The following is a 56,951-nucleotide window of genomic DNA, read 5'->3' as shown; positions in this document are numbered from 1 at the left end:
GATTCACCCCGTGATCGGCCGAACGCCCCAGCCCAGTGATCGGCGAGCCTCACCCCGCATGCGGCGGCTCCAGTCCGGCTCCATGGTCTCCAAGGCCAGTCCGCGAGCAAAGGCAGCGTCCGGAAGCCAGACATAGTCCGATCGGACCGTGTCCCGGGTCAGTGGCGCGTCCCGAGGCCCCGCCACCGCCTGCTGGTCCGTCAGGGCTGGCAGGTGACCGGGGCTCGGCCCGATCCCTCCGCCGCGCCTTCGGGATGCGTCCCGGTCGGCGCGGTGGCCGCGGCGGCGATGTCGCGGGTGGCCTCGTAGAGCGCCGCGATTTCCGCCTTGGCGACCGAAGGCACGGCGGCAGTGTTATTGCGCACGGTGTCGAAGTCGATCGCGGCCAGCCGGGTCCAGAGCTCGGCCGGGCTGCAGCCCAAGGCCCGGAGGAACAGGTGCGACTGTGCGCTGCCGGCCTCCTCGGGCGTCTTCAGCCGGCCGGCGTTGGCGCCCACCCGCTGGATCGCGACATCCGCCTCGGCACGACCGCAGAACTCGAAGTCCGCATGACAGGTTGCAAGCGCGTGCTTGGGCCGCATCTCGGGCCGCCGCTCCCAGGTCTGGATCGCGCAGGGCAGGGACCGCACATGACCGTCCGCTCCGGTGACCCGGGCCGCCCCATCACGGTCCTCGACAAGATGGAAGTGTTGATCGAGCTGGCTCTGCACGCTCATCTTGCGGATGCTGCGCGGCCCCGAGAGCGTGATGATGTCGGCCGCGCCGGCGGCCGCGTTGAAGCCGGCCACAGCTTCTTGCCCGGTCGCGGTCTCGAGCACCACGTGACGCGGCGCAGGCTGCGCCTCGAGATCGCGGGCCCCGGTGGCCACCTCGACGTCCGTGTCCTCGGCCGGGGCATCCATTGCCGCGATCACGCCGGACATGTCCGGAACCGGCTGGTCCTGCATGGCCAGCCCGGTCCGGGACGCCGCCGTCGCCACCTCGCGCGCCAGATCCTCCTCGTAGAGCTCGACGATCTCGCGCATCTTGATCGAGCCGCGGCTGGCACCGTTGCGAGCCTGCGCCGCCATGTCGAGCCGCGCAAACCGCTGGATCAATTCCTCCCGGCGGCAGCCGGTGGCGCGCAGGAAGATGTGGGAGTTCGCGCTCCAGCTCTTCTTGAGCGGCTTCAGCACACCGGCATGCGCGCCGATGCGCCGGATCACGAGATCCGCCTCGGTCTGCGTGCAGCGCTCGAAGTGGGGGTGGGTGGTCTTGGCGGCGTGGGTCTTGGTGGCCATTTTTCGGTCCCTCGTTTTGTGTGAGGAGAACGTGTGATCGTTTGGAAAATCACGGAAACCGATTTGGCAAAATAATCGAAACTTTCTTGCAATACACTGTTATATAGTGGTTTTCTGGCCTGAAATCTGCCTGCGCGCGCCTTGTCGAGGGTCGCATACGCGCTCGCAGACCGGGCACTTCCCAGCTCCTGCGAGGGACCGCGGAGGCCTGCCAAGGGGGTGAGGGTGCCCACCGTGCTTCCGCTCCTGGTCGCCCCGCGGCACGGGCCGTCGGAAGGCCGCCCGAGGCTGTCTCACGGGATAATCTCGAAGACCTTCGTGTTGAGCGGGAAGCGCTGGATCGCGGCAGCCTTCCAGTGGTTTGGCTGGCCCTTGAAGCGGATCCGGGCCCGGACGTAGCCGGGCATATGGCCCCGCTGCTCGTAGCCCAGGTGGACGGGGGAGCCGATATAGCCTGCCCATCGCCGTAGGGCAGGCTCGAGCCGGCGGCGCATCGCGCGAAGATCGAAAAGGTCCGGATCGTCCGCATCGGGGCTGTCGAGACCGAGGTCCCGACCGGTCAGCACGAAATCCGGCATGTGCTTGCGGCGCTGCACCACGATCTGCGTCAGCAGCACCAGGTCCGGACCGCCGGTGATCCGGGCGATGTCGCCGATCCGCATGAGCCCGTATGGCTCCATCTCCGACATCGCCTGCCAGACCTCGGCGCTGAACGACCAGCGCAGATGGCCGGACGCGGTGCAAAGCTCGATCTTGCCGAAGAGATCGGGTCGCTGCTCGAGAGCCGCCACCGCCGTTCGGAAGAAGCGGGTGTTGCGGGCTTTCGGCGCACATCCCAGCGCGCGCAGATCGCCCAGCCCGCAGAAGAACCGCACCTTGACCCGGTCCTCCCAGCTCTGTCGTGTCCAGCGGTGGTCGGTCTGATCCTGCAGGTAGACCAGCGCGAGAAAGAGCTTCTGCGCGGCAGGTGGCAGGGTGATCGATTTCACCAGATCGGCGAGGTCCGCCGTGATCCTGACCTTGTCGTTTCCCATTCGATCCGTCCTTTCGTGTCGGGGCGGAGACGAGGTGGGATCGCAAGGCCAGGTGCAGAAATATCCGGCGCTGCAGCCGATGACGATCGGCCTGCGAGAGCAGGACGTTTATCCTGCGCAGACGTCCTCCTGCCTGCCCCAAGTGGACGCCGGTCTGCCGGCGGTGACGGTTGTCGCCGCAAGGCGCTGATCTCGAACGGCTTTGCTCGAGGGAAACTTAGGGAACGCTACGAAATCCGAAATTGGAAAGGCCGTTGGCCAACGGTGTGGTGGACAAGAAGACCAACCTTCCGCCTTGGCGAACCCTCGGAGAATTTCCTGTGCGAAGGCCGGATATCGGCCCTCAAACTTTCCATCGCGTGCCGAACCACCCGCACTTGGCAGGTCAATCGTGACCGGTCACGGCAGCTGGTCCTTCGGCGCCTGCATGAACCGCGTCCCGCCCCGCCGGACAAATTTCCACCCCCATAACCCCACGCAAGAAAGGAGGTCGGCGCTCTTGTGCCGCGCAAGCCCGCGCGGTCGTCAACACGGAGATCAGTCATGATCCGCACCACCACCACCTCTCCCGCCTATATCGCGCTACGGGCGTTTCTGAGGGACCACGACGAGGCGCTGCAGAACGCCGCCCTCCTTCTGGGCGACAGCCCGGCCTTGCGCCGCACGCAGCGCCTGCTCGGGGCGATCGACAGCCAGCCCATCCTCACCCGGCGCCTGTGCCGCGAACTCGCGGCGCTGCGCGCGCTGCTCTCGCTCGAGCATGTCGGCGATCCCGATCGTCTGGAAGCCGCCTGCTTCGCGCGGATCGACCTCGCGTGGCATGGCATCGAAGAGATCTGCCTGCTGGAAGAGGGCCTCGTTCGATGCCTCGACCGCCTCGAGGCCGAGGCGCTCGACACCGCACCGCTGTGGCGGGCCGCCTGAGGCCGTCGCGCCGCACGATCCCCTTCCGCGACCCGCCCCCTGCTTGGGGGCGGGGCGTCGTGCGAGAGCAAAGTGGGGCGTTTCTCAAGCGGAGATGAAAAATATTTCGACGTGTTATCATAGTTCTGACGCTCGAAACGCCGTGGACCTCCCAGAAAGTTCGCGCCAATCGTTTCTCTGTTTTCGACACCGAACAGACCTCTTGTGTGCCGGGGACGACGCCCCGGCCGGGAGGCGCCATGTCGGTGTCTCCCGCCATGCCCAACAGGTGCAAAGGAGCACGACATGCCGAGCTGGTGCGAAAACAGGATCACGATCAACGCCGAGAGCGAAGAGGAGATGGCCACCTTCCTGGCCGCCGTTGCCGGGCCGGATGGCCCGTTCGACTTCAACACGATCTGTCCGATCCCTGTCGTGTTGGAGCACGGCGCCGAAGGCCGCCGCGTTTTCGAGGTGGACGGCCAGCGCCTGACGCTCGAGCGCTGGCTCGAGCGGCGCAACGAGGAGGGCCACCTCCTCGAGATCCGCCCCTTCACGCCCGAAGAGCTGCAAGCGTTCGCGAGCCAGCCGCATGCGACCCTCTGGGACTGGATCCTGGAAAACTGGGGTTGCAAGTGGCCTGCCCAGGATGTCGTCCTCGATGACGACGGGGAGACGGCGACGCTCCAGTTCGACACGCCTTGGGGTCCGCCCACCGGCATCATCAAGGCACTGCGCAAGCGCTTCCCCCACATTCAAATCTCCGCCTTCTTCGACGTGCCGGACGTGGAAGAAGCCGGCTACTACTGATGGCGGCCCGCGGCGGGCCCAACCGACCGGTCCTGCCGTCCTTCCCCTGCTCCATTCTCCTGAAAGGAAAACCCCATGGGTCTCGACACCGGCTTTCTCACTCTCGGCGCCAAGGCCGAGATCGCCTACCTGCGCAATCACCGGGATTTCAGCGCCCTGTTCTTCGAGCAGGATCCCAAGCCCCACTGGGCAGGCTACACCGACTTCCTGGTCGACACCTCGATGATCGACATCGTGGCGGCACGATTGCCGCTCGAGACGGCCTGGGTGGTGGACGCTGAAGCCGGGATGCCGGAGGCCGTCTTCGAGGATATCTGCTGGACGGGCGAGGAGCACCAGACCCTTGCGGATCTCCTGCCGGCCTACAGGCGGGTGATCCAGCGCTTGCGAAGCGCGGCTGCCGGCCCCCACCCGCTCTTGTGCGTCTGGTCGGCGTGAAGGACAACCCTCGGAGCGGTTGCACCCAGGCAGTGTCGCTGTGGGTCCTGCGATGCGTGCCCAGCCTCCGCTTCATGGACCAGCGGCCAAAGATCGAACACCCCCGGGCGGCCGTTCGTCATAGGGTCGCAACACCCCCTCGTGGAGAAAAGACGGGTGGAAGACGATCCAGATCAAGTGCATTCGCAGAGCCAATCACTGGAAGCCGCGAGGCAGCATAAGCCATGTGGGCGGCGGCGCGCTTGCGAACCGCTGGAAGCTGGACCTCGACGAGGTGATCCAGAAAATCGAAAGCGGAGACTGCATGTTCTTCGTCAATGTCGATAGCGATCCCGTCGCGGTCAAAGTCGCGGTCGATCGCAAAGGAAAGAAGTACATCAAGACGGTCGCGGACGGTGATTTCCCGACGCATCTCCTGAGCCTGCCCGAGTGCCCTTGAGCACGAGAAAGCCTTTCTCCAGCCCGGGCGCTTTTCGCCGCCGCCGAAGATCGCCACAATCGACAGCGGCGGCGCACCATCAGGCCGCGCAGCCGCCGCTGGGGGGATAAGGATGGCCATCAAGGGACAGATCGACTGCATCAGGACAAGAGACGGCGACGGCCCGGGGGACCGCATCTCCCATGTCGGCGGCGTCCATCCCGATGGAACCCGCTGGAAGCTGACGCAGGAGCGCGCGGTCCACCTCATGGAGGAAGGCTGGGGCTTCTATGTCGCGGTGTCGGGCCAGGCCGCCTGGTGCGAGGTCGCGATCAGCCAGCAGGGCAACAAATACATCAGGACGGCCGCGGACGGTGACCTCCCGCACAACCTTCTGAACCTTCCTGAGTGTTCCTGACCCCAGACACGCGCCACCCCGGGCAATCCCATGCGATCATGCCCTTCTTATCGCGAGACGCGCCGACCGTTCCTGGATCAGCGCGGCTCCAGTCCCGATGGGTTTCGAAAACGCGCGGCAGGGCGTGGCGATGACGCGCGTTTGCAGGCCAGCGGTCAAGGGAGTTGACGCCGCGCCGCGGCCGCGGTGCGGCGTGATGCGCCTGCAGGTCCGGTCAGGGCGGGCAGGCCCCCGGCTCCAGAACCGGCCCATGTTCGGCAGAGGCGCCGGCGTCAGCCGGCTGGCCAGGGGCACCGGTGCTTGAGGAGATGCTGTCGCTTTTGATCGGCCGGTCAGGAGCATGGACGTCCCGTGCGGCGCTACGTGGCGGCGTCACCCCCTCGGTGGCGTTCTCGGGATGCCGCACGGCGGGCGTCCGCCCCGTCCCGGTGGCTGGCGCCACGGGGCGCTTGCCCGGTGCGGTGGCCGCGGCGGCGATACCGCGAGTGGCTTCGTAGAGCGCCACGAACTCTGGCTTGGCGACCGAGGGCACCGCGGCGGTGTTATGGCGCACCGTGTCAAAGTCGATCGCGGTCAGCCGGGCCCAGAGCTCGGCCGGGCTGCAGCCCACGGCGCGCAGGAACAGGTGGGACTGTGCGCTGCCGGCCTCCTCGGGCGCTTTCAGCCGGCCGGCATTGTTGCCCACCCGCTGGATCGCGACATCCGCCTCGGCGCGGCCGCAGAACTCGAAGTCCGCATGACAGGTCGCAAGCGCATGCTTCGGCCGCGGCTCGGGCCGCCGCTCCCAGGTTTGGATCGCGCAGGGCAGGGAGCGCACATGACCGTCCGCCCCGGTAACCTTGGCGATGCTGTCGATGTCCTCGACAAGGTGGAAGTGCCGATCGAGCTGATTATGCACGCTCGTCTTGCGGAAGCTTCGCGGCGCCGTGAGCGTGATGATGTCGGCCGTGCCGGCGGCCGCGTTGAAGCTGGCCACAGTCTGCTGCGACGCCGCCGCGCCGGTCGCGGTCTCGAGCACCACGTGACGCGGCGCAGGCTGTGCATCGAGATCAACGGCCCCGGTGACCCCTTCGGCGTCCGGGTCCGCAAGCGCGGGCGCCACCATCTCCTCGACCGTCCGCGCCGTCTCGACCGGCGCATCCTTTGCCGCGATCGCCCCGGACAAGTCCGGAACCGGCTGGTCCAGCATGGTCAACCCGGTCTGGGGTGCCGCCAGAGCCGCCTCGCGTGCCAGTTCCTCCTCGTAGAGCTCGACGATCTCGGTCATGTTAATCGAGCCACCTCCGGCGCCGTTGCAGGCCTGCGCCGCCATGGCGAGCCGCGCAAACCGCTTGATCAGCTCGTCCCGGCTGCAGCCGGTGGCGCGCAGGAAGATGTTGGAATGCGCGCTCCAGTCCTGTCCGAGCGGCTTCAGCACGCCAGCATGCGCGCCGACGCGCCGGATCACGAGGTCCGCCTCCTTCTGGCAGCAGCTCTCGAAGTGGGGGTGAGTGGTCGGAAGCGTGTGCTCCACACGCGGTTTGGGCCCGCGCGCCCAAACCTGCAGCACACACGGCATATCGACGGTCTTGCCCTCATGGGTGAAAGCGTTTGCTGGCACCTCTTCTTCGTGCACGAGGTGCAAGGTCTCATCGACCTTGTTTTGCCGGGTCTTCTTGCAGAAGATCTTGGGCAGGATGAACGCGATCACGTCGCCGAAGGTGGCGTGGTTGATGAACTTGAGAGCCAGGTTGTCGCCAAATGGCGGGTTTCCGATGACCAAGCAGCGGCCGGTCGGGGCGGCGGGGGTCCATTTCAGGAAGTCGGCCTTTTCGATGCCGGGCGCCTTCGGGTCGATGTCGAGCGCGATGCAGTTCGGACCGAGATGGCGCGAGAACGCGCCCTCGCCGGCGGAAGGCTCGACAATGGTGTCGAAGGGCTGGTCGGCAAAGAGCGCCAGAACCTTGTTCACGTAGCCGCCCGCGATCTCCGTATCGGTATAATACTGGCTCAGCTCCTTCGCGGTTCGACCGGCCGCCTTGCAGGCCTTCGCGTAGGTGGTCTGCGGAACCTTGGCCTCTGCCCTAGTCTTCCTGGAACCGTTGGCCTTCGCTTTGGTGGGCTTGGTGGCTTTGGTTGCCTTGGCGGCTTTGGCAGTCGTGGTCTTGAGGGGCATCGTCGTGTCCTTGTCCTGGCGTGACGAGGACGTCTGTTCGTTCGCCCGAAGCCGGAAACGGATCGGAGGAGAAATCTCCATGCTCGCGACGATTTTCGGACAAGCGGCGGGAAGGGAATGGTTAGTTGCCTGCATTTTCTTCTTCTTTTTGTCTCGTGCCTTCGCCCGGGGCCCTCTTCAGGGTGATTGAACCGGGGTCGGGGGAACTGCTTGGGGGCGCCGCACGGGTCGATCACCTCCAGGCCGAGATCGACCTGGTCAGCGCACAAGCGAGATCGGGGGAGCGTGCGTAAGCGGCACGTCATGATGAGACAGGACATCTCATCGAGAAATACCGGATCTTAAAGAGCCCTTCCGGTATTGGCGGAAGGCAATTAGTTCATCCGTCGATCAGACGCTTGCAAGGTGCAATTGCCTATCCTCCTTCGTCATCCTTTTCAGCCAGATGCCATAATCGGCATGGTAGAAGTCTTCACCCTCGGCATCGGGCGTTGCAAACTGCTTTGCGTGTTTGATCTCCCTAGAAATCTCGCCGTAAATGCTCTGGGTCAATTGCATGGCCAACGTGACTTCCTCAATGATTTCGGTCTGCGTATTGAAGACGAGGCGGGCAGGACCAGACATGTTTCCGTCAATATCCACAGGCAGCTGGAAAGAAATCTCGTAGTCGATGCCTTCGAATTCCCCGCCCTGCACGATCAGGAAGTAGCCCCATTCCTTGGGGCGGGCGGAGCGGACGACAGCTCGCAGTTCCCCGAATTCTTCCCAGACGTCGTCAATATGCTCATTCTCCACGGCTTCCTGGGGATAATCCAACGGGTCGTCGCCCCAATCCGTCTCGATTCTGGTTTGCTGCATGTAGCTTGTTTCTCTTCTTGCAAGTGATGAGGGGACGCAGTTCAGGTATAGCTGAACAGCACCGCGGCATGTCCCGAAACCCTTGTCAGGCTGGGATATACGCCAGTGTCGAAGGTCCGCTTCCCGTCTTGGGAACCTCGGCGATGCGCCGATGCAGGCACGTGCCGGACGAAGATCGGTCAGGTTCGCACAATGAAGACCTTATGAAAGTCTTCGCTATGCTGGTGAAACCCGGCATTGACCCGCGGAAACTCGATAATGTCTTTCATGCAGGCAGCCGGGACCAGCTTCTTTTTCCACTGGAAATTCTTGACGGTGCGCTTGAAGCCTGCGGTATTAGCGATATCGGTGGTAACGCCGGGAGAAATGGCGTGGACCTTGGCATTGGTCGTCACCACGAGGCGAGGCCTTCCCGTTACATTTCCCCGGATGCCGAGCGGGATTTGGACGGAAATCTCGCACTCATCATGCTTCCGGGCTACGGAATAGTAGCAATCCTCACTCGCGTCTGGGGATGTGTAAACCCCCTGCACGGGAAAATTCTCGGCGAGCCATTCGTCATTGTTGGTATGAATCCCATGAAGTGCCTGCTTCGCGATCTTCCTGACAACATCTTCAAGGGGAGAGAGCTTCCGTGGTTTGGGCGTGGCGAACATCATCTTCTCTCCTCTGGTCATACTCTATCGTTTGCGGCCGCGTGCGGGGCGCATTGTCACAAGCCGGTTCGTCCCGGCTAAATATGATTATTCTAGGAGCGCTCCGCATTGGCGCTGGACGCTCGCTAGAGCTCAGCTTCTGCCATGGGAAGACCGGGTCTTGCAAATTAAAAAAGTTGCGGGATTCCACATGCAAAACCCTGAGGTTTGATTCGAATTGATGGCGTGCTGTGACCTGATATCGACAGATTGCCGTATTTTTGGGATTGACGTTTCTTTTCGGAATCGCCTGCGGCGCGCGCCCGGCGATGGCAGGGTCAGGACGGCCCCGCATTCGATTCGAATCGGTCCGGCATATCTCCCACCAGACGGCTGGAGATTCAGATCTCCAGCGCGTCCTTGAGAACGGTCGCCCGACAGTGTCCTCACCGCCGCTGCCTGATGCACCGGCTTTCGGCACGGCGCTGGATGGCGTTTCGAGGGGGAGAGAAACTGCAGCCGGGCTGATGGCGTGTGTCTTGCGCCGGCGTGCGGCCCGAATGGCCGCGCGGCGTTTGTCACCAGCGATGGAGGCCGGAGATGCGTCCGAGCGCCGGATTGGCCAGCGGGCTCCCATCGGGGGCGCACCGCGGGAATGAATGTCGCGGTAGTTTTTTCCGTCCGGAGCGACCTGACCCTAATTCCCCTGGGCCATGCTCGACACACCTCTCACCCGCGCCAATCTCACCACCTTCTTCGCCCTTGAGCCGAAGCCCTCCTCCAGCCATCCCCCGGATCCTCGGCGGCTGGCCCGCGTGTTGAAGGCTCTCGGCATCTCCCTGCGTGGGGGCACGACCCGTTGGCCCGTCGTCTGGCGGGCCCTGGGGCTGGCCGAAGAGCAGGACCCCGAGCACCACGAGGCGCTGACGGAGCCGCTTCTGACCGCCCGCGCGGTGGCCGATCTCGTGGGCGTCGCGAACCCGTCCATCGTCTACCGCTGGGAGAAGGGTCAGGTGCCGAAGGGTGCCGGACCCTTCCCCTGCGCGATCGATCTCTCCGGTGGGCGCAAGGACGCCCGCGCCAAGCGCTGGCGTGAGGCCGAGGTGCGGGCCTGGCATATGGGCGAGCCCCAGCCGCGCTACGCCAAGCCCGCCCCGGTCTTCGGCGCGATCCGGCCTGGCCCCTGAGACGCGCAATGCACCGCCTGTCCCGCCTCCCGGACACACCGATCGGCCCCTTGGCGACCGGACCGACCTCCAAGCGACCGGGACACAGACGCCCGGCCGGTTTCACCGGCGGCAACCTCGAAGACGGGTGTGTCCGCCACGCGCTTTAGCGACCGAAACCGCATCCAGACGACCCTCATGCATGACAAGAAAGGAAAAAAGCATGCTCGATCTCACCGGCCATAGCGGCCCCGCCAAACGGCACATCACACAGGCCGCCAGCCCCGCGGCATCCGGGCCGACGCTGGCCGAACTGCGGGGCCACGTGGCAGCACGCACCGATCTCTCGGCCACCACCCGCGATCGCTATCTCACGGCGATCGAGAAGGTCGGCGATCGCCTGAACCAGCCGCTCGTCCTGATCCCGGCGGCGCTGGCGCTGGTCGAGCAGCGGTTTCCGCTGACCGGGTTCGACCCGGCGCACTGGTCGACCGACGCCGCCTACACCCTCTTTCGCCGCAGGCTGCAGGCGGCGCTGCGCGAGTTTCTCGGCGTGCATGCCGAGCAAGCGCGGCTGCGGGCGATGGAAGATGAGTGGACCCGGCTGCTTGCTGCCATCAAGCCGTTGACCAAAGGCAGGGTCGGGCAGAGTGCGGATTGGCACCCGATGAAGCTCGCCGCGCTGAAGGCCTTCGCGCTCGTCGCCCGGGCCCAGGGATGGCAGCCGCGCGAGCTCGACCTCGACAAGGCCCGCGAGCTCGACACGCTCTTTCATGGCAAGAAGCGGGAAGCCAATCGCCGGACGCTCAACCGGATCGACGAGCTGCGGCGGTTCCCCAAGCTCATGCCCTGGCTGCCGCCGCACCCGATCGGCTTTACCCCTGACGCCCATGTGCCCGATCTGGCACCGATCGCACCGTCTTGGGAGGCCCAAATCCTGGCTTGGGTCGAGGCCGTGACCAAGTCCGGCTGGGACCCGGTGACGAGGGCCTGCGCCAACGATCACCAGGGCCATGCCCATGTCCTGCGCAGCGCGCTGCGAACAATGCTGCGGATCGCGGTGGGGCAGGGTCTCCTGTCCTCAGACGCCGAGGATCTCAAGCCGCTCTTCGCAGATGACGAGGCGATCTGCGTTATCGCCGGGGAAATGTTCGCCCGGCGCAAGCGCTCAAAGCGCGACGGCCATCTCGAACCGCGCACGGCGCGCAAGTATCTCAAGGGCCTGAACCAGATCCGGGCTTACCTAGGCCTCGATACCACTCTCCTCGAACAGGTGCTGGCCAACAACAAGGATGCGCGCGAGGGCAAGAAGGCCGACCAGCGGATGACGCCGAAGAACCGCGCCTTCTGCGAGAACCTGATCGACAAACGGCCGATCCGAAAACGTTTCCTGACCTCGTTCCAGCTGCTGCGTGCGGAGGCCGAAGCGATGCTGGAATGCGCTCGACTGGAAGAGCGCGGGCTCACCGGCCATGAGCGCGCACGCGTGCGGATGCTGGGGGCCAGCGCCTGTTTTGCCGCGATCGAGATCGGCGGCGCGCCGATCCGCGTCGACAATGCCATGCAGCTGACCTGCATCGGCGAAGACGCGCAGATCCGCCTCCCGAAATCACGAAAGAAGCCGATCAAGGTGCTGCTGCCGGCGGAGCACACCAAGAACAAGGCAGAGATCGCGTTTCCGATCCGGGCCAATGCCTATGGCTGTCACGACACCATCCTGTGGTATGTCGCCGTGATCCGGCCGCTCTTTGCGCATGCCGAGACCAGCCCCTACCTGTTCCCGGCCGTGACGAGGCCTGGGGCACCGCTCAGCGCCGACTATTTCGGGGCCGAGTTCTCGGCGCTGATGCGAACGGTGGTGAACCTGCCGATGACCCCGCACCAGATGCGGCACGGCCAGACCTCGCTGCTGCTCGATCGCCACCCGAACGAGATCGAGGTGATCGCCAAGCGGATCGACGACACGCCTGGCACGCTGCGCCAGTATTACGGCTGGCTCAACGCCCTGAAGCTCGTCGAGCGCGGCCAGGACCTGCTGGTGGGGCTGATGCATGAGTAAGCCCTATGACACCCGCAGCCGCGCGGAGATCCTCGCGGCAGACCATTTCGCGCCGTTCCGCGACACCCCCGGGCTCGAGACGATCGGCACGCGCGAGCTGCGCACGCTCGACCGGTTCTTCCGCTTTGCCGAAGGGCAGGGGCTCACCGTGCCCGGGGTAACGGACTTCCTGTCCTTCGTCGCGGCGGACACATCTACGCGCAGGCTCGACGACCTGCGCACCGCCTTCGACCGGCTGCTGCCCGAGAGCACACCGGTGCGCGAGGTGGTGCGCGAGGCCATTCGTCAGAAGCGTCCGCGCAGCCGCAGCTGCGACCGGCGCGATCACGCGGCGCTGCGGGCCGATCCGCTGATGGCGCCCTACCGGGACTTGGCCGCCTTCGACACGGTGCCGCTCGAGGACCTGCGGGTGCTCGCACGGTTCCTGGGCTTCGCCGGGGCGCAGGGCATCACCGTGCCGAGCGAGGCGGACTACCTCGCTTTCGCGGCCGACACCGCCTCGAGCCGTCGCCTGCGTAGTCTCAAAGCCGCCCTCGATGCGCTGCTGCCGGGCAACCCGGCGGTGCATGTCGTGCTGGCAGGCGCGATCGACCGCAAATCGCCGCCCAAGCCCTCGCGCGCAGGCGAGGTCGCAAGGCCGCCCGCCGCACGACGGGTCGACGCGGCCGAACTGCCCGAAGCCTGGCGCAAGCTCCTTCAGCGCATGCGCCTTGGCGCCATGCCGCTGCACCAGGCTGCTCCGGCGGCGTCGGTCATCGACAGCATGGAGGATGTGTTGCGCGAATACGCCCATGTACAGCGCGAGGCGGGAGTGGAGGTGGCGATCACCATTGAGGGCGTGCGGCGCCTCGAGGTGTCCCGTGCCGCGCATGCCGACGCGCGCGAAGATCCGGTCTACCGGGCGCAGGGCAACCGGCCTGCCACCCGGCACACGGCCGTGATGCGACTGCGCAAGTTCGGCGAGGCGCTGGGGATCGAGCCACTGGTGCTTTCGGCCCTGCGCCATCACGAAACCTGCCTGCGCCGCGAGCTTGGCACCGTCGTGCCGCTGAAGTTCGGCCGGCTCGACAATCTGCCCGGTCTCGCAGCCACCTGGGGCCTTGCCGCCGATCTGCTGACGCAGAGCGAGGCCGTCACCCGCCGGCAGACCAAGCTGCGCCTGCTCACAGAGGCGGCGGTGGTGGCGATCTGGACCCTGCTGCCGCTGCGCCTGGGCGACGGGCAGCTGCTCTGGGGCCGGGACCTGCGCTTCGACGGCGCGCGCTACCGCGTCGACATCGAAACCCGCAAGGAGGAGGAGCCGCTGCGTGGTGCCCTGCACGCGGTGCTGACGCCGTTCCTCAACGCGCTCGTGCTGCGCGGCATGGACCCGATCTGGCTGCCGCAAATGCGCGAGCGGGCGATGGCCGAGGAGCTGTCGCTGTTTCGCGCCAGCAACGGCCGTCAGCTGGCGGCAAGCTACCCTTCCCGTGTCTGGCGGCAGCATTTCGGCACCGGGGCGCATATCGCCCGCACCCAGGTGCATTCCGAGCTCGGACAGCTCGGCCCCGAGGGCGTGGAGGCTGCGCTCGCGCTCAATGCGCAGCGCGATCCCCGCACCGCGGCGGCCTACCAGGGTGACGCGGTGGCCCGGGCCCTGCGTCGGCAGGGCCAGGACATGGTGGACGGACTGCTGGCGGAGTGCCTCGATCCGGATCTTTCCGGCAAGGCGCGGTGATCCACGGCACGCAGCGCCGGTCCGTCAATGCTGCAGAGAAAAATTTTCACTGGCCGTGCCAGAGAAACGAAGCCGATCCAACCGGTGATGCGGTCTCGTCAAATATAAGTCTACTGCTGCTACAATGCGATGACGGTTGTGTCGACAGCGGCGCAAAGTTCACGCTGGCCGTACAAGCGCCCCCGAACACTCATCGGCGGAATGTTCGGGGCTTTCGGTGCAAGCAGCGACAGATCCCTGACAGGATGTGCGTTTTGCTCTTCTGCAATGGCTCAGGAGTGCAAGCACGGAGCGCTTGCACTCCTGAAAATTGTGGGTTGCCGAGCGGAGCAGAAATTCAGTTCAGACGCGTCTGAACTTCTCCCCCATACCAGTCGAATGCCCGCCCCGAGATATTGACCATGACGCTCTTGGTCTCGAAATGCTCGTCGAAGGACTCGCTTCCGAATTCACGCCCGATGCCCGACAGCTTGGTTCCGCCCCAGGGCGCAGCGGGATCGAGACGATGGTGGTCGTTGATCCAGACGATGCCGCAGTCGATTGCATCGGCCACGCGGTGCGCACGCGCGACATCGTTGGTGCGGATCGCCGCCGCGAGACCGAAGGGAGAATTGTTGGCGAGAGCAATCGCTTCGGCTTCGTCGCGGAATTTGGTGACCGAGGTGAAGGGGCCAAACACCTCCTCTTGGAAAATCCGCATGTCGGCCGTGACATCGGCGAACACCGTTGGTTCGACGAAGTAGCCCCCGCTGTCCTTCAGCGCCTCGGGCACTTTGCCACCAGCGACCAGTCTTGCCCCATCCTCATGGCCGTAATCGACATAGCGCAGCACCCGCTCGCGCTGTTTTTCCGAGATTACCGGCCCGAGCTGGGTGCCCGGCGCCGACGGATCCCCAATACGGATGGCCTTGGCTTTCTCTGCCAGCTTCGCGACGAAATCGTCATAGATATCTTCATGCACGATGTGACGGCTGGCGCAGACACAAGTTTGTCCCGCCCCGACGAAAGCGCCGAATGCCGCGTAGTTCACGGCTTGGTCGAGGTCATAGTCTGGAAAGACCAGCACCGGGGTCTTGCCGCCGAGCTCGAGCACCTGATGCGCGAAGTTGTGACCAGCCTGGGCCCCGGCAATCTGCCCGGCTTCCGTGCCACCGGTCAGCACCAGCTTGTTCAGATCCGGATTTGAGCAAAGCGCTTTGCCAGTTGACGCTCCAAGCCCTGTCACGACGTTGAAGACCCCGGCGGGCAGCCCTGCCTCGGCGAAAATGTGCGCGAGAGCGTAGGTCGTCATGGGCGTATATTCCGAAGGCTTCACCACGGTCGTGCAGCCCGAAGCGAAGACAGGCGCCAAGCTCTTGCACATGATCATCAGCGGGTGGTTGAAGGGCGTGCAGTTGCCCACCACGCCAAGCGGACGGCGGCGCGTATAGCTGAGATACTGGCCTTCGACGGGGATCACCGCGTCTCGCCGCGACAGAGCGAGGCCCGCATTGTAGCGAAAGAAGTCCGGTAGTCGTGACAGCTGCGCCCGGGTTTCGGCCAGCGGCCGGCCATTGTTCATCGTCTCAAGGCGACACAACTCTTCGAGGTTATCCTCGAAAGCGTCGGCCAGCCGGTTAACCAGCCGCGCCCGGGCCCGCACATCCATGCCGCCCCACTCGGCACTTTCGAAGGCCCGGCGGGCACTGGCCACGGCCCGGTCCACATCGGCCTCGGTCGCATGTGGAATGCGCGCGATGATCTCACCCGTCGCAGGGTTGCGGACATCGATCAGTTCACCGCTTTCACCGTCACATTCGGTGTTGTCGATGAACAGCCCGTAGTTTCGGACGAAATCGTGGTCAGGAATGGTTTCTGCAAGAGACATTGGTCTCGGCCTTTCATGGTTCTGTATTTGGCGGGTGAGCGGCGTCAGCTCTGGACACCAGTCCATTGAAGCGCGGTCAGGAACCGCTTTTCTGCGGCACCGATATGGGATTTGAGCAGCCGCAGCGTGCGACGGTGATCATGGGCCTGCACCGCGTCTATGATCGCCACATGCTCGGCCACCAGCTTGCGCGGGTCGCGGCCCCGGGTCGCCGAAACGCTCATGCGTACCAGCCTGTCCATCTCGTCGATGAGATCGCAGGCGGTCCGCGCCATACGGTCGTTGCCACAGCACATCGCAAGAGCCTGATGAAAATCGCGGTTGTAGGTGATGAAGCCCTGCTCATCGCCCTCGTAGACACGGTAATGATCAAGTGCGGCGAGCTGGTCCTTGGATCCGTTCCGGGCGGCCTCTTCGGCGCAGGCGAGTTCGAGCACGCGCCGGAAACCGAAAAGATCATGCGCATCCGAAATCGAGACCGGCGACACGCGATACCCCTGCCGCGGCATGACCACCACCAGCCCTTCATGCAGCAGATGCTGCAGCGCCTCTCGCACTGGCGACTTGCTGACCTCGAAGCGCTGCGCAAGCTCCTGCTCGCGCAACTCGGCGCCGGGCATCAGCTCGGTGGTCAGAATTTCCTGGCGAAGGGCCTGGTAGATCTCGTCGTTGCGCATTGTCTGCCTTGTTAATGGCCCGGCGCGCGAGCGCGCCGGGCGATCGGGGTCACATGTTGGTCTGCTGCCATTCGGCGATATCGGCTTCCACTTCGGCGCGATCGAATTCGTTGGCCGGGCCGATCAAGCTGTCGTCGAGAAAAGTCGTCACGTCGATCGGCGCCTTGATCTCTCCCACTTCGATCAACTGTGCCTGCACCTTTTCCCAGCTATCGGGGCGCAGATCACCGAAACGCTCGGTCACGGGGGTGTTGAGTGGCTCGGCACCATCGATAAAGTTCCAGCCGAACTGCTCCTGCTGCCATTCCTCGGGCACCGCCGCCCGTGTCATCGCACCCACGGCTTCGCGATCGAGCGTCGCGGCATAGGCACCCTTTGACCAGGCGCGAACGAACCCCTCAAGCACCTCGTTCAACTCGTCCTTGCGCTCCGAAAGAATGACGAAGGAATTAGCCGGCGTCTCAGCGACACCTTCGGGCGTGATGTCCCGGATCTGGATACCGTTGGCCTGCAAGGCCACCCAGTCGGGCAACGCCCCGGCAATCGCTGAGACCGTGCCGCGCTTGAAGGCATTGGCCAGCGTCGGCCCCCCTTCACCCACGACCACCGTCTTGACCTCGTCAATCTCGCCGCCGATGGCGTTGAGCGCCACATCGAGCGTGGCCCGGTCCCGGTCGCTGACCAGACCTACCGTCTTGCCTGCAAGCTGATCGACGCTTTCGATCTCACTGTCGGCGGGCACCACGACACCTTCCGGAGCGCGCTGCTGGGCCTCGTAGACGACACTGATCTCCATGCCGGCGTTGAGCGCCTGATAGGTCTGCGGCCCGTCCAGCATGGCAATGTCGGCGTCGCCATTGGACAGGAAGGCGACGAAGGGCACGCTGGTGGCGGATGGCAAGAGGTTCACCTCGAGCCCCTCGTCCGCGAAATAGCCCAGCTGCTCGGCGACGATCATGGGGTAGAACAGGATCGAGCGCGGGGTCGGCTGGATGAAGTTGATTTCGGTCAGATCTTGCGCCGTGGCCGGAGCCGCAAGCCCGGCTGCGAGAGCCGTCGCGGCAAGTAGTCTTGCTGTGGACATTGGTTTTCTCCTCCCTGGTGATCTCTTGGATCGGTTGCCGCTTTACGCGGTCATGTGCGTCCGGCGGGGGCCACGCGGGCTGTGCCGGGCGTTTCGGTGGCCGCTCGGCCCGCCTCGCGGGCAGCTCGCTTGCGGCTGATCTCCTGCATGCGCTCGTCGTGACGCCAGAACACAATGCGGTTGTCGACCCACTCCATCAGCGCGAAGAGCAAAAGCCCCATCAGGGTCAGCGCCACCAGCACTGCGAAAGTCGCGGCCATGTTGAGCTGGAAGGTGAAGCGATGCATCAGCACGCCGAGACCTTCGCTGGCCGATATGAACTCGCCGACGATTGCGCCGATCAGCGCCATGGTCATGGCGGTCTTCAGGCCGGCCATCATATAGGGCAGGGCGGTGGGCAGCATCAGCTGCGTAAAGACCTGTCGCTTGCTGGCCCGCAGCGACCGGAACATCTCCTGCAAGTCACGATCGACGTCGAGCAAGCCGGTCATGGTGTTGAGGAACGGCGGAAAGAAGCACAGAAGTGCGGCAATGGCGACGTTGGGGGTGGTGCCGAAACCGAGCCAGGCGATCACGATTGGCGCCAATGCAATGCGCGGCGTCACCTGCAGGCCGACCACGTAGGGCGCGCTGTAACGGCGGAACGGCTCCCACAGCGCAGCGCCGATGGCGAGCGCGATGCCGATGGCCGATCCGATCACGAAACCGGCCATCGCCTCATAAAGCGTGATGCCGAAATGGCCCCAGAGCAGGCGGTCGACCACTGCGATCTGCCACAATGCGGCGAGGATCGCGGTCGGTGCCGGCAGGATCAGCGGATCGAGCAGACCGGTCCGGCTCCCTGTCTCCCAGAGCACGAGCAGTCCTACAAGCAGGCCCGCATGGCCCGCAGCATGGGTGGGGTTGACCCTCCAAAGCCATGAACGTGTCTCATTGGTATTGGCCGAACTGCTCATGCCGTTTCTCCCTTGCTGAAGATGTCGCGCACGCGCGCCACGAGATCGACGAAGTCGGGGTTGGCCAGCAGGCTCAGTTCACGCGGCCGAGGGAAGGGAACATCAACGACAGCGGCAAGTCGGCCGGGCCGAGGCGTCATCACGAACACCTTGTCGGCAAGAAAGATTGCTTCTGAAATGTTGTGGGTGACGAAGACCGAAGTGACGTTCGCGTCGGAGACGATCCGTGACAGCTCGAGATTGAGGTGCTCGCGGGTGAACTCGTCCAGCGCACCGAAGGGTTCGTCGAGCAACAGGATATCGGAGCCGATCTTGAGGAGGCGCGCCAGCGCCACGCGCTGCTGCATGCCGCCCGAGAGATGACGCGGAAAGGCATGGGCAAAATCCTGCAGCCCTACGAGGTTCAGCAGGGCCTGAGCTTTGCTGCGATCTGCCTCCGAAACCCGTCCCTTCAGCGCTGTCGGCAGCAGGACGTTTTCAATGACCGTCTTCCATTCCAGTAGTGTCGGCTTCTGGAACATGACTCCAACGTCGCCGCGCGGCCCGGTCACCTCCCGACCATTCACAGAGAGAGATCCGCCCGAGCGCGGGGTGAGACCGGCTATCATCCGCAAGAGCGTGGATTTGCCGCAGCCCGAAGGGCCCACGATCGAGATGAACTCGCCTCGTTTGATTTCGAAATCGGCCTTGTCGACCGCGATGACGGACCCGAAGCTCTTGTCGAGCCCACGTGCTTCGACGACGGTCGTCGCGGAAGCTTTCGCGCGGGCCATCGTCATGTCTTGTGATACTTGCATGTCCTCTTTCCTCCCTGTGGCCCGATGTCAGATCGCATCGGCCCGTTGCGGGGCAGCCTCAGTCTCCGCGACGAGGAACGCCAAGACGATTTCGGCCAGCTCCTTCGTTGCCTGAATGTGCGGGGCATGTCCGACGCCCTTGAGTTGGCTGAACCGCGCCCCCTCGATCCGCTCTGCGAGTTCGCGTGCCATTGCAGGTGGCGTCGCGGCATCGAGCTGACCGACCACGACCTGAACCGGCTCTTTGATCCGAGCGGCCTCGTCGCGCAGATCCAGCTCCGCCAGGGCCGCGCAGGCCTGAATGAAGCTGTCAGGTGCGATGCGCATGAGTGCCTCGCGGCAGCGGCTTACGACCTCTGGCGATGCAGCGATGTAGTCTTCGGGGAACAACCGCAGAATCGCGGCATCGAGCACCGTTTCCATGCCGCCTGCCGCAACCTTGTCGGCCATCACACGGAATGTCTGCCGGCCAGCCGCATCGAAGGCCGTGCCGGTATCTGCAAGAATGATCCGATCGAAACTGGCTGAGTGCCGTGCCGCAGCGGCGAGCGCCACAAAACCACCGAAGCCATTGCCCAATAATGCCGGGGGTTGGCTCAGCCCCAAGGCTTCAGGCAGCAAGGCGATCCGATCTGCATAACTTGAAATCCCCCCTTCCACGGAATCCGAGCCACCAAAGCCTGGCAGGCTTGGCATGATTACATGGTGCTTATCTGCAAGCTGCTCGGCCAAAGAGCGGAACGAGGCGCGATCAGCCAACAGCGAGTGAAGCAGAATGACGGGCCGGCCGGACCCGATCTCATCGAATGCCAGCAACCCGCCGTCGCGGCACATGACCTTGCCCATGACACTCTCCTCTATGAACCATCATAGAGTTCTACTCTTTCACAATTGAGTCAACACTAGTGTTCCAAGAAATCAAAAATCGTGTAGATGAAAAATCGAAGGATTCACCTAAAACCGATATCCTATAGGGGCTTAGAGGAATCACTTCCAAGGAGCTAGTCGTCTACGGCGATGGGATATCGAGATCTGTGATATCTTACGCGAGAAGGGATCTTGCTTATCGGTTCGTTACAGATTTGACCTGGTCACGCGGGAAAAATGGGGCTTGGTACGGTCGCATAGGACCACTCGGAGCAGGCTCACCATCGGACTGACCGAGCGAAATCCCGAAAAAACACCCATTGTCTCTCGGCATCTGGGACCAAGAAACGTTTGCTGAGCAACCAGCATCGCGAACACGAGGATAGGCTCTACGTTGATCGGGTCTCGCTGCCTGATGTTCAGAGCGCTAAGCTTCGACAGGTCCAGGCCAGAGCAGCAGGCCGCGGCGGGCAGCCTGCTGTCGGGATTGGAGGTTTCGCTCCATTTCCCGTTCAGCGCGTTATCGCTTCTCGATCCATTCCGGGGGCAGGAAGCGGCGTCCGGATGGCTTCAAGCGCGCATTATGTCCCGCATGGCCGCAAGGAACCGGATAACTTCCGCCTCGGTGTTGTAGTGGCACAAGGAGACCCTCACGCAGCTCTCCATGCCGAGCGGGCTCAAGATGTTGCCTGAATAGTGATCGGCTTTTCGGACATGCGTGCGGATGCCTGCTTCATTCAGTGCGGCGACGATCTCGGTGGCCTCGAGACCTTCGTAGGCGAAGGATACCAGCCCTTCGCGGCGAGGGTTGTCGATCCCGCCGATGATGGTGACGCCCTCGTAGCTGGCCAGCCCGGGCAAATTCCCGGCACCATGCAACAGGGCCTCGGTCAGCGTCTTCTCTTGCGCATGTATCGCTTCGCCTGCGGCAACGATCCGCGAGCGGCGATCATCGTGGTCGCTGACGCGTCCACCCAGCCAGTCAAAATAGTCCACCACGTCCGAGAAGGCGGCGTAGGCCCCGGCATCGCGGGTACCCAGCTCCCAAGGCGCACCGGGCGCGCCCATCAGCCCATCATGAGGAAGCGCCGCAAGCCGATCCGACAGCCAGGCGATGCCGTAGCCGTGGCGCGAGAAGACCTTGTAAGGGGAGATCACATAGCCGTCGATGTTGAGGGCCGCGAGGTCCAGCCGACCATGAGCCGCATGCTGGATGCCATCGACGATGATGTAGCAGTCGGGCGCGGTTTCGCGGATCGTGGCGGCGATGGCGGCGACATCCACTGCCATGCCGGTAACCGGCGAAGTGTGCAGGATGGTCGCGACCCGGGTATCCGGCGTGATCTCGGCCTTGTAGGCCGCGGCATCGATCGAGCCGGTGCCATTGTCATGTGCCACGAGCACATGTGCCTTGCCGCTGATCGGTGCATAGCGGTCGGCGGCCGAGCGCGTGGCGGGATGCTCCAGGCTGGAACTCAGGACCCGTCCACCTTCTGGCGTGCCGAGGCAGGCAGCGCCGATCAGGCGAAACAGCAGCTCGGTGCCGCTTTCGCCCGCAATGAACTGGCCGTTGGGCGCGTTGAAGAACACCGCCATGTCATTCTTCGCCCGTGCGATGATCTTGACGGCGGCTTGCCCGGCGGGGTTATCGCGTCCCGGATTGTCGGGAATGGCGGCAAACTTGGCAGATGTTTCGACCACCGACTTCAGCGTCAAGGCACCCCCGGCGTTCTCGAAGAAAACACGTTCGCCCTGAAACGGACACGCATCAACGTGGGCGAAACGGCCACGAATATCGTCGATCAGGTCGGGCTGCAGGTTGATCATCGGTTGCTTTCCTTCGGTTGCCACCGCGAGCGCGGTGAACCATGTCAGTCATACTGACGGGCAAGGAATGCGAAGATGCATCCAATGTCGACAGCAATAGTTCGCCATCCGAAAAGACCAAGGGAGCGCCTTGTTCAAGGACGTCATCACGGAAATCGCAAACGCTATATCAAAGCAATTATTACATAATGCACGTTACACGTATAAGTTGTATGTAGCTGCGCGCGCTACTTATAACTGCGGCTCTTGTTTGAAAATAATGCCCTATCAAGCAGGAGTTTTCCAGTATGGGACGTGTCTTCGCGCAATTTAAGGTTGAGAAGCGCCGCAAGATTGAGCGCTGGCGCCATGCCAGAGTATCCGTGAACGAGATGGCGCGGGTATTGCAGCGTCACCGCTCGACCATTTTCCGCGATCTCAGGCGCAACCATTTCCAAGATCCCTGCATGCCCAAGGTCGTGGGCCATTTCGCCATGACCGCACAGCTGAGAACCAACGATCGCCATGCCCGCCAGCGTAAGCTGATCTGGCATCCGCAGTTGCGTGACCAAGTCGTCGATCGGATAAAGGATGGCTGGACCCCGGAGCAGATCGCCGGCCGGATGGGCATGGAGCGCGCGCCGCTACGGGTCTGCCGGGAAACCATCTATCGCTACATCTACGCCCAAGAAGGCATGCGCGACGAGCTGTGGTGGTATCTCCCCACCCACCGCAAGGCCCGCCGCCCGAGACGCGCCCGCAAGCGTCGCGCGCCGAAATTCCACCGTGATGTCAGCATCCTGTTCCGGCCCGAGGCGGTGGCGCATCGGTCCCAGTTCGGTCACTGGGCTGAGGTGTGACCGGGGCTCCCGTGGAGCCCCGCAAGCGCACCGAACGATTTGATACTGTTCCGGCAGCGGTTTGGGTCCGCCAACGTGACCTCACTCGTCGAACGCGTCAGCCGGTTCACCGTACTCCTAAAGAGCGCCGACAAACGGACACGGCCCGTTATCGACAAGGTCTCCGCGGCCATCCGTGCGCTGCCCCAGCCCGCGCGCCGATCGATCACCTTCGACCGTGGCACCGAGTTCGTCTCATGGCCGCACCTGCAAGCCGAGATCGGCACGAGCATCTGGTTTTGCGACCCCTCCGCGCCCTGGCAGAAGGGCACGGTCGAGAACACCAATCGCCGTGCCCGCCGCTGGCTGCCCCGGGAGCGCGACATCGGCCAACTCTCCGACCACGACTTCCGCGACCGGCTGAACGCCACGGCCCGCAAATGCCTCGGAGGGAAGTCGTCCGTCGAGGTGTTCCAAGCCTAAATTCCGCAAAAGAGGCCGCGAGCGCCCTGCTTTCAGACCACCGCGGAGTTGGCGGGTAAGTATCGCCTAAATTCTGTGCTTTTTGTTGAGTTGAAACGAGATCGGCGTGACACTCCTCGTTACCTCGGTCAACCGACCACCCTGCCCCGCCGCATGTGGATGGGCTTGCGCGACAATGTCGGCCCGACGATCGCTGCGCTCTCGAAGCCGCTGATCCTCGTGGTCACGGCCCATGTCGGCCTGCGCGCGGCGCTCCTGATGCGCAAGTGGGCCGGGGCCCGCCGAGCGCCCCGCCTCCCTGCCGCGCGGCCCTGTGCCGCGCGGCTCCAGAAGCCCGAACTTTTACTACTGCTACAGGGTGCGACATGAATTTTGGTCTGAGCGACGAACAGGAGATGATCGTCTCCAACGTCCGCAGCTTCGTCGAAAACGAGATCTATCCGCACGAGGCCGAGGTCGAGCGAACGGGTGAGGTGCCCGCCGAGATTGCGCAGGAGATCAAGCGCAAGGTCATCGATCTGGGCTTTTACGCCTCCAACTTTCCCGAAAGCGTCGGCGGGCCGGGCCTGTCGCATCTCGAATTCGCCCTTGTCGAGCGCGAGCTGGGCCGCGGCGCGATGGCGCTGACCCACTTCTTCGGTCGGCCACAGAACATCCTGATGGCCTGCGAGGGCGAGCAGGTCGACCGCTACCTGATGCCCGCCGTGCGCGGCGAGCGGATGGACGCGCTGGCGATGACCGAACCCGATGCCGGCTCGGACGTGCGCGGCATGAAATGCACCGCCACGCGCGACGGCGGCGACTGGGTGATCAACGGCTCCAAGCATTTCATCTCGGGTGCCGAGCACGCGGATTTCTTCATCGTCTTCGTTGCCACCGGCGTCGACGACACCCCGCGCGGGCCCAAGAAGCGCATCACCTGCTTCCTTGTCGACCGCGACACGCGGGGCTTCGAGGTGGCGCGCGGCTACAACTCGGTCTCGCATCGCGGCTACAAGAACTGCAATTTGTATTTCGACGACTGCCGGCTGCCCGACGCGCAGGTGCTGGGCGAGGTCGATGGTGGTTTCGCGGTGATGAACGAATGGCTCTATGCCACGCGGATCACCGTGGCGACCATGTCGGTGGGCCGCGCCCGCCGGGTCTTCGATCACGCGTTGCACTACGCGGCCGAGCGCCAGCAGTTCGGCCAGCCGATCGCCAAGTTCCAAGGCGTCGGCTTCCAGATCGCCGACATGATCACGGAGATCGACGCCGCCGACCTGCTCACGCTGTCCTCGGCTTGGCGGCTCGACCAGGGCCTGCCGGCGAACCGCGAGATCGCCTCGGCCAAGCTCTACGCCTCGGAGATGCTGGCGCGGGTGACCGACGCGGCGCTGCAGATCCATGGCGGCATGGGGCTGATGGACGAGCTGCCGATCGAGCGCTTCTGGCGCGACGCGCGGGTCGAGCGGATCTGGGACGGCACCTCCGAGATCCAGCGTCACATCATCAGCCGGGAGCTCTTCCGGCCGCTGGGCGCCTGATCCGTGGAGCCGCTCGGTCGCCTCTTCTCGCCGCGCGCCATCGCCGTCATCGGCGGCGGGACCTGGTGCGAGAACGTGGTACGCCAATGCCGGGCGGCGGGTTTCGCCGGACCGATCTGGCCGGTGCATCCCGGGAAGGCCGAGGTCGGCGGCCTGCCCGCCTATCCCGATCTCGCGGCACTCCCCGGCAGGCCCGACGCCGCCTTCATCGGCGTCAACCGCACGCTGACGGTCGAGGTCGTGGCCAAGCTGTCGGCCATGGGCTGCAGCGGCGCGGTGTGCTTCGCGGCGGGGTTCAGCGAGGCGGTGTCCGAGCTGTCCGACGGCGCGAGGCTGCAGGCCGATCTGGTCGCGGCGGCGGGCGGGATGCGGGTGCTCGGCCCGAACTGCTACGGCATGGTCAACGCGCTCGATCAGGTCGCACTGTGGCCCGACCGGCACGGCATGACGCCCTGCGACAGCGGTGTGGCGGTGATTGGCCAGTCCTCGAACGTGCTGATCAACCTCACCATGCAGCGCCGGGGCCTGCCATTGGCCGTCGTCGTGGCTGCCGGCAACCAGGCCCAGACCTCGATGGTGGATCTGGGCATCGCGTTGCTCGAGGATCCGCGCATCACCGCGCTGGGGCTGCATATCGAGGGCATCGGAAACCTGTCCGCCTTCGAGCGGCTGGCCCGCCGCGCGCGCGAGCTGGGCAAGCCCGTCGCCGCGCTCAAGGTCGGCACCTCGGGGCAGGCGCGGGCGGCGGCGGTGTCGCACACTGCCTCGGTCACCGGTAGCGATGCTGGCGCGCGGGCGCTGCTGCGGCGGCTCGGCATCGCGCAGGTCGACACCCCGGCGGAACTGGTCGAGACGCTGAAGCTCTTGCATGTGACCGGCGGGCTGGCCTCGACGCGCATCGCCTCGGCCTCTTGCTCGGGCGGCGAGGCGTCGCTCATGGCCGATTTGGGCGAGGCGGCGGGCGTGGTCTTTCCGCCGCTGGAACCGGGCCAGCGTGCAGCGCTCCGCACCGCGCTCGGCCCCAAGGTCGCGCTCGCGAACCCGCTCGATTACAACACCTATATCTGGGGCGACGAGGCGGCGCTCACCGCCTGTTTCAGCGCCCTGTGCGACGCCGATTTGGCGCTTGGCTGCGTCGTGATCGACTTCCCCCGCGACGACCATTTCGACGCGCCCGAGTACGATCAGGTGCTCCGCGCGGCGGCGGCCGCGAAAGATGCCACCGGCACGCCGATGGCGCTGGTCTCGCTCTTGGCCGAGGGGCTGCCCGAGGCGGTCGCGATACGGGCGCTGCGGCTCGGCATCACACCGCTTTGCGGCATGGGCGAGGCGGTGCGCGCGATCCGCGCCGCCGCCGGGATCGGGGGGAGTGGGGACCGGAACGGCGCCATGCCCGAGCCCGTGCTGATCCCGAAGGAGATGCGGGGCGCGAGCCGCATCTACCCCGAGGCCGAGGCCAAGGCGCTGCTCCGCGCGGCCGGAATCCGGGTGCCGAGATCGACCCGCGCCGCCTCGGCCGAGGGGGCCGGGGCCGCCGCCGCCGCGATCGGCTTTCCGGTCGTGCTGAAGGGCGAGGGCATTGCCCACAAGACCGAGGCCGGGGCGGTCGCGCTGAACCTCGCCGACGCCGGGGCAGTGCGCGAGGCGGCAGAGGCGATGCCGACCGAGAGCTTTCTCGTCGAGGAAATGATTACCGATTGCGTGGCCGAGCTTCTCGTCGGGGTGATCCGCGATCCGGCGCATGGCTTCGTCCTAACGCTGGGGCTCGGCGGCATCCTTACCGAACTGATCCGCGACACCGCCTCGATGCTGATCCCCGCCAGCCGCGACGAGGTCGCGGACGCGCTCGCCGGGCTGCGGACCGCTGCGCTGCTGACCGGCTATCGCGGGCGGGCAACAGCCGATATGCAGGCCGTGCTCGATACGGTCATGGCATTGCAGGAGTTTGTCAGGCTTCATGCGGACCGGCTGCAGGAGGTCGAAATCAACCCGCTGATCTGCCGCGCGACGGATGCCGTGGCGGCGGACGCGCTCATCAGGATGGGAGAGAGCCGATGACATCTTCGAACGTGCGCACCGAGCGCCGCGGCGCGGTGCTCGAGGTGACGCTGGACCGGCCCAAGGCCAATGCCATCGACACGGCCACCAGCCGCGAGCTGGGCGAGATCTTCACCGCCTTTCGCGACGACCCCGAGCTGCGGGTGGCGGTCATCACCGGCGCGGGCGAAAAGTTCTTCTGCCCCGGCTGGGACCTCAGGGCCGCCGCCGAGGGCGAGGCGGTCGATGCCGATTACGGCAAGGGCGGTTTCGGCGGGCTGCAGGAGCTGCGCGGGCTCAACAAGCCGGTCATCGCCGCGGTGAACGGCATCGCCTGCGGCGGCGGGCTGGAGCTGGCGATCAGCGCCGACATCATACTCGCCGCCGATCACGCCAGCTTCGCCCTGCCGGAGATCAGGTCGGGGACGGTGGCTGATGCCGCCACGATCAAGCTGCCCAAGCGCATCCCCTATCACATCGCGATGGAGCTGCTTTTTACCGGCCGCTGGTTCGACGCGCAGGAGGCGCATCGCTGGGGTCTCGTCAATCGCATCCTGCCCGCCGCCGGGCTGATGACGGCGGCGCGCGCCATGGCCGAGGAACTAGCCGCCGGGCCGCCGCTGGTCTTCGCGGCGATCAAGGAGATCGCCCGCGAGGCGGAGGACATGAAGTTCCAAGATGCCATGAACCGCGTCACCGGCAGCCAGTTCGAGACGGTCGAACGGCTCTATCGCTCCGAGGATCAGAAGGAGGGCGCGCGCGCCTTCGCCGAGAAACGCGACCCGGTCTGGAAGGGCCGGTAACGAGAGGACAGGAGAGGTCATGCCACTCGAGATGAACCGCAAGATATTTCTCACCGCCGCGATCACCGGGGCCGGGGCCACGCAGGACAAGAGCCGCCTCGTGCCCCGCTCGCCCAAGGAGATCGCCGACGCCGCCATCGACGCCGCGAAGGCGGGGGCCGCGATCGTGCATTGCCACGTGCGCGACCCCGAGACCGGCGCGCCCTGCCGCGACCTCGATCTCTACCGCGAGGTGACCGACCGCATCCGATCGGCCGATATCGACATGGTGCTCAACCTGACGGCGGGGGTCGGCGGCGACCTTGCCCTCGGCGGGGTCGAGACGCCCATGGATGTCGACGCGGCCCAGACCGACATGGCCGGCGCGACCGAGCGCATGGCCCATATCCGCGCCTGCCTGCCGGAGATCTGCACGCTCGATTGCGGCTCGATGAATTTCGGCGATGGCGATTACGTCATGACCAACACCACCGCCATGCTGCGGTCCATGGGCGCCCAGATGACCGAGCTCGGCGTGAAGCCGGAGATCGAGGCCTTCGACACCGGACATTTATGGTTCGCCAAGCAGCTGGTCCGCGAGGGCGTGCTGGACGACCCGGCGCTGGTGCAGCTGTGCATGGGCGTGCCGTGGGGCGCGCCCAACGACCTCAACACCTTCATGGCGATGGTCAACAACGTGCCCGAAAGCTGGAACTGGTCGGCCTTCAGCCTCGGGCGCGATCAGATGCCCTATGTCGCCGCCGCCGCCCTGGCGGGAGGCAACGTCCGTGTCGGCCTCGAGGACAATCTCTATCTCGAGCGTGGCGTGCTGGCGACCAACGGGCAGCTGGTCGAGAAGGCGGCCAGCCTGCTGTCGAACATGGGTGCCACGCTCATGGGCCCTCGGGAGGTTCGCGACCAGCTCGGGCTTAGCAAGCGCGCGCCCGGCGACCTGCCGGCATGAGCCACGCGGCGATCATCGGCGGCGGTGTCGTCGGCGGCGGCTGGGCCGCGCGTTTCCTGCTCAACGGCTGGGACGTTGCGGTCTTCGACCCCGACCCCGACACCGAGCGCAAGATCGGCGAGGTGCTCGACAATGCCCGGGCCTCGCTGCCCGCCCTCTACGACCGGCCGCTGCCGCCAGAGGGGCGGCTGAGCTTCGCCTCTTCCGTCGCCGATGCGGTGGCAGGGGCGAATTGGGTGCAGGAAAGCGTGTCGGAGCGGCTCGACCTCAAGCACGCGGTCTATGCCGAGATCGCCGCCCACCTGCCCGAGGGCGGCTTCGTCGCCTCCTCCACCTCGGGCTTCAAGGCCAGCGACCTCGCCGCACGCGGCGCGCCGGTCGTGGTGGTGCACCCGTTCAATCCAGTCTATCTCCTGCCCCTGGCCGAGATCTCGGGGGAGGCGCGGTATTGCGATCGCGCTCGCGTAGTCGTCGCCTCGATCGGCATGCACCCGCTCGTGCTGCGTAAGGAAATCGACGCCTTCATCGGTAACCGGTTCCAGGAGGCGGTGTGGCGCGAGGCGTTGTGGATGCTCAAGGACGGCATTGCCACGACCTCGGAGATCGACGATGCGATCCGCATGAGCTTCGGGCTTCGCTGGGCACAGATGGGGCTGTTCGAGACCTACCGCATCGCCGGCGGCGAGGCCGGCATGCGAGCCTATATCGAGCAGTTCGGCCCGACCCTCGGCTGGCCCCGGAGCAAGCTGACGGACGTGCCAAAGCTGGACGATGCGCTGATCGACACGATCGGTCGCCAGTCCGATGCGCAGTCCGGGCACCAATCGATCCGCACTCTGGAGCGGCTCCGCGACGACAACCTCGTTGCCATCCTGCGCGGCCTGCGCCGGACCGGCAGCGGTGCGGGCGGCGTCCTTCTCGAACATGAGCGGAGCCTGCCCGAAGGCGGGGAGATCGACGGGCTGCCGATCACGCTGCGCACATCCGTGCCTGTGACCTGGACCGACTATAACGGACACATGAACGAGGCCGCCTATCTCGAACTGGGCAGCCGGGCGACCGATGCGCTGATGAAGCTGGTCGGCGCCGACGCGGCCTATATCGCTTCGGGCAAGAGCTTTTTCACCGTCGACACCCGTATCCGGTATCTCGACGAGGTGCATCGCGGCACGATGCTGACGGTGACCACGCAGCTGCTCGAAGCGGCGGGCAAGAAGATGAAGCTGTTCCACCGCGTAACCAAGCCCGAGGGGACTCTCGCGGCGACGATTGAGACCCTGCTTTTGCACACCGACCTGACGTCCCGCCGCGCCTGCCCCCCCGCACCGCAGGTGGCGGCGGCGCTCGAAACCCTAGCCGCGGCCCATGCCGGGCGTCCCGCCGAGGGCGCCGGTGGCGCCGTCGGGCAACGCAGCTGACGAACGAAGCCACCAATGAGACGGCCCATTTCACGCGAAGAAAAGATGGCCCGGAAAGGGATGGCCGCCCATCTGCATGGGCAATACGAGCGGATGAAGGCGGCGGATGGCGATCTCGAACTCGAATGGCAGGCGCATCTGACCTCGATCGACGGGATCGGTTCGGATTTCCGGGCCTGATCCCGGCGTCGCGCGGCCAGTGGCCACGCCCTGATTTCAAGGTGCCGGGACATTCCGGCGCATGCGCTAAATCTTGGCTTCCAAAGGGGGCGCGGCCCCGGCAGGGACATTCAACAGGAAAGGCAATCTCTTGAAACAGGTAAGGAGCAAGGCGCCCGGCGGCCTCGACAACCTCGTACTTGAGGATGTGGCCGAACCGGCGGCACCGGGCCCCGGGGAGATCACCGTGCGTCTGCATGCCAGCTCGCTCAACTTTCACGACTACCGGGTCTGTGCCGTCGGGGGGGCTTTGCCGGACGGGCGGATTCCGATGGCCGATGGCGCGGGCCGCGTCGAGGCGGTCGGCGAAGGCGTGTACGACTTCGCCGCCGGCGATTCCGTCGTGTCCTGCTTTTTCCCGGACTGGCAGGCGGGCGACGACCGGCCCTTCGACTTTTCGGGCACCCCCGGCGACGGGCGTGACGGCTATGCGCGCGAACGCGTCACGCTGCCCGCGAGCTGGTTCACCCATGCGCCCGAAGGATGGAGCCACGAGGAGGCGGCGACCATCACCACCGCCGGCCTGACCGCGTGGCGGGCGCTGGTGGTCGATGCGGGGCTCAAGGCCGGCGACACGGTCGCCGTGCTCGGCACCGGCGGCGTGTCGATCTACGCGCTGCAACTGGCCAAGGCGATGGGCGCTAACGTGATCGCCACCTCCTCGTCGGATGCGAAGCTCGAGCGCCTACGTGGGATGGGGGCGGATCACGTCATCAACTATCGCGAAACCCCCGAATGGGGCGAGGAAATGCGCCGCATGACCGGGGGCCACGGCGTCGACATCGTGGTCGAGGTCGGCGGGCCTGCCACACTCGCGCAGTCCATCGTCGCCGGACGGCCCGGGGCGCATATCGCGCTGATCGGCGTGCTTACCGGCCGCGCCGGAGAGGTACCCACCGCCCTGCTGATGGCGCGCCAGCAACGCCTTCAGGGCCTGATCGTCGGCTCGCGCGCGCATCAGCTCGACTTCGTGAAGGCCCTCGACGCGCTGAAGCTGCGCCCGATGATCGACCGCAGCTTCGAGCTGTCCGAACTTGCGCACGCCTTTCGGTATCAGGAAAGCGGTGCGCATTTCGGCAAGATCTGCGTGACGATGTGAAGCGGGCTACATCGGCCTGCCGGCGCTTCGCGGCGATCTCCTCCGGTTCGTGATTGTTCCGGGCTCTTCTGAGAGCCAATCGGCGGGACAAGGGCCTTCTCAGCAGCCTGACTTATAGGGATCGTCCAGCGCCGGCAGTACCTTGCCGATACATTCGCCGAAACCGACACGGTATCCGTCGCCCTGCGCATGGCCCCGGAACCTCAGCGTATCGCCATCCTCGATGAAACTGCGGGTCTGGTCACCGACGGCGATCGGCTCCTTGCCGCCCCAGCTTAGTTCGAGGAGCGCGCCGCGGCTCTCTCTGGCAGGTCCCGATATCGTGCCCGAACCCAGCAGGTCGCCGACCCGCATCGGGCAGCCCGAGGTGGTATGGTGCGCCAGTTGCTGCGCGGCGGAGTAGTACATCTCGCGGTAATTGGTCCGCGCAATGGTGACCGGCCCTGCGCCTTCGGGGGCGAGTTCGACCTCAAGCTCGATGTCGTAGAGCATCGGACCCGGCTCCCGCAGATAGGGCAGAAGGTCGCGCTCGCGTTCGGGGGTCGAGGTGCGAAACGGCGCCAGCGCTGCGGCGGTGACGATCCACGGGCTGATCGAGGTCGCCGTCGCCTTGCCTTGGAACGGGCCGAGCGGCTGGTACTCCCAAGCCTGGATGTCACGCGCCGACCAGTCGTTCAGCAGCACGTAGCCGAAGATCATCGCATCGGCCTCCGCAACGCTCACCGGTCCGTTCGAGGGCTGGCCGAGGATCGCCCCCATCTCCAGTTCGAAGTCGAAACGTGCCGACGGTGCGAAGCGAGGAAGCGCGTCCTCCGGCCCCTTGATCTGGCCCCAAGGGCGGCGGATCTCGGTCCCCGACACCACGACCGACGAGGCGCGGCCATTGTAGCCGATGGGCATCGACAACCAGTTTGGCGGCAAGGCGTTCTCGGCGCCGCGAAACATCGTGCCGACATTGGTGGCGTGATGGCGGCTGGCGTAGAAATCCGTGAACTCGGCCACCGTGAACGGCATGTGCAGCGTGGCCTCCGCCTGCGGCACCAGATGCGCGCGCAACGCCCCGGCCTGCGACGCCCCCTCGGCCAACAGCTCCCTCAGCCGCAACCGGAGCGCCGCCCAAGCATCGGCGCCAGCGGCCATGAGCGGGTTCCATGTGGCCGACTGCAACAGGGGGCCGCCTCGCAACGAAATGATCCCCGCACGCTCCAGCGCCGCGACGTCGAGGATCATGTCGCCGATCGCCACGCCGCAGCGCGGGGCCCCGCCCGGGGTCGAGAAGACGCCGTAGGGCAGGTTGTTGAGCGGAAAATCGGTCCCGGCATCATTGGCGCTTTCGACCCAGCTTCTGTCGAGGCTCATTTCCCCTCCCCGCGTCCTTGTCGTGAGAGAGGGCTCAGTCCCATTTGCCTTCCGGCGTGCCGTCGAAATGCTTCTCGAGACTGTCCCAGCAGCCGATATAATCCTCCTGCAGCGGCGCTTCCTTCGCGGCGAACTCGGTCAGATGCTGGGGAAAGCGCGTCTCGAACATGAAGGACATGGTGTCCTCGAGCTTGCTCGGCCCGAGATCGGCATGGGTGGCCTTCTCGAAGGCCTCGTTGTCGGGCCCGTGCGGCAGCATCATGTTGTGCAGGCTCATGCCGCCCGGCACGAAGCCCTGCGGCTTGGCGTCGTACTGGCCGCGGATGTTGCCCATCAACTCTGACATGACGTTCTTGTGGTACCAAGGCGGACGGAAGGTGTTCTCGGCCACCGACCATCGGTCGCGGAACAGCACGAAGTCGATATTGGCGGTCCCCTCGACGCCCGACGGCGCGGTCAACACGGTGAAGATCGACGGGTCGGGATGGTCGAACAGCACCGCGCCGATCGGGCAGTAGCTCCGCAGGTCGTATTTCACCGGCGCGTAGTTTCCGTGCCAGGCCACCACGTCGAGTGGCGAGTGCCCGATCTCGGAGCGGTGGAACTGGCCGCACCATTTCACGGTGACGGTCGAGGGCGTCTCGCGGTCCTCGAAGGCGGCGACTGGGGTCTTGAAATCGCGTCGGTTGGCCATGCAGTTGGCGCCGATCGGCCCGCGGCCGGGCAGCTGGAACTTCTGGCCGTAATTTTCGCATACGAAGCCGCGCGCCGGCCCTTCGAGCAGCTCAACCCTGTAGACCAGCCCGCGCGGAAGGATCGCGATTTCCTGCGGCTCGAGGTCGATCACGCCGAGCTCGGTGCAAAACCGCAGCCGCCCCTCCTGCGGCACCACCAGAAGCTCGCTGTCGGCGGAGTAGAAATAGGCGTCGACCATGCTTTCGGTGACGAGGTAGATATGGCTCGCCATGCCGGTCTGCGTGTTCACGTCGCCCGCCGTGGTCATCGTGCGCATGCCGGTCAGCCAGTCGAGCAGCGTGTCGGAATGCGGCATCGGGTCCCAGCGGTACTGGCCCAGCGAGGTGACATCGGGCATCACATGCGGCGCCGATTTCCAGTAGGGCAGATCGATGCGCGCAAATCGGCCGGTGTGCTTCACCGACGGCCGGATGCGGTAGCACCAGGTCCGTTCGTTCTGATGGCTGGGCGCGGTGAAGGCGGTCCCCGAAAGCTGTTCCCCGTAAAGACCGTAGGCGCATTTCTGTGGGCTGTTCATGCCTTGCGGCAGCGCGCCGGGCAGCGCCTCGGTCTCGAAGTCGTTGCCGAAACCCGGCATGTAGGATGGTCTCGCGCCGTCGTCGTTCGGCGCGCGCCTCATCTCCTGCGGAAGCTCGCCTGACGCCATCCTTCCCCTCCCCCTGATCGGCCCGAACGGGCCCGTTTCAAGTCGAGGCCAAGTTTCGTTGCGATTGCAATGATGTCAAGAAACATTGCAAATGAGAGGAAGCTGCGCGAGGGGGACGCAGCTCCCGCGATCGAGATGAGACGATGTCATGGACCACGACCTGCCCGATTTCGATTTGTCGCGGTTCCTGCCCTACCGGCTGTCCGTGGCGGGCGACCGGCTGAGCGCCGGGCTGGCGCGGCGCTACCGGGCGGAGTTCGGCATCTCGGTCGCCGAATGGCGGGTGCTGGTGCATGTCACCGACGCCGGGGAGGTCTCGATCCGGGATCTTGAGCGCCGGGTTAATCTGGAGAAGTCCAAGGCCAGCCGCGCCGCCACACGGCTCGCGCAGGCGGGCTATATCCGCAAGGCCCCGAACCCCGCGGATCGGCGGCTCCTCTGCCTGTCTCTGAGCGAAAAGGGGCGCGAATTGATGTCCCGGCTTCTCCCCATTGCCTCGGCCTACCAGGCACGGCTCGAAGAGATCATCGGCGACCGTATGAGCGAACTCGAAGCGGCGCTGGAGATCATGGCGACCTCCGAACTGGACTGACGCCGCTTGCTGTCCGGACGGTTCCACCCATGTCGGGCAGCCAAATCGCGTGGATGCAGGTGGCACCTCGATGCCACCACCGCTCCTTCGCCCCGGAGACATCGATGATCGCAACGCGCCCGTTCCCCATAGAGAAAGACCGGTCACTGGAGCTTGGCCCTGTGCTGTAGCGGTGAATCCAGACCTCAATCTCATGGGTATGGACGGTGATCTGCCGAAGCGGCCGGCCCGGGGACTGCTTGTCGGATCTGGGGAAATTGCCAACTGAACTCTCATCGGACGGGTCCCGGCGAACCCTTTACCGTGCATGACCTAAGGGAAGCTCACCTCTGATGTGAATTGTCGTAGGGCTGTCATGCCGTTCTACTCAGCTACTGGGAGAAGGGCCTTACTGGTCCGCTAGTCTGAGGATGATCCGATGAGCAGTTCGACCGAAAGCCCCGCACCGTCCGCGACCGAGGAAGATGACGCCGCCCGTATCGGCCTCGGGCAACGTCTTGGGAGCGCCCAGATCGTCACACCCACCTACCCGCCGCTTGTCATCAACGAGGTCGATGCCGATACGGCGGGAACCGACACGCAGGAATTCGTCGAGATCTTCGACGGAGGCACGGGAAACACCCCCCTCGACGGGCACGTGCTGGTCTTCTTCAACGGCGGCAATGCCGACAACGCTTCCTATGAGACGATCGACCTGACCGGCTACAGCACGAACGCGGAAGGCTATTTCGTCATCGGCAATGCGGGCGTTCCGAATGTGGGCCGGGTGTTCGCCTCGAACGGCCTTCAGAACGGGGCGGACGCGGTGGCGCTCTACCGGGCAGACCCGAGTGATTTTACCAACGGGACTGTGCCGACCATCAAAGGGCTCGTCGACGCGGTGGTCTACGACACCGATGATGACGACGATGCCGAACTGCTCGCGGCGCTCGGGCAAAGCGTTCAGTGGAACGAAAACGAGAATGGCGACAAGGACGGGCATTCGAATGCCCGCGATCCCGGAGGCAGCGGCGAATTCATCGCGCAAGCCCCGACGCCGGGCGCACCGAATGACGCCCCGCCGCCCGCGCCGGCCACCCCCCGCCAAGTCCACATCTCGGAGATCCAGGGCACGCCCGAAACCCAGTCCACCGCCAGCTTCGGCAATGCCGGGACCTCGCCCCTGCTCGGCCAGAACGTCACGATCCAAGGGGTCGTCACCGCCACCTTTCCGGACCTGAAGGGCTTTTTCGTGCAGGAAGAGGCCTCGGACAGCGACGGCGACGATCAATCCTCGGAGGGGATCTTCGTCTATGCGCCCGGCGGCTTCACGCTGCGCGAGGGCTACCGCGTGTCGGTGACCGGCACGGTGGACGAGAATTTCGGGATGACCCAGATCGATGACGACAACGGGCTACTCGCGATCGAAGTCATCGACGACGGCGACAATCTCGACCTGATCGACGTGCCCGTGATCGATCGCTCGGACTATGGCGGCAACGAAGAGATCACCGCGCTCGAACAGTTCGAGGGCATGAAGATCTCCTTCGCGCAGGAGATGGTCGTCTCGGAGTATTTCGAACTGGCGCGCTACGGGCAGGTGACCCTCTATGAGGGCGAGCGGCCCTACCAGTACACCCAACTGAACGAGCCCGATGTCGCGGGTTACGAGGCCCATCTCGACGCGCTCGCAAGCAAGCGCATCATCCTCGACGACGGCAACAATTTCCAGAACGCCGCCACCCCCGATGGCGCGATCTTCCACCCACAGCCGGATGGTTTCGGCACCGGTACGCAGGGCCTGAACTTCTTTCGCGGCGGTGACGTGATCGAGGGCCTGACCGGCGTGCTGCACTGGTCCTGGGCCGGATCGGGCGGCACCGATGCCTGGCGGCTGCGCCCGACCGAAGCCGATCCGGTCGAGTTCACGCCGAGCAACCTGCGCGCCGACGCACCGGCGGATGTCGGTGGTTCGCTGAAGGTGGGGTCGTTCAACGTGCTGAACTACTTCACCACGCTCGACGACGGCACCGGCCAGACCGCGACCGGGCAGAACCCGCGCGGGGCCCATAGCGCCGCCGAACTGCAGCGGCAGACCGACAAGATCGTCGAGGCGCTCGTCACCATGGATGCACAGGTGGTGGGCCTGCTGGAGATTGAGAACGACGAAGGCGCGGCCACGGCGGCGCTGGTCGAGGCGCTCAACGCGCGGCTCGGTACGGACAGCTACGCCTATGTCGATACCGGGATCATCGGCACCGACGCGATCAAGGTGGCGCTGATCTACGACCAGACGCAGGTCCGGCCGGTGGGTGACTTCGCGATCCTCGACGGCAGCATCGATCCGCGCTTTCTCGACGGGGCGAACCGGCCGGCGCTGGCCCAGACCTTCGAGGAGATCGGCACCACCGGTACCTTCACCGCAGCGGTCAACCATCTCAAGTCCAAGGGCAGCGTCGCCAATGGCGACGTGGCGACCGGGGATGGTGCCGGCAACAACAACCAGATCCGCACCGATGCGGCCGAGGCTTTGGTCGACTGGCTCGCAACCGATCCCACCGGTTCGGGCGACGCCGATTACATGATCCTCGGCGATCTGAATGCCTATGCAAAGGAAGACCCGATCGACGCGATCATCGAGGGCGCGGATGACAGCCTCGGCACCGAGGACGACTACGTCGATCTGCTCGCCGCGCATCAGGGCGAGGCGGCTTACAGCTATCTCTTTGACGGCCAGCTCGGCACGCTCGACTATGCGCTGGCGAACAAGTCACTGGCTTCGCAGGTCACGGGCGCGACGGCTTGGCACATCAACGCCGACGAGGTGCCTCTTTTCGACTACAACGACGACATACGCGATGCCGAGGAGCGCAGTTTCGAGGAGGAGCCTTCCGCCAACGACCTCTACGAGGCCAACGCCTTCCGCGCCTCTGACCACGATCCGCTGGTGGTCGGGCTTGATCTCGCGCCGAGCTTCAACTTCGTGGCCGGGCATGATCGCTTCGAGTTCCTGCGCGGCACGTCGGGGCGCGACCTGATCGAGAGCAAGGGGGGATGGCTCGACATCGTGATCGGCGGCGGTGACGCCGATCGTTTCGTGTTCGGCGACGAAACGGCGAATGGTCGGCGCGAGCGCGAGGTGATCCTCGACTACGAGGTGGGTCTCGACGAGATCGACCTCGGTGGCGCGAGCATCCGCAAGGTTCGCGAGTTCGGCAACAACCTCCAGATCGAGCTCGACGGGGATCGCGACATGATCTTCCTCACCGGGGTGGGTGACATCGACGATGTCACCTTCCTGAATGCCGAAGGACTGGCTTTCGTCTGATCGAGATGCCGCTGCGATCCCGGTATGGGCCGCGGCGGCCCTCCCATGTCGGTCGTGGCCCCGGGCGAAGAGGCGTGGCGGAAAGCGCGTCATGGGTACGGCATCATGTCCGCCCATGGTCGTGACACTCTACCGGGCTGATCGCGGCGGCCCTCTCGATGGCCGCCGCGCTTTGCATTACAGATAGCGGTTCACGAGGTTCTCGAGCCGCTCCTGTCGGCCCGAGCGCGGCTCGGGGTTGATCCCCTCGCTCTCGACCCGGGCCGCGATCTCCTCGAAGCCGCCCGCGAGCATGTCCTTGGCCTGCGGCATCTCCCAGCCTGCGTAGCGCGCGTCGCGCGCGGCTTCGAGCTTGCCATCCTCGAGCATCTTCGCCGCCGCCTTGAAGCCCGCCGCGCAGGCATCCATGCCGCCGACATGGGCGAGAATCAGGTCCTCCGCATCGAGCGACTGGCGCCGCAGCTTGGCGTCGAAATTGGTGCCGCCGGTGGTGAAGCCGCCGGCGCGCAGCACCTCGTAATAGGCCAGCGCCATCTCGGGCACGTTGTTCGGGAACTGGTCGGTGTCCCAGCCCGACTGGTAGTCGTTGCGGTTCATGTCGATCGAGCCGAAGATCCCCAGCTCACGCGCCAGCGCCAGCTCGTGCTCGAAGCTGTGACCGGCGAGGATCGCGTGGCCCTGTTCGATGTTGACCTTCACCTCACTCTCCAGCCCGAAGTCCTTGAGGAAGCCATAGACCGTCGCGACGTCGTAGTCGTATTGGTGCTTGGTCGGCTCCTGCGGCTTGGGCTCGATCAGGATGGTGCCGTCGAAGCCGATCTTGCGGGCGTATTCGACGGCCTGTGTCAGGAACCGGCCCGCCTGCTGCCGCTCGCGCCCCATGTCGGTGTTGAGCAGCGTCTCGTAGCCCTCGCGCCCGCCCCAGAGCACGTAGTTCTCGCCGCCGAGCTGATGCGTGGCGTCGATGCAGGACTTCACCGTCGCAGCGGCGAAGGCATAGACATCCGGATCGGGGTTGGTCGCGGCGCCAGCCATGTAGCGCCGGTGCGAAAACAGGTTCGCCGTGCCCCACAAGAGCTTCGTTCCCGTCGCCTCCATCTTGCCTTGGAAATAGTCGGTGATCTCGCGCAAGTTGCGGGTGTTCTCTGCGAAGCTCGCGCCCTCGGGCCGCGCATCGACGTCGTGGAAGCAGAAATAGGGCACACCGAGGAGCTCGAACATCTCGAAGGCCACGTCGGCCTTCAGCTTGGCCTTCTCCATCCCCTCGCCGAACCAAGGCCGATCGAAGGTCTGGCCGCCGAAGGGGTCACCCCCCTCCCAGGCTAAGCTGTGCCAGTAGGCCACCGAGAATCGCAGGTGATCGCGCATCGGCTTGCCCATCACGACCTCGTCCGGATCGTAGTGCCGGAAGGCGAATTCATTATCGCTGCCGTGGCCTTCGTGGCGGATCTTGGGGATGTTCCTAAAGAAGTCGGTCATGTCGGTCTCGTTCCTCACCTGCCGGTCTGCCCCATGGCGCAGGACTCGGCCCACCATTTCTGACTAACGTACATCAGAAGAAGCACGCCGCAAAGCCTGATCCGATTGCGGTACGGCTCAGGGCAGGTTGTCGCGCAGGAAGATTTCGGTGTGGATCAGCCCGGTATGGGCATCGATCGGAATCGCCTCGATCAGGTTGCGGATGATGATGAGAGCGCTCGCCACCTCCTTGCGGATGTCCTGTTGCAGCACGGCGTCGAACACCCCGTCCTGCAGGGCCACGCGGGACTGGTCGGTCAGTTCATGCCCGACCACCATGGGTCGGGGGTCGGGCCCCGCACGATCCAGCGCGTTGCGCAGGCCGCGATTTCCGCCGCCGAGGCTGTAGATGCCGACGATATCGGGGTGCTCTCGCAGCAGGTCGGTCAGAAGCCGGTCCACCGTCGCGGCCTCGTCGCCGCCCTCGATCGGAGGCAGCAGCTTCAGCTCGGGAAACTCCGCATGCATGACCTGCTCGAAGCCGAGCCTGCGTTCGACATGATCGCGCACCAGCATCGAGCCCGCGACGATCGCGATGCGGCCGGGCCGGCCGGCGCAGAACCTTCCCAGCAGCCCGGCGGCGGTGCGCCCGGCCGAGACGTTGTCGATGCCCACGAAATGGCCGCGCGCCGAGGCCGAAAGGTCGGAGATCAAGGTCACCACCTGGATCCCGGCCGCGCGCAACTCCGAGACGGCCTGTCGGACCTCGGCCGACTCCGTGGCGACCATCACCACCCCGTCGGCCGCCGCCTCTTTCGCGCGGCGCAGCTCGGCCGCGAGCGCCCGGCCATCGAATGGCGGCACAAGCGAAACGCCGATCTCGGTGCGATCGCGCAGCGCGATCCGCGCATGCGTTTCCAGCTCGGCCGCGAGGTTGCGCATGAAGCTGTTCGGGCCGTCGGGGATCACGAAGCGGATCTTGTAGATCCGTTGACGCGACAGGTTCGCCGCCATTAGGTCGCGCTCGTATCCGAGCTGCTTCATCGCCGCGCGGACCCGCTCCTGCGTGGCCGCCCGCACCCCGTTGCGACCGTTCAGGACCCGGTCGACGGTGGAGAGGCTGACATTGGCCACGCGCGCCACGTCATGCACGGTCGGTCGCGACATATGACGGCCCTTCTGGATTGCTACGATACCCGGTTAGAGCAGCGCTGCGGGATCGACAACTTGGCGAGAGGTGCCAGCCGGAAACGACGCGGCGTTGCGGTCACCGCGCGTCTCGCCCACCGTCACCCCCGGCCCAAGGCGCTGAGCGCCGCATAGCTCTCCCTGTAACGGCCATGCGCCTCCGAAAAGGCGCCACACAGATCCCGCTCCGGTTCCACCACCCGCGAAATGGCGGGTGGCGTCGCGATCTCGGCGTCCTGCCCGCTCGCCGCCATCAGGCCAAGCCGCGCCGCGCCGAAGGCACCGCCGAAATCGCCCGCGACTGGCAGCTCGACCGGCATCTCGAGCGCGGTGGCGATCGCCTTCAGCCAGTATTCGGAGCGCGTGCCGCCGCCGACGCCGATCAGGCGGTCGAAGCGGGTGCCGGTCGAGGCCAGCGCATCGCGGCTGTCGCGGATCGCGAAGCTCACCCCTTCCAGCACGGCGCGGACCAGCGCCGCGCGATCCGTGTCGTGCCCCATATGCAGGAACGAGGCACGGATATGCGCATCGTTGTGCGGCGTCCGCTCGCCGCCGAGATAGGGCAGGAACAGCGTACGGGACGGCGTCTGCAGATCGCCCAGATCCGCAGTCAGCGCGGCGGCCGGGCTTCCCAGCACGCCGGCAAACCAGTTCATCGCATCCGCCGCGGCGAGGATCACCCCCATCTGGTGCCAGCTTTCGGGCAGCGCGTGGCAGAAGCTGTGGACCGCGCTCGCAGCGTTCGGATGAAACCCATCCGTCGCGGCGAAAAGCACGCCAGAGGTGCCGAGCGACACGAAGGCCGTGCCCGGTTTCACGACGCCCATGCCCACCGCCGAGGCCGCGTTGTCGCCACCACCGCCGGCTATAACGACATCCGAAGCCAGGCCCCAGCGCGCGGCGAGTTCCGGCCGCAGCCGACCCGACACCTCGGAGCCCTCTACCAGCCGTGGCATCCGGCCCCGATCCAACCCCGTCGCCTCGAGCAGCGCTTCGGACCAGTCGCGCGCGGCGACGTCGAGCCAGCCGGTCCCGGCGGCATCCGACATCTCCGAGACATGCTCTCCGGTCAGCCAGAGGCGCAGGTAATCCTTGGGAAGCAGCACCTTGCGGATGTTTTCGAAGACCTGCGGCTCGTGGCGCCGCACCCAGGCGAGCTTGGGGGCGGTGAAGCCGGGGAAGACGATGTTGCCGGTGATCTCGCGAAACCGCGGATCGGCATCGAGCGCCGCGGCCTCGGCATGGCTGCGGGTATCGTTCCACAGCATACAGGGCCGCAGCACCCGGTCGGAGGCGTCGAGCAGCGTCGCGCCATGCATCTGCCCCGACAGGCCGATGGCGTGCACGGCACTGGCGTCGATCTTGCCCATAAGCGAACCAATCGCGGATCCGGCCGCCGCGATCCATGACGCGGGATCCTGCTCGGACCAGCCGTCATGGGGCCGCGCAACCGTCAGCGCGGCGCTGCTTTCCGCCAGGATCGACTGATCCTCGGCCATGGCCAGCGCCTTGAGGCCCGAAGTGCCGAGATCCAATCCGATCACGATCATGACGGCTCTCCTGCCGGATAACGCTTGCCCGAAAGGATGCGGCTCGACGCATGACGCATACGGACTGGCAACGCTGAATATGAAACGGTATCCGCCCGCGCCGTCTTGCTGGCATCCATCGGTTTCTCCTCCCAAGCACCTGACCGGCCGCGGCATCGCGCAGGGGTCGTCCACATATGAGTTACGTACATCGAACCGTGTCTACTGCAAAGCGGCATCTGGTGATACCGAACGCTAGCGATGTCATGCTCCCAACCCATTCTGCCACAGCTGCATGATTTGCATCGAAGAGGCAGTGCGCGGGATCTGGCCCTCTTACGTCGGCATCGCCAGCGCGCTGCTGTTCGTCACCTATGCGCCCGCCGTTTCGCTGGACCTGCCGCGACTACTCGGATTTTGGGCCCGCAACGGAACAAGGCCGCCGGCGGGCGACCTTGTCATTTCCGAAACGGGCAGGACCGTTGCGGGCGCGCGGAAGGAACGAGGACGTTTCTCGACGCTACCGCGCGGATCACAGCCCGGGCAGCACCGCAGCGACGGCGCGCGACAGACGCTCGATCATCTCGTCGAGATCGGCCTCCGAGGCGATGAAGGGCGGCGCGAGCAGCAGGTGATCGCCCAGCTTGCCGTCGCGCGTACCCGGCATCGGATAGCAGATCAGCCCCTCGGCCATGGCCGCCTTCTTCAGCTTGCCCGCCACACCCCTGGCCGGGTCGAAAGGCGTTTTTGTCGTGCGGTCGGCCACGAATTCGAGCCCGCGGAACAGGCCACGACCACGGATGTCGCCGATATGGGGGTGCTGGCCAAAACGCGCCTCGAGCGCGGATTGCAGATAGTCGCCGCGTGCCCGCACCTGCGCCGGAAGATCGTGGTCGAGCAACTCTTGCAGGACCGCCAGCCCCCCCGCCGCCGCCACCGGATGGCCGACATAGGTGTGGCCGTGCTGGAAATAGCCCGAGCCATTGGCGATGGCGTCATAGACGGGGGCCGAGCAGAGCATCGCGCCGATCGGCTGGTAGCCTGCCCCGAGCCCCTTGGCGATGCACAGGATGTCGGGGGCGATGCCCTCGGCCTCGCAGGCAAAGAGATGCCCGGTCCGGCCCATGCCGCACATCACCTCGTCGAGAATGAGCAGCACGCCGTGCCGGTCGCAGATCTCGCGCACGCGCTTGAAATAACCCGGCACGGCCGGCACCGCGCCCAGCGTCGCGCCGACCACCGGCTCTGCGATGAAGGCCATGACGCTGTCGGGGCCGAGGCGCTGGATCTCGGCCTCCAGCTCATCGGCCACGCGCCGCCCGTAATCCTCGGGGCTCTCCTCCTCGGGTCGTTCGGCATATTCGTAGCAGGGCGCGATGTGGCTCATCTCCACGAGAAGGGGCGCGAATTGCTGGCGCCGCCATGCGTTGCCCCCGGCCGATAGCGCGCCGAGCGTGTTGCCGTGATAGCTCTGGCGCCGCGCGATCAGGTGGCGTCGCTGCGGCTCGCCGCGCTCGACATGGTATTGCCGCGCGAGCTTGATGGCGCTCTCCACCGCCTCCGAGCCGCCGGAGACGAAATAGACGCGGTCGAGATCGCCGGGCGCGTTCGTCGCCAGAAGATCGGCCAGGGCCTCGGCGGGCTCGGAGGTGAAGAAGCCGGTATGAGCGAAGGCGAGCTGGTCGACCTGACGCTTGACCGCCTCGCGCACCCGCTTATTCGAGTGACCGAGGCAGGAGACGGCGGCACCGCCGGAGCCGTCGAAGTAGCGCTTGCCCTCCGCATCGATCAGGTAGCATCCCTCGCCACCGACCGCGACGGGAAGATCGGCATGGCAGTTGCGGGGAAAGACGTGGCTTTGCTTGGCGCTCATAGGAGATACCTTTCGAGTTGGGCGCGAAGCGCCGCGACGGAGGCGGCGTTGTCGGCATGGGGCTGTCCGCGATGGTCGGTCAGGCTGTTCTCGAAGCCAACGCGCAGGCTGCCGCCACGTTGCGCCGCCCCGATCAGGCAGGCGTGCTCGCGCGGCCCGAAGGCGCAGACCATCCAGTCCACGGCCTCCGGCATCGCGGCCCGGAACGGGTCGAGATCGGCAGGGTCCGAGACTTGTCCCGCAGCGTAGCGGCCGAGGACGAACAGGACCGAAGACTGCTCCCGTGCGACCACGCCACGGGCCTGCCAGTCGCGCAGCAGCGCGATATCGGCGGTGTCGTAGAGGATATGCTGCACCTCGGTGCCCTGCTCGGCGCAGGTCGCATAGACCTCCGGCGCAAGATCGGGCTCGCGTGCGATCTCGCGCACCGAGATCGAGGCCCAGCCGGGCCGCACCCGGCGCAGGCAGTCCAGCTGCGCCGGGACATCGAACAATCCCGCCGCCTCGGTGGTGATCTGGATCCGGATGCCCGGCACTCGGCGCTTCAGCTCCTGAAGCGCCTCGCCATAGCGCCCGGCATCGAGCGAATGCCGACCGTTCTCGTCGCGCACATGCAGGTGCAGCGCCTCGGCGCCGGCTTCGTGGCAGGCTTCGGCGGTCTCGGCGATCTGCCCGGTGGTGACCGGCAGAGCCGGGTGATCCGCCCTGCTTCGCCGCGCCCCGTTCGGGGCGACCATGATGAAGGGTCGAGCCATGGTTCAGGCCTTCCGAAATGCGTGAGCGCCAATGGGCGGAGCGTGGTCGGGGAGCGTTGCTGGCATGTGAACCTTCTGCGGTTTCCGCGGACACGATGTATCCAACCAAACCTTGCTCCCAAAACGTGTTCGGTCAACAGTTCCGAAATATAACATCTGTTCCGACCCAGCATCGAAGACCTCATGGATCCGACATTGAAGAACAGGGTCACCGCGGCCCTCAAGGCGGAGATCCCCACCCTGCCCCGCGGCCTGCGCGTCGGAGCCAAATACGTCCTCGATCACCCGTCCGATTTCGGCCTCGATCCGATCCGCGAAACCGCGCGCAAGGCCGGAGTCAGCCCATATACGCTGGTAAGGCTCGCGGAACGGCTCGGTTTCGAGGGCTATGACGACCTGCGTGCGCCGTTTCGGCAAGCGCTGGTTTCGGCCGCGGTCGAAAAGCCGGCCTGGGTGGAGCGGCTCCGCGAGGAGGGCGAACGGGGTCGCATTCAGGCCGAGGCCGCGCTCAACGAGATGGCAATCGTGCAGCGCACGCTCGAAGGGGTGAAGGCCGAGCAGATCGAGCGCGTCGTCTCGATGCTGATGGACGCACCCAACGTCTATCTGACCGCGGCGCGGGCCAGCTACGCGCTGGCCTATTACCTGCATTATGTCGGTCGGATGGCGCTGCCATCGTTGCAGCTCATCCCGCGACACATGAACAGCCCGATCGACGACCTCGATACGGCCGGCGCGGATGACGTGTTGATCGCCATCACCTTCACGCCCTATTCCCGCGACACCATCGAGGCCTGCCGATTTGCCACTCGCAAGGGCATGAAGCTCGTCATGATCTCCGACAGCGAGATCGTCTCACCGGAATTCGCCGCCGACGAGACGCTGGTCGCCTCGATGCTCTCGACCCATCACTTCGGCTGCTATGCCGGGGCGATGGCGCTGATCGAGACGCTGATCGCACAGCTCGTGGCCCGGGGCGGTGAGGCCTCCCGCCTCAGAATCGCCTCCTATGAGAAGTTGCGGCGGGAAAGTCAGGCCTACTGGGCGGGGCAGAAAAAACGTTAGTTTTAGTGCTGGCAGTCCATATGGACATTCGGCTCGAAGTCCGGCCGGATCCAATCTGAGCTGAACGGTTGCCTACGGATTGGCGCGGCGGCGCGGTCGACCGGCGCACCGCCTCCTCCGGATCCGCTTCGGCTACGGGCCGGGCGACCTCTGGCTTGCGTTGCAATCGGCATGCGACCGGGCTGATCTGCGCGCTACAATCGCCGAAGACTGCGATGGCATAGTCACCCAGAACCCTCTCAACCGGCACCGATCCTTCCAGCCTCACCCCGTCGAGCGTGAGACCCGCGTCGCCGCGGCGGGTGTGGGGCCGACGATCCGGGACCACAGGCTTGAGCGTGATGGTGTGGATCGGCACAAAGCCCTCTTCGATGTGATCGGGCAGGCATTGACCGCAGATCTACTGCAACCCCGGAACGACATCGCGCCGCCCCTTCGCATTCCGCCCGCGGCCGCGACAGGAAGCGACCTCGGCGAAAGGGAGGAGGCGGTTCATCTCGGGGTCCCATTGGGCAGCGGGCTTTCCTCATCCGCGCCCGGCGCGCGTCCCCCGAGAGAATCCCGCAATTGACGGGTCAGTTCGGCCAGGCTAGCGGCCTTGTTGGCGCCCAGCTCGGTCTCGATCAGCCGGTCCATATCGGTCCAGGCGGCGTGGATCTCGGCCAGAAGGTCGCGCCCCCGCGGCGTGAGCCGGAGCAGGTTGCTGCGCGCCGCCTCGGGATGGGTCTCGCGCGTGATCAGCTTTCGGTCGAGCAGCCGCGCCGTCATCGTGCTCATGCTGGCGGGGGTGACGTCGAAGGCGCGGGCCAAGGCGATCTGTGACGCGGGCTCCATCCGGTCGAGCGCGTCGAGCACCCGCGCCTGGCGCGGCTGGATATCGGCCTCTGCCAGCCGTCGGCGCAGCCGGTCCTCCAGCAGATCGGCTGCATGCAGCAGGTAATGCATGGAATAGGCCTTAAGGCTCATTTCTAAAGTTAGAATGCTAATATTTCAGAATGTCAAGCTTGGCGAAGGAAAATGTGCCTCTCCGTCGCGGAGGAGCGATGGCACTGCCGCCGATTGCCCCGATCGAAGGTCAGCTTTCCCTGTTTGGCGCCTGGCACTTACGCTTCACAGCGGCTTCAGATGCCGTCGATCAGGATATCCAGCGCCCGTTTCAGCGCGTCGCGTTCATTGGCCAGTGACCCGACATGGTTCTTCAACTCGTAGGCCGGCACCGCCGCGAGTTCCTGCACACGTACGATCCAGAACTGGTCATCATGTTCGATCCGAGGCGTCAGCCCGGGCAGCGCGGCGTATTGCGCGGCCTCGCGCAGGGGTGCCACGACGCGGGTCGCGTCGAGGCCGATCAGGTCGGTCTGGAGATCGACGACGAGCGCTCCGGATGCCAAGCGATACAAGTCGAACTGCGCCATCCCGGTCGGTGCTCAGAAGCTGCGATAGGAGGCGAGAGGCAGGCCCTCGCTGGCGACCTCTTCGGTATAGGCCGCCAGCGCCGCGCGGTTCTCCTCGCGCCAACGGCGGTTGCGCTCGGCCTTCGCGGCCTCCGCGATCGCCGCCTCGGCCAGACGCGACATGTTGAGCCCGAGCGACCTAGCCGTTTCGGCCAGTTCGGCCTCCAGCGTCAGATTGACCTTGATCCGTCCCACGGCACCCTCCCGAGGCAGGCGTATAATGCAGGAGTATATGGCGGGCACCGGCTTCATTCAAGCGCGGCGCATTACCTGTGCGAGCTGTCCCGCCATGCGCGAAGCCGCATGGCGGGAGCGCCAAACGGCTCAGCCCGCTGTCGCCTTTGTCAGGGCCTGATCGAGATCGGCGATGAGGTCCTCGGGATCCTCGATGCCGATCGACAGCCGTACCAGATCCGCCTCGGCCCCCGCCGCCATCTGCTGATCGGCCGTGAGCTGGCGATGCGTGGTCGAGGCCGGATGGATGATCAGCGAGCGGGTATCGCCCAGATTGGCGACATGGCTGAACAGCTTGAGGCTGTCGACCAGCTTTACGCAGGCGTCGTAGCCTCCCTTCACGCCGACGGTGAACAGCGCCCCTGCCCCTTTCGGCGTGACCTTCGCGACCCGGTGGTGCCATGGCGAGGAGGGCAGGCCCGCCCAGGTGACCCGGTCGATGCGCGGATCGGCCTCGAGCCAGGTCGCGACCCTTTCGGCATTCGAGACATGCCGCGCCATGCGCAGGCTCAGCGTCTCGACCCCCATCAGGGTGTAATGCGCGGCTTGCGGGTTCATCGTCATGCCGAGATCACGCAGCCCCACCGCGATCGAATGGAACGTGAAAGCCATCGGCCCAAGCGCCTCGTGGAAATTCAGCCCGTGATAGGCGGGCTCGGGGGCTGCGAGCGAGGGGAACTTGCCCGAGGCGGACCAGTCGAACCTCCCGCTGTCGATCACCGCGCCGCCGGTGACGGTGCCATTGCCGGTCAGGTATTTGGTCGTCGAATGCACCACCAGCGTCGCGCCCTGCGCGATCGGGTTGCACAGATAGGGGGTGGCCAGCGTGTTGTCGACGATCAAGGGCAGGCCGACCCGCCCGGCCAGCTGGGCGACCTCCGGCAGGTCTGTGATATAGCCGCCGGGGTTCGAGATCGACTCGCAGAAGATGGCGCGGGTGTCGCCGTCCACCGCCGCTTCGATGGCCTCCAGATCGTCGAAATCGACGAAGCGCGCCGACCAGCCAAAGCGCTTGATCGTCTGGCTGAACTGCGTGACCGAACCGCCATAGAGCCGGGTCGAGACCACGACGTTGCAGCTCGGCCCCATCAGCGGGAACAGCGCCATGATCTGCGCCGCGTGCCCGGAGGAGCAGCATACCGCCCCGGCACCGCCCTCGAGCGCGCAGAGCCGGTCGGCGAGGGCCGAGACGGTCGGATTGGTCAGGCGCGAATAGATGTATCCCACCTCTTCGAGACCGAAGAGCCGGGCGGCGTGATCGGCATCCTTGAAGACGTAGGAGGTCGATTGGTAGATCGGCACCTGCCGCGCACCGGTCGCCGGATCGGGCGACGCGCCGGCATGGATCTGCAGCGTGTCGAAGCGAAGCTTGGGTTGATCGGACATCTGGCGGCCTCCCGGGAAGAATTCACCGCGAGGCTAGACGCAGCCCTACCCTACGGCAAGCATGCGGTCGCCAACTCGTGCAGGGGCGTCAGTCCGATATGAATTTCTCGAGGCCTAGCCGCTCTCGGCCAGCCGCAACCGCTCCACGTCGCGCGCCATGTCATCGGCCAAGGCCGCGAGAGCGACCGGGTCGCCGCCGCGATGTGCCTCGATCCGAAGCGCCGTCATGTCGGCTTGGTATCTGCGGGCCAGCCGCGCCGGATCGGCCCCTTCGGGAAGTTCGCCCGCATCCCGCGCCGCCTCGAAAATGGCGGTGATCTCGGCCGTCATCTCGTCGAGATAGTTGCGCGCGCGGAGACCGATCGCCCCGTCCTGCTCGGTCACGTCGAGCAGCGTCTTGACCAGCATGCAGGCCTGCCCGCCGGCTTCGGAGCGCCCGAAACCTCGCAGGAAATCGGCGAGCGCGGCGAGCGGCGAGCCGGTCGCCCCGCGCAGACGTGCGAACTGGGCCCGGTTGCGCTGGAAGTACCTCTCGAGCGTGGAGAGGTAGAGTTCCTCCTTGCTCTTGAAAGCCGCGTAGATGCTGCCGGGCTTCATCGCCAAGGCGGCTTCGAGATCCTTCAGCGACGTCGCGTGATAGCCTTTCCGCCAAAAAAGGGTCAGCGCTGCGTCCAGCGCGGTCTCGCGATCATAGGGGCGTGCTCGTGTCATGTCCGAAAGATAGGGGCTCCTGGGGCGATTGTCTCGCCCCAGCGTCGAGGCCCGCGCCTCAAGATTGAGTGATTGCTCAATGCAGAACTTGAGCGATCACTCAATATCTCTATGTTTGCCTTCGTGACGGGCCCTCCCGGCCCGACCCAAGGAGACACCCATGACCGATTTCACGCTGCACGACGAAACCACCGCCCCCGACGCATCGAAGCCGTTGCTCGCCAAGTCGCAGGCCGCCTTTGGCATGGTGCCCGGGTTGCACGCCGTCATGGCCGAGGCCCCCGGCCTGCTCGACGCCTATCAGCGTGTTCACGAGCTCTTTCTGAATTCCAGCTTCGACAAGGACGAGCTGACCGTCGTCTGGCAGACCGTGAACGTCGAGAACGCCTGCCACTACTGCGTGCCCGCCCATACCGGCATCGCCAAGAGCATGGGCGTCGACGACGCGATCACGGATGCGCTGCGCGACGGCACGCCGCTGCCCAACGCCCGGCTCGAGGCGCTGCGCGACTTCACCCTGAAGCTGGTGCGCCAGCACGGCAACGTCGCAGAGGCCGACGTGCAGGCCTTCCTCGACGCCGGCTTTACCAAGCGCAACATCCTCGAGGTGATCCTGGGCTACAGCCAGAAGGTCATGTCGAACTACACCAACCACCTCGCCGAGACGCCGGTCGACCAGCCGTTCCAGAAATTCGCCTGGAGCCCGGCCGACAAGGCGGCCTGAGCCGTCCGAACTGATCGCAGTGCCCTCGAGGGGGCGCATCGGCAGCATGGCCGCCCCCCGGCTCCGCCCGGGGGGCGGTAGGCGATCAGCGCAGCCGCTCGATCGCCCGGCGCAACTCGCACCCCATGTCGATCCGTGCGGCCTCGGCGTGATCGACCCGGATACGCGCCGTCTTCTCGCGCCCGGCCAGAAAGAACCCGCCGCGATTATCGACCGTCAGCAGCACCTCGACGCCGCCAGAGACCGGCACGAACGAAATCTCGACCTCCTCGATCCCGAAATCGCCTAAGCCCGTGGGCCTGAAATCGAACTCCTGCACGAAGGGCGGCACACGGCGGCGGTCATATTCGACCTCGGTCTCCACCAGCCGGAACCCGGCCTCCTGCACCCCTTGCAGCACCGCCGTCATGGTGGGGCTGGGCAGGATGTTGACGAGGTCCTCGTCCTTGGGGTCGACCGCACCGGGCACGTCGAGCCGGGTCCGCAGGAAGCTCCGGGTCGAGCCGATGCTGATCGGCGCCGAACCCGGAACGTGCATCTCGATCGGAAAGCTCAGCTCTTCTCCGGCATCCACCGCGCCGATCTCCACCCTGCCTGCGGCAAGGATGATGTCGCTGTGGATCTTGCGATCTCCGGGCCCCTCGACGAGGCAGCGGGTCGCAAGCTCCAGATCGACGCTGCGGATCTCCTGCCGCGCGCTGCCGCCCTTGATGCGGATTTCCGCCCTGAGCACGTGGCCCGCTTCGACATCGCTGTTTTCCAGCAACGCATCCACCGTCGCGCCGCCAATACCGAGGCTCGATAGAACCTTGCCGAACATACCGTTTCTCCTTCGTCCGCCGGGCGATCCGGGCCCGGCCATCCGCTCCGAACTGGGAATGACGGCGCCGAAGGACAAGCGCCCTGCCCCCGGCAATCCGAAGAGCATCGCAGCTTGAATTCTCGAGCGATATCTCGCAGCCGGGAGGCTCAGGCGCTTTCTTCCAGCCAATCCTCCAGCGCGTCCAGCGTCGCCTCCGACAGCCCCGGCGCACCTTTCACGGCCGCCAGCAGCGGACACGGCTCCTGCGCGCGCGCGATCGCGGCATCCACCGAGAAACCGTTGGCACGGTCGAGATCGTCCAGCTCGTCCCACGTCACCGGCACGGCCACCGGCGCGCTGGGTCGCGCGCGCAGCGAATAGGGCGAGATCGCCGTTGCAGCGGTATCATTGCGCAACCAGTCGATGAAGATGCGGCCCTTGCGACGGGTCTTGGACATGGTGGCGGTGTAACGATCCGGGGCCCGGCGTTCGAACCCCTGCGCCACGGCCTGTGCAAAGCCGCGCAGCGTCTCCCAGCCGGCGACACGGCGCAGCGGAACGACGACATGGACGCCCTTGCCCCCGGTCACCATCGGTGCGCAGGCGAGACCGAGCTTCCGCACCAGATCGCCGACCTCGCGGGCCGCGCGCCGGACCTCGTCGAAGCCCAGCCCCTCGTCGGGATCGAGATCGAAGACCAATCGGTCGGGCCGGTCGAGCCGATCGTTGCGCGCGCCGTGGATGTGGAACTCGAGGGTCCCCATCTGCACCGCGCTCAAGAGCGCCTGTGCGTTCGGCAAGGTGATGTAATCGGCCTCCTTGCCGCTGGCCTCGGTCAGGCGGACCGTGCCGATGGCGTCCGGGAATCCTTTGCCGATATGGCGCTGGAAGAAGCGCTGCCCGTCCAGCCCGGAGGGCATCCGCACCAGCGCGACGGGACGATCCGCGGCATGTTCGAGCATCCGGTCCGCCACGGCGTCGTAGTAGCTCGCGACGCCCCCCTTGGTCAGGGCGGGGCCGGGATAGACGGCGCGGTCGGCGCTGGAGATGTCGATGCCCCTCAGAGACAGCTCGGCCGACGACGCGTCGCCGCGTTCGACCGCCAGCTCCTGCGCGGCGGTGACCTCGTTCGGGGCCTTGTCCTCGCGCAGGCCCTGAAAAACGCCGTGCCGAACCCGGCCTTCGCCGGTCAACTCGGCATAGCGGATCTGGGCCACCAGCTCCGGCGTGATCCAACGCGCGCCGCGCGCCAGATCCTTGGGCACCTCGTCGAACGGCGAGGTCTTGCGCGCGAGCGGTTTCATCCGGGCGGCGAGATCCCGCATCGTCTCGGCGTCGAGGCCGGTGCCGACCCGGCCGCGATAGACCAGATGGCCGCCCTCGAAACTGCCCAGCAGCAGCGAGGCGAAGGGGCGTCCCGGCTTGTCGGAGGGGGACCAGCCGCCGATCACGAACTCGGCGCTCTTGACGCATTTGACCTTGATCCAGTCGGCGTTGCGCCCCGAGCGGTACGGCGCATCGGCCCGCTTGCAGATGATGCCCTCGGCCCCCGCGCCGCACAGATGCGTCAGCACCTCCTCGGCACTGCCCCTGATATAGGGCGAAAGCCGGATCGCGCCGTCGCCGGGCAATTCGCCCAAGAGCGCGTCGAGCGCCTCGCGTCGCTGCTCCAAGGGCTGCGCCCGCAGATCCTCGCCATCCAGATGCAGAAGATCGAAGGCATAGAAGGAGAGAGCTCCGCCTTCGCCAAGCGCCTTCTGCAGCGTGGAGAAATCGCCATTGCCGTCGCCCGCCGTCACCTCGCCATCGATCAAGGCGGTGTCGCAGGGAATGGCCCGCGCCGGACCGATCAACGGTGCGAAGCGGTTGGACCAGTCGTGACCGTTACGGCTGAAGGCGCGCGGCCCGTCGGCGCCCAGCGACAGCAGACAGCGATAACCGTCGAACTTGGGCTCCTGCCACCAGTCGTCGCCCTCGGGCGCCTCCTCGCGCAGCGTCGCGAGCTGTGGCGCGACGAAGCCGGGCGCCGCCCCCTTTCGTTCCGGCGAGGCGCCGCCATCCCCATGCGGCGCGCTCCGGCCGTCATCTTCGGGGCGCGTGGCCGCCTCTGCCCCTGCCGCGATTTCGTCGAGGTCGCGGCCGCTCTCGATGGAGGTGAGATGGCGCGTGGTCAGACCCTCGGGATCGTCGCCCGCCCGATCGTCGCGCTCTTTGATCAGGAGCCAGTTCTCGCGCCCACGGTCCCGAGCCCGGCCCTTCATGCGCACCAGCGTCCAGCCGCCCTGCATCCGCTCTCCCGAGAGCCGGAACTTGAGCTTGCCCGCCGCCAGCGCCGCGCCCGGATCCTTGTCCAGCGGCTCCCAGCTTCCCCGGTCCCACAGCATCACCGTGCCTGCGCCGTAATTGCCCTTCGGGATCACCCCTTCGAAACCGGCATAATCCAGCGGGTGATCCTCGGTCCTGACCGCGAGGCGCTTTTCGCGCGGATCGTCCGAGGGCCCACGCGTCACGGCCCAGGACCAGAGCGCGCCCTCATGCTCGAGCCGGAAGTCGTAATGGAGGCGCGTGGCATCGTGCTTCTGCACCACGAAGCTGCGCCCGTTACCGCCGCCCTCGCCCGCCTGCGGCTCCGGCGTGACGTCGAAGTCGCGTTTGTCGCGGTAGCGGTCTAGCCGACTCATGAGGCCTTCTTGCGGGAGGAGGACGATTTCCGCCCGCCCTTCTTGTCCTTCTCGAGGCTCTTCTTGAGCGCGGCCATGAGATCGACCACGTTGCCCTTGTCGTCGGTCTCGACCTCGGGCGCGTCCTCGCCGGGCCGGGCACGCGGCGCCTTCTTGGACCGGGATTTGCGCGCCACCAGTTCCTTCAGCGCCTGCGCGTAGTGGTCCTCAAAGGCCGAGGCATCGAACGGCGCGGTCTTGGCCTCGATGAGCTGCGTCGCGACCTCCAACAGCTCCTTGTCGGCGGGATCGTCCTCGATCTGGCTGAACAGCGGCTCCGCCTTTCGGATCTCGTCCTCGTAGCGCAGCGTCTCGAGCAGCAGCCCGTCGCCACAGGGGCGGATCGCGCAGAGATATTCGCGCCCCCGCATCGCCAGCTGACCGAGGCCGACCTTACCGCTCTGGCGCAACGCGTCTCGCACCACGCGGTAGGCATCCTGCGCCAGCTCGTCGGCGGGCACCACGTAATAGGGGGCGTCGTAGTAGAGCGGCGCGATCTCCGCCGCTTCGACGAACTGCACCATCTCGAGCGTCTTGCGGGTTTCGAGCCGGATCTCCTCGATCTCCTCCGGCTCGATCAGGACGTATTCGTTCTTGGCGGTCTGGAAGCCCTTCACGATCTCGGCGGTGTCGATCGGTCCGAGCCCCGCCACCACCTTCTGGTAGCTCACCGGCTTGCCCGAGGGCTTGTGGATCTGTCGGAAGCTCGTTTTCGAGCCGCTCTCGCGGGCCGAATGCAGCTCGATGGGAATGGCCACCAGCGACAGGCGCAGCTGGCCCTTCCAGACGGGGCGCGAGGCCATGGCATCCTCCCGTTGAACGGTGCGTCTCACCGCCAGAACCCGGCCCCCGGCATCGCGGTTCCGCCACGGCAGGAACACTCCCGGCATCCGGGGGTAGAGCGAGGCGCACCGTCGTTACGAGAGCATCTCCTGCCGCGCGCGCGCTGCGGCGGCGCCGGGCTGGCCGCCCCAGGGCGCGATCAGCCTGTAGAAGACCGGCGTCAGCAGAAGGGTGAAGACCGAGGCAAAGCCCAGCCCACCGACCACGACCCAGCCCACCGCGATGCGCGCCTCGGCCCCTGCGCCGGAGGACAGCACCAGCGGCAGCCCGCCCATCACGGTCGAGGCCATGGTCATCAACATCGGCTGAAGCCGCAGTTCGGCCGCCTCGCGGATCGCCCGGTCGATGTCATGCCCGGCCTCGCGCAGCTGGTTGGCGAATTCGACGATCAGGATGCCGTTCTTGGCCATGATCCCGATCAGCATCACGAGACCGATCTGGCTGTAGTAGTTGAGCGAGCCGCCGGTAAGCGCGATCGCCATCACGGCGGCGCAGAGCCCGAACGGCACGGTCAGCATGATCACCAGCGCCGAGGCGAAGCTTTCGAACTGCGCGGCGAGCACCAGCAGCACCACGAGGAAGGCCACGGCAAAGACCGCGATGGTGCCGGAACGGCTATCCTCCAGCGCGGCCGCCTCGCCCAGGAGCACCAGTTTGGCGCCGTCGGGGAGCAGTTCGGCCGCCAGCGCCTCGGCCCGCGACGCCGCGACGCCGAGTTCGACGCCATTGGCGAGAGACGCGGTCGCTGGCACCGCCCGGTCGCCCCCCTCGCGCGACAATTGCGACGCGCCCGCAACCTGCTCGAAGCTGGCGATGGCCGAAAGCGGCACGTAGCCGCCGCCATCCGTGCGCAGGAAGGCGCGCTCGAGATCGCCCGGCCCCTCGATAGGCTTGCCGCCGGACTGCACCGTTACGTCGGTTTCGATGCCGTCGACGAAAACGCTCACCGGGGTGGTGCCGCCGGTCAGCATCTCGATCATCGCGCTCGCCTCGGCCGGCGTGACGCCCAGCTCCGCCGCCATGGCGGTGTCGATCTCGACCTCGATCATCGGCTGCGTCGTGTCGTAGTCGACCTGCGGCGAGGCGAAGATCTCGGGCTCCTGCCGCATCGCCGCCACCAGCGTCTCGGCCTCGGCCGCGAGCGTGTCGTAATCGTTGCCGGTGACCGCGAATTGCAGGCCCCGGCCCGCGCCCCGGATGCCGAGGGAATTGCTCGAGCGCGCCATTACCGTGAGCCCGGGCACCGATTGCAGCTGCCGGTTCAGATCGGCCACGAGATCCTGCTGCGCCACGTCGCGCGCCTCCCAATCGGCCAGCCGCACGATGACGAAGCCGCTGCCGGAGCCGCCGAAGCCGGAAATCGACAGCACGGATTCGACCGCGCCGCTCTCGCGGTAGCTTTCTGCGATCGCCTCGACCTGGCGAATCTGCGTGTCGACATAGGTCGCGCTGGCCCCGGCGGGTCCGCGTCCCATGATCATAAAGAAGCCGCGATCCTCGTTCGGCGTCAGCGTCGAGTTGAGCGAGGCGAAGCTCGCCGCGGCGAAGATCGCGAAGGCCAAGGCCGCCCCGAGAACGACGATCGGCGCGCGCAGGCAGCGATCGATCAGCCATGCATAGGCGCGGGTGACGAGGCCCGGAGCGGGGCTCGCGGCAACCTTCCCCATGCGACCGGGATCGAGCGCCGCCGCCAGCATCGGCACCAGCGTCAGCGCCACGAAGGAGGACAGCATCACCGCGAAGGCGATCACATAGCCGAATTCCGAGAAGATGCCGCCCGCCTGTCCCGGCAGGAACGAGATCGGGATAAAGACCGCAGCCAGCGTCGCGGTGGTCGAGATCACCGCGAAGAACACCTCGCTCGTACCCCGGATCGCGGCGGCGCGCGCGCCGGCCCCCATGCGGCGGTGCCTGACGATGTTCTCGACCACGACGATCGCGTCGTCGACCACCATGCCGCTGGCCAACACCAGCGCCAGAAGCGTGATCGTATTGACCGAAAAACCCGCAAGCCAGATCGCCGCGATTGTGCCGATGAGCGCGCCGGGGATCGCCAGCGCCGGGATCAGGGTCGCGCGCCAGGCCCGCAGGAACACGAAGATCACGGCGATCACGATCAGCACCGCCAGCCCGATCGAGCGCGCCACCTCGGTGATCGAGCCCTCGATGAACACCCCGTCATCCGAGGTCACGACGAGCTCGATGCCCTCGGGCAAAGTCTCGGACAGATCGGCCAC

General features: G+C 65.9%; 48 protein-coding genes and 1 pseudogene (2 of these 49 cut by a window edge). 21 read left to right on the top strand and 28 right to left on the bottom strand.

Annotated elements, in window-relative coordinates:
- Positions 1-136: the 3' end of a hypothetical protein gene (locus O4G76_RS14870; protein ID WP_269398055.1), read on the top strand. 413 nt of this gene lie to the left of the window's left edge; the window shows 136 of its 549 coding nt (coding positions 414-549); its start codon lies off the left edge, out of view; its stop codon occupies positions 134-136.
- A 64-nt stretch (positions 137-200) separates the two neighbouring features.
- On the opposite strand, the gene O4G76_RS14865 is transcribed toward O4G76_RS14870, so the two are convergent.
- Together O4G76_RS14865 and O4G76_RS14860 are read right to left on the bottom strand one after the other, a co-directional pair.
- Positions 201-1,280, bottom strand: coding sequence for a hypothetical protein (locus O4G76_RS14865; RefSeq protein WP_269398054.1), 1,080 nt, complete (start codon positions 1,278-1,280; stop codon positions 201-203).
- 293 nt (positions 1,281-1,573) lie between these two features.
- Entirely contained in the window at positions 1,574-2,314 is a 741-nt protein-coding gene (locus O4G76_RS14860; RefSeq protein ID WP_269398053.1) for a hypothetical protein, read from the bottom strand.
- A 543-nt stretch (positions 2,315-2,857) separates the two neighbouring features.
- Between O4G76_RS14860 and O4G76_RS14855 the strand changes: the two genes are divergently transcribed.
- From O4G76_RS14855 to O4G76_RS14835, 5 genes are all read left to right on the top strand, one after another.
- Positions 2,858-3,238, top strand: coding sequence for a hypothetical protein (locus O4G76_RS14855; protein ID WP_269398052.1), 381 nt, complete (start codon positions 2,858-2,860; stop codon positions 3,236-3,238).
- A gap of 285 nt (positions 3,239-3,523) precedes the next feature.
- A complete protein-coding gene (locus O4G76_RS14850; RefSeq protein ID WP_269398051.1) occupies positions 3,524-4,027 on the top strand; it encodes a hypothetical protein in 504 nt (167 codons plus the stop codon).
- A 75-nt stretch (positions 4,028-4,102) separates the two neighbouring features.
- Positions 4,103-4,465 (top strand): hypothetical protein, encoded by a 363-nt coding sequence (locus tag O4G76_RS14845; RefSeq protein ID WP_269398050.1) that lies wholly within the window; start codon positions 4,103-4,105, stop codon positions 4,463-4,465.
- 226 nt (positions 4,466-4,691) lie between these two features.
- Positions 4,692-4,904 (top strand): DUF3892 domain-containing protein, encoded by a 213-nt coding sequence (locus tag O4G76_RS22050; RefSeq protein WP_373568042.1) that lies wholly within the window; start codon positions 4,692-4,694, stop codon positions 4,902-4,904.
- Positions 4,905-5,016: 112 nt separating this feature from the next.
- Positions 5,017-5,301 carry a DUF3892 domain-containing protein gene (locus tag O4G76_RS14835; protein ID WP_269398048.1) on the top strand — a complete coding sequence of 95 codons (285 nt, stop codon included), beginning with the start codon at positions 5,017-5,019 and terminating at the stop codon, positions 5,299-5,301.
- A gap of 214 nt (positions 5,302-5,515) precedes the next feature.
- Here O4G76_RS14835 and O4G76_RS14830 read toward each other — a convergent pair whose 3' ends face one another.
- The 3 genes from O4G76_RS14830 to O4G76_RS14820 form a co-directional block, all read right to left on the bottom strand.
- A complete protein-coding gene (locus O4G76_RS14830) occupies positions 5,516-7,591 on the bottom strand; it encodes a hypothetical protein (RefSeq protein WP_269398047.1) in 2,076 nt (691 codons plus the stop codon).
- A gap of 255 nt (positions 7,592-7,846) precedes the next feature.
- Positions 7,847-8,314: a hypothetical protein gene (locus O4G76_RS14825; RefSeq protein WP_269398046.1), complete on the bottom strand. Its 468-nt coding sequence runs from the start codon at positions 8,312-8,314 to the stop codon at positions 7,847-7,849.
- 179 nt (positions 8,315-8,493) lie between these two features.
- On the bottom strand, positions 8,494-8,973 hold the full coding sequence (locus O4G76_RS14820) for a hypothetical protein (RefSeq protein WP_269398045.1): 480 nt from the start codon (positions 8,971-8,973) through the stop codon (positions 8,494-8,496).
- A gap of 689 nt (positions 8,974-9,662) precedes the next feature.
- Between O4G76_RS14820 and O4G76_RS14815 the strand changes: the two genes are divergently transcribed.
- The 3 genes from O4G76_RS14815 to O4G76_RS14805 all read left to right on the top strand — a co-directional run bounded on the left by O4G76_RS14815 (position 9,663) and on the right by O4G76_RS14805 (position 13,891).
- Entirely contained in the window at positions 9,663-10,136 is a 474-nt protein-coding gene (locus tag O4G76_RS14815; RefSeq protein ID WP_269398044.1) for an AlpA family transcriptional regulator, read from the top strand.
- A gap of 202 nt (positions 10,137-10,338) precedes the next feature.
- Positions 10,339-12,174, top strand: a complete 1,836-nt coding sequence (locus O4G76_RS14810; protein ID WP_269398043.1) for a hypothetical protein — start codon at positions 10,339-10,341, stop codon at positions 12,172-12,174.
- Positions 12,167-13,891 carry a hypothetical protein gene (locus O4G76_RS14805; protein WP_269398042.1) on the top strand — a complete coding sequence of 575 codons (1,725 nt, stop codon included), beginning with the start codon at positions 12,167-12,169 and terminating at the stop codon, positions 13,889-13,891. The genes O4G76_RS14810 and O4G76_RS14805 overlap by 8 nt, the downstream gene beginning before the upstream one ends.
- Positions 13,892-14,228: 337 nt before the next feature.
- Here the strand turns inward: O4G76_RS14805 and O4G76_RS14800 are convergent, their stop codons facing one another.
- The 7 genes from O4G76_RS14800 to O4G76_RS14770 form a co-directional block, all read right to left on the bottom strand.
- Positions 14,229-15,758: an aldehyde dehydrogenase gene (locus O4G76_RS14800; protein WP_269398041.1), complete on the bottom strand. Its 1,530-nt coding sequence runs from the start codon at positions 15,756-15,758 to the stop codon at positions 14,229-14,231.
- 44 nt (positions 15,759-15,802) lie between these two features.
- Positions 15,803-16,435 carry a GntR family transcriptional regulator gene (locus O4G76_RS14795; protein ID WP_269398040.1) on the bottom strand — a complete coding sequence of 211 codons (633 nt, stop codon included), beginning with the start codon at positions 16,433-16,435 and terminating at the stop codon, positions 15,803-15,805.
- Between the two features lie 49 nt (positions 16,436-16,484).
- Positions 16,485-17,393, bottom strand: coding sequence for an ABC transporter substrate-binding protein (locus O4G76_RS14790; RefSeq protein WP_269398039.1), 909 nt, complete (start codon positions 17,391-17,393; stop codon positions 16,485-16,487).
- A 176-nt stretch (positions 17,394-17,569) separates the two neighbouring features.
- Positions 17,570-18,475 carry an ABC transporter permease gene (locus O4G76_RS14785; protein WP_269398038.1) on the bottom strand — a complete coding sequence of 302 codons (906 nt, stop codon included), beginning with the start codon at positions 18,473-18,475 and terminating at the stop codon, positions 17,570-17,572.
- A complete protein-coding gene (locus O4G76_RS14780) occupies positions 18,472-19,254 on the bottom strand; it encodes an ABC transporter ATP-binding protein (protein WP_269398037.1) in 783 nt (260 codons plus the stop codon). Before O4G76_RS14780 ends, O4G76_RS14785 begins: the two co-directional genes overlap by 4 nt.
- A gap of 45 nt (positions 19,255-19,299) precedes the next feature.
- Positions 19,300-20,118: an alpha/beta fold hydrolase gene (locus O4G76_RS14775; RefSeq protein WP_269398036.1), complete on the bottom strand. Its 819-nt coding sequence runs from the start codon at positions 20,116-20,118 to the stop codon at positions 19,300-19,302.
- Positions 20,119-20,709: 591 nt separating this feature from the next.
- The gene (locus O4G76_RS14770; RefSeq protein WP_269398035.1) at positions 20,710-21,966 is read right to left on the bottom strand and encodes an aminotransferase class V-fold PLP-dependent enzyme; all 1,257 of its coding nucleotides are present in this window, start codon (positions 21,964-21,966) and stop codon (positions 20,710-20,712) included.
- A gap of 287 nt (positions 21,967-22,253) precedes the next feature.
- On the opposite strand from O4G76_RS14770, the pseudogene O4G76_RS14765 reads away from it, so the two are divergent.
- The 8 genes and pseudogenes from O4G76_RS14765 (at position 22,254) to O4G76_RS14730 (ending at position 31,312) form a co-directional block, all read left to right on the top strand.
- Positions 22,254-23,267 (top strand): annotated as a pseudogene (locus tag O4G76_RS14765) (IS30 family transposase).
- Between the two features lie 153 nt (positions 23,268-23,420).
- Positions 23,421-23,636, top strand: a complete 216-nt coding sequence (locus O4G76_RS14760) for a hypothetical protein (RefSeq protein ID WP_269398034.1) — start codon at positions 23,421-23,423, stop codon at positions 23,634-23,636.
- Positions 23,633-24,793 (top strand): acyl-CoA dehydrogenase family protein, encoded by a 1,161-nt coding sequence (locus O4G76_RS14755; protein ID WP_269398033.1) that lies wholly within the window; start codon positions 23,633-23,635, stop codon positions 24,791-24,793. The genes O4G76_RS14760 and O4G76_RS14755 overlap by 4 nt, the downstream gene beginning before the upstream one ends.
- A gap of 3 nt (positions 24,794-24,796) precedes the next feature.
- A complete protein-coding gene (locus O4G76_RS14750; protein ID WP_269398032.1) occupies positions 24,797-26,851 on the top strand; it encodes an acetate--CoA ligase family protein in 2,055 nt (684 codons plus the stop codon).
- Complete coding sequence (locus O4G76_RS14745) at positions 26,848-27,633, top strand: carnitinyl-CoA dehydratase (protein WP_269398031.1); 786 nt, start codon at positions 26,848-26,850, stop codon at positions 27,631-27,633. The genes O4G76_RS14750 and O4G76_RS14745 overlap by 4 nt, the downstream gene beginning before the upstream one ends.
- Positions 27,634-27,652: 19 nt before the next feature.
- Positions 27,653-28,576 carry a 3-keto-5-aminohexanoate cleavage protein gene (locus O4G76_RS14740; protein ID WP_269398030.1) on the top strand — a complete coding sequence of 308 codons (924 nt, stop codon included), beginning with the start codon at positions 27,653-27,655 and terminating at the stop codon, positions 28,574-28,576.
- Complete coding sequence (locus O4G76_RS14735; RefSeq protein ID WP_269398029.1) at positions 28,573-29,994, top strand: carnitine 3-dehydrogenase; 1,422 nt, start codon at positions 28,573-28,575, stop codon at positions 29,992-29,994. Before O4G76_RS14740 ends, O4G76_RS14735 begins: the two co-directional genes overlap by 4 nt.
- Positions 29,995-30,304: 310 nt before the next feature.
- Positions 30,305-31,312: an NAD(P)-dependent alcohol dehydrogenase gene (locus tag O4G76_RS14730; RefSeq protein ID WP_269398028.1), complete on the top strand. Its 1,008-nt coding sequence runs from the start codon at positions 30,305-30,307 to the stop codon at positions 31,310-31,312.
- A gap of 99 nt (positions 31,313-31,411) precedes the next feature.
- On the opposite strand, the gene fahA is transcribed toward O4G76_RS14730, so the two are convergent.
- On the bottom strand, positions 31,412-32,671 hold the full coding sequence (fahA, locus tag O4G76_RS14725) for a fumarylacetoacetase (RefSeq protein ID WP_269398027.1): 1,260 nt from the start codon (positions 32,669-32,671) through the stop codon (positions 31,412-31,414).
- Positions 32,672-32,705: 34 nt separating this feature from the next.
- Complete coding sequence (hmgA, locus tag O4G76_RS14720) at positions 32,706-34,046, bottom strand: homogentisate 1,2-dioxygenase (RefSeq protein WP_269398026.1); 1,341 nt, start codon at positions 34,044-34,046, stop codon at positions 32,706-32,708.
- Positions 34,047-34,221: 175 nt separating this feature from the next.
- Between hmgA and O4G76_RS14715 the strand changes: the two genes are divergently transcribed.
- Complete coding sequence (locus O4G76_RS14715; RefSeq protein ID WP_085896491.1) at positions 34,222-34,665, top strand: MarR family winged helix-turn-helix transcriptional regulator; 444 nt, start codon at positions 34,222-34,224, stop codon at positions 34,663-34,665.
- Between the two features lie 418 nt (positions 34,666-35,083).
- A complete protein-coding gene (locus O4G76_RS14710; protein ID WP_269398025.1) occupies positions 35,084-37,972 on the top strand; it encodes an ExeM/NucH family extracellular endonuclease in 2,889 nt (962 codons plus the stop codon).
- 177 nt (positions 37,973-38,149) lie between these two features.
- On the opposite strand, the gene xylA is transcribed toward O4G76_RS14710, so the two are convergent.
- The 5 genes from xylA to O4G76_RS14685 all read right to left on the bottom strand — a co-directional run bounded on the left by xylA (position 38,150) and on the right by O4G76_RS14685 (position 44,775).
- A complete protein-coding gene (gene xylA / locus O4G76_RS14705; RefSeq protein WP_269398024.1) occupies positions 38,150-39,451 on the bottom strand; it encodes a xylose isomerase in 1,302 nt (433 codons plus the stop codon).
- Positions 39,452-39,568: 117 nt separating this feature from the next.
- Positions 39,569-40,597 (bottom strand): LacI family DNA-binding transcriptional regulator, encoded by a 1,029-nt coding sequence (locus O4G76_RS14700; protein ID WP_269398023.1) that lies wholly within the window; start codon positions 40,595-40,597, stop codon positions 39,569-39,571.
- A gap of 122 nt (positions 40,598-40,719) precedes the next feature.
- Positions 40,720-42,165: a xylulokinase gene (xylB, locus tag O4G76_RS14695; protein WP_269398063.1), complete on the bottom strand. Its 1,446-nt coding sequence runs from the start codon at positions 42,163-42,165 to the stop codon at positions 40,720-40,722.
- A 514-nt stretch (positions 42,166-42,679) separates the two neighbouring features.
- Positions 42,680-44,020 (bottom strand): aspartate aminotransferase family protein, encoded by a 1,341-nt coding sequence (locus tag O4G76_RS14690; RefSeq protein ID WP_269398022.1) that lies wholly within the window; start codon positions 44,018-44,020, stop codon positions 42,680-42,682.
- Positions 44,017-44,775 carry a 3-keto-5-aminohexanoate cleavage protein gene (locus O4G76_RS14685; protein WP_269398021.1) on the bottom strand — a complete coding sequence of 253 codons (759 nt, stop codon included), beginning with the start codon at positions 44,773-44,775 and terminating at the stop codon, positions 44,017-44,019. The genes O4G76_RS14690 and O4G76_RS14685 overlap by 4 nt, the downstream gene beginning before the upstream one ends.
- Before the next feature lie 183 nt (positions 44,776-44,958).
- Here O4G76_RS14685 and O4G76_RS14680 point away from each other — a divergent pair, with 183 nt between their 5' ends.
- The gene (locus O4G76_RS14680) at positions 44,959-45,840 is read left to right on the top strand and encodes a MurR/RpiR family transcriptional regulator (RefSeq protein ID WP_269398020.1); all 882 of its coding nucleotides are present in this window, start codon (positions 44,959-44,961) and stop codon (positions 45,838-45,840) included.
- Positions 45,841-46,332: 492 nt separating this feature from the next.
- Here O4G76_RS14680 and O4G76_RS14675 read toward each other — a convergent pair whose 3' ends face one another.
- The 5 genes from O4G76_RS14675 to O4G76_RS14655 all read right to left on the bottom strand — a co-directional run bounded on the left by O4G76_RS14675 (position 46,333) and on the right by O4G76_RS14655 (position 49,625).
- The gene (locus tag O4G76_RS14675; RefSeq protein ID WP_269398019.1) at positions 46,333-46,806 is read right to left on the bottom strand and encodes a MarR family winged helix-turn-helix transcriptional regulator; all 474 of its coding nucleotides are present in this window, start codon (positions 46,804-46,806) and stop codon (positions 46,333-46,335) included.
- 155 nt (positions 46,807-46,961) lie between these two features.
- A complete protein-coding gene (locus O4G76_RS14670; protein ID WP_269398018.1) occupies positions 46,962-47,255 on the bottom strand; it encodes a CcdB family protein in 294 nt (97 codons plus the stop codon).
- 12 nt (positions 47,256-47,267) lie between these two features.
- Positions 47,268-47,489, bottom strand: coding sequence for a type II toxin-antitoxin system CcdA family antitoxin (locus tag O4G76_RS14665; RefSeq protein ID WP_269398017.1), 222 nt, complete (start codon positions 47,487-47,489; stop codon positions 47,268-47,270).
- A gap of 129 nt (positions 47,490-47,618) precedes the next feature.
- On the bottom strand, positions 47,619-48,914 hold the full coding sequence (locus tag O4G76_RS14660; protein WP_269398016.1) for an O-acetylhomoserine aminocarboxypropyltransferase/cysteine synthase family protein: 1,296 nt from the start codon (positions 48,912-48,914) through the stop codon (positions 47,619-47,621).
- Positions 48,915-49,028: 114 nt separating this feature from the next.
- Positions 49,029-49,625, bottom strand: a complete 597-nt coding sequence (locus O4G76_RS14655; protein WP_269398015.1) for a TetR/AcrR family transcriptional regulator — start codon at positions 49,623-49,625, stop codon at positions 49,029-49,031.
- Between the two features lie 160 nt (positions 49,626-49,785).
- Between O4G76_RS14655 and O4G76_RS14650 the strand changes: the two genes are divergently transcribed.
- Positions 49,786-50,349 (top strand): carboxymuconolactone decarboxylase family protein, encoded by a 564-nt coding sequence (locus O4G76_RS14650; protein ID WP_269398014.1) that lies wholly within the window; start codon positions 49,786-49,788, stop codon positions 50,347-50,349.
- An 85-nt stretch (positions 50,350-50,434) separates the two neighbouring features.
- Here O4G76_RS14650 and O4G76_RS14645 read toward each other — a convergent pair whose 3' ends face one another.
- The 4 genes from O4G76_RS14645 to O4G76_RS14630 form a co-directional block, all read right to left on the bottom strand.
- Complete coding sequence (locus O4G76_RS14645; RefSeq protein WP_269398013.1) at positions 50,435-51,169, bottom strand: sporulation protein; 735 nt, start codon at positions 51,167-51,169, stop codon at positions 50,435-50,437.
- 149 nt (positions 51,170-51,318) lie between these two features.
- Positions 51,319-53,832 carry a DNA ligase D gene (gene ligD, locus O4G76_RS14640; protein WP_269398012.1) on the bottom strand — a complete coding sequence of 838 codons (2,514 nt, stop codon included), beginning with the start codon at positions 53,830-53,832 and terminating at the stop codon, positions 51,319-51,321.
- On the bottom strand, positions 53,829-54,674 hold the full coding sequence (locus tag O4G76_RS14635; protein ID WP_269398011.1) for a Ku protein: 846 nt from the start codon (positions 54,672-54,674) through the stop codon (positions 53,829-53,831). Before O4G76_RS14635 ends, ligD begins: the two co-directional genes overlap by 4 nt.
- A gap of 114 nt (positions 54,675-54,788) precedes the next feature.
- Positions 54,789-56,951: the 3' portion of an efflux RND transporter permease subunit gene (locus O4G76_RS14630; RefSeq protein WP_269398010.1), read on the bottom strand. 915 nt of this gene lie beyond the right edge of the window; 2,163 of the gene's 3,078 nt are visible here — the last part of the coding sequence; its start codon lies off the right edge, out of view — the gene reads right to left on this strand; the stop codon is at positions 54,789-54,791.

The organism is Limimaricola sp. G21655-S1 (genome assembly GCF_027213785.1).
Taxonomy (GTDB): domain Bacteria; phylum Pseudomonadota; class Alphaproteobacteria; order Rhodobacterales; family Rhodobacteraceae; genus Limimaricola.
Note: the sequence above shows the minus strand (reverse complement) of the source record. Positions and strands in the feature narration are given on the sequence as shown.

What these genes read in the sequence shown, in the direction of transcription:
- O4G76_RS14865 (WP_269398054.1), bottom strand. Translation starts at nt 1,280, where the DNA reads ATGGCCACCAAGACCCACGCCGCCAAGACCACCCACCCCCACTTCGAG.
- O4G76_RS14860 (WP_269398053.1), bottom strand. Translation starts at nt 2,314, where the DNA reads ATGGGAAACGACAAGGTCAGGATCACGGCGGACCTCGCCGATCTGGTG.
- O4G76_RS14855 (WP_269398052.1), top strand. Translation starts at nt 2,858, where the DNA reads ATGATCCGCACCACCACCACCTCTCCCGCCTATATCGCGCTACGGGCG.
- O4G76_RS14850 (WP_269398051.1), top strand. Translation starts at nt 3,524, where the DNA reads ATGCCGAGCTGGTGCGAAAACAGGATCACGATCAACGCCGAGAGCGAA.
- O4G76_RS14845 (WP_269398050.1), top strand. Translation starts at nt 4,103, where the DNA reads ATGGGTCTCGACACCGGCTTTCTCACTCTCGGCGCCAAGGCCGAGATC.
- O4G76_RS14835 (WP_269398048.1), top strand. Translation starts at nt 5,017, where the DNA reads ATGGCCATCAAGGGACAGATCGACTGCATCAGGACAAGAGACGGCGAC.
- O4G76_RS14830 (WP_269398047.1), bottom strand. Translation starts at nt 7,591, where the DNA reads ATGCAGGCAACTAACCATTCCCTTCCCGCCGCTTGTCCGAAAATCGTC.
- O4G76_RS14825 (WP_269398046.1), bottom strand. Translation starts at nt 8,314, where the DNA reads ATGCAGCAAACCAGAATCGAGACGGATTGGGGCGACGACCCGTTGGAT.
- O4G76_RS14820 (WP_269398045.1), bottom strand. Translation starts at nt 8,973, where the DNA reads ATGATGTTCGCCACGCCCAAACCACGGAAGCTCTCTCCCCTTGAAGAT.
- O4G76_RS14815 (WP_269398044.1), top strand. Translation starts at nt 9,663, where the DNA reads ATGCTCGACACACCTCTCACCCGCGCCAATCTCACCACCTTCTTCGCC.
- O4G76_RS14810 (WP_269398043.1), top strand. Translation starts at nt 10,339, where the DNA reads ATGCTCGATCTCACCGGCCATAGCGGCCCCGCCAAACGGCACATCACA.
- O4G76_RS14805 (WP_269398042.1), top strand. Translation starts at nt 12,167, where the DNA reads ATGAGTAAGCCCTATGACACCCGCAGCCGCGCGGAGATCCTCGCGGCA.
- O4G76_RS14800 (WP_269398041.1), bottom strand. Translation starts at nt 15,758, where the DNA reads ATGTCTCTTGCAGAAACCATTCCTGACCACGATTTCGTCCGAAACTAC.
- O4G76_RS14795 (WP_269398040.1), bottom strand. Translation starts at nt 16,435, where the DNA reads ATGCGCAACGACGAGATCTACCAGGCCCTTCGCCAGGAAATTCTGACC.
- O4G76_RS14790 (WP_269398039.1), bottom strand. Translation starts at nt 17,393, where the DNA reads ATGATCGTCGCCGAGCAGCTGGGCTATTTCGCGGACGAGGGGCTCGAG.
- O4G76_RS14785 (WP_269398038.1), bottom strand. Translation starts at nt 18,475, where the DNA reads ATGAGCAGTTCGGCCAATACCAATGAGACACGTTCATGGCTTTGGAGG.
- O4G76_RS14780 (WP_269398037.1), bottom strand. Translation starts at nt 19,254, where the DNA reads ATGACGATGGCCCGCGCGAAAGCTTCCGCGACGACCGTCGTCGAAGCA.
- O4G76_RS14775 (WP_269398036.1), bottom strand. Translation starts at nt 20,118, where the DNA reads ATGGGCAAGGTCATGTGCCGCGACGGCGGGTTGCTGGCATTCGATGAG.
- O4G76_RS14770 (WP_269398035.1), bottom strand. Translation starts at nt 21,966, where the DNA reads ATGATCAACCTGCAGCCCGACCTGATCGACGATATTCGTGGCCGTTTC.
- O4G76_RS14760 (WP_269398034.1), top strand. Translation starts at nt 23,421, where the DNA reads ATGTGGATGGGCTTGCGCGACAATGTCGGCCCGACGATCGCTGCGCTC.
- O4G76_RS14755 (WP_269398033.1), top strand. Translation starts at nt 23,633, where the DNA reads ATGAATTTTGGTCTGAGCGACGAACAGGAGATGATCGTCTCCAACGTC.
- O4G76_RS14745 (WP_269398031.1), top strand. Translation starts at nt 26,848, where the DNA reads ATGACATCTTCGAACGTGCGCACCGAGCGCCGCGGCGCGGTGCTCGAG.
- O4G76_RS14740 (WP_269398030.1), top strand. Translation starts at nt 27,653, where the DNA reads ATGCCACTCGAGATGAACCGCAAGATATTTCTCACCGCCGCGATCACC.
- O4G76_RS14735 (WP_269398029.1), top strand. Translation starts at nt 28,573, where the DNA reads ATGAGCCACGCGGCGATCATCGGCGGCGGTGTCGTCGGCGGCGGCTGG.
- fahA (WP_269398027.1), bottom strand. Translation starts at nt 32,671, where the DNA reads ATGAGCCTCGACAGAAGCTGGGTCGAAAGCGCCAATGATGCCGGGACC.
- hmgA (WP_269398026.1), bottom strand. Translation starts at nt 34,046, where the DNA reads ATGAGGCGCGCGCCGAACGACGACGGCGCGAGACCATCCTACATGCCG.
- O4G76_RS14715 (WP_085896491.1), top strand. Translation starts at nt 34,222, where the DNA reads ATGGACCACGACCTGCCCGATTTCGATTTGTCGCGGTTCCTGCCCTAC.
- O4G76_RS14710 (WP_269398025.1), top strand. Translation starts at nt 35,084, where the DNA reads ATGAGCAGTTCGACCGAAAGCCCCGCACCGTCCGCGACCGAGGAAGAT.
- xylA (WP_269398024.1), bottom strand. Translation starts at nt 39,451, where the DNA reads ATGACCGACTTCTTTAGGAACATCCCCAAGATCCGCCACGAAGGCCAC.
- O4G76_RS14700 (WP_269398023.1), bottom strand. Translation starts at nt 40,597, where the DNA reads ATGTCGCGACCGACCGTGCATGACGTGGCGCGCGTGGCCAATGTCAGC.
- O4G76_RS14690 (WP_269398022.1), bottom strand. Translation starts at nt 44,020, where the DNA reads ATGAGCGCCAAGCAAAGCCACGTCTTTCCCCGCAACTGCCATGCCGAT.
- O4G76_RS14685 (WP_269398021.1), bottom strand. Translation starts at nt 44,775, where the DNA reads ATGGCTCGACCCTTCATCATGGTCGCCCCGAACGGGGCGCGGCGAAGC.
- O4G76_RS14680 (WP_269398020.1), top strand. Translation starts at nt 44,959, where the DNA reads ATGGATCCGACATTGAAGAACAGGGTCACCGCGGCCCTCAAGGCGGAG.
- O4G76_RS14675 (WP_269398019.1), bottom strand. Translation starts at nt 46,806, where the DNA reads ATGAGCCTTAAGGCCTATTCCATGCATTACCTGCTGCATGCAGCCGAT.
- O4G76_RS14670 (WP_269398018.1), bottom strand. Translation starts at nt 47,255, where the DNA reads ATGGCGCAGTTCGACTTGTATCGCTTGGCATCCGGAGCGCTCGTCGTC.
- O4G76_RS14660 (WP_269398016.1), bottom strand. Translation starts at nt 48,914, where the DNA reads ATGTCCGATCAACCCAAGCTTCGCTTCGACACGCTGCAGATCCATGCC.
- O4G76_RS14655 (WP_269398015.1), bottom strand. Translation starts at nt 49,625, where the DNA reads ATGACACGAGCACGCCCCTATGATCGCGAGACCGCGCTGGACGCAGCG.
- O4G76_RS14650 (WP_269398014.1), top strand. Translation starts at nt 49,786, where the DNA reads ATGACCGATTTCACGCTGCACGACGAAACCACCGCCCCCGACGCATCG.
- O4G76_RS14645 (WP_269398013.1), bottom strand. Translation starts at nt 51,169, where the DNA reads ATGTTCGGCAAGGTTCTATCGAGCCTCGGTATTGGCGGCGCGACGGTG.
- ligD (WP_269398012.1), bottom strand. Translation starts at nt 53,832, where the DNA reads ATGAGTCGGCTAGACCGCTACCGCGACAAACGCGACTTCGACGTCACG.
- O4G76_RS14635 (WP_269398011.1), bottom strand. Translation starts at nt 54,674, where the DNA reads ATGGCCTCGCGCCCCGTCTGGAAGGGCCAGCTGCGCCTGTCGCTGGTG.